The sequence below is a fragment of the Mycobacterium sp. NGS35 genome (assembly GCF_059812855.1).
Genome location: NZ_JCALDL010000007.1, coordinates 168,353 through 221,935, shown reverse-complemented (window position 1 = coordinate 221,935; position 53,583 = coordinate 168,353). Strand labels below are relative to the sequence as shown.

Sequence of the window (53,583 nt, the reverse complement as noted above, 5' to 3'; positions counted from 1 at the left end):
GCCGAAATATCGCTATCACGTCACGCTCGGCGCTCAGCGTTGGTTGGCACGAGGCCGGACCGACCCGCCGCTACAGTATCTGCTAGTTTTGTAAAGTCTTTCCCACCGAGCTCGAGGCCACCACCATGCCCACACCCGTCATCGTCGGCGCCACCAGAACAGCGATCGGACGCTCCTTCAAGGGAACGCTGACCAACACGCCGCCCGAAACGCTGATCACCACCGTGCTGCCCGAGGCGATTCGCCGGGCCGGCATCGAGCCCTCCGCCGTCGATGACGTTATCTTCGCCGAATCCCATTACGGCGGAGGCGATCTCGCCCGTTATGCGGCCGCGGCGTGCGGCATGGAGGACGTGCCGGGCCAGTCGGTGAACCGGCACTGCGCCGGTAGCCTCACCGCGATCGGCAACGCGGCGGGGGGAATCGGCTCGGGCATGGAGCGGGTGGTGGTGGCCGGCGGTGTGCAGTCGCTGTCGATGACGCCACTGATGAACCAGCGCATTCCCGGCCCCGAGCTGAAGTTCGAGGAACGGTGGTTGCCGCCCACGCATCCGGAGACGCCCGACGCGCCCGGGCGCGACATGTCGATCACGGTCGGGTGGAACACCGCCAAGGCGGTCGGCATCACGCGCGAGGAAATGGACGCGTGGGCTGCGCGCTCGCATCAGCGGGCCATCGCAGCGATCGACGCGGGCAAGTTCGCCGACGAGATCGTGCCGCTCAAGGTGCAACTGCCCGACGGTTCGGTGGTGGACTTCAGCGTCGACGAGCACCCGCGCCGTGACACCACGGTCGAAAAGCTGGCCGCCCTCAAGCCGCTGCATCCGGAGATCGAGGGCTTCTCGATCACCGCTGGCAACAGCAGCGGCACCAACGACGCTGCGGCAGCGGTCGCGCTTGTCGACAAGGACTATGCCGACGCGGAGAAGCTGAGCGTGATGGCGAGGGTGAAGGCGTGGGCGGCATCGGCTGTGCCGCCGAAGGATACGGGACTCGGTGCAGTCAAGGTGATCGGCAAGGTGCTGCAACGAGCCGGATTGGCACCGGCCGACGTGGCGCTGTGGGAGATCAACGAGGCGTTCGCGTCGGTGCCGATTGCGGCATGCCGCGAGTACGGCCTCGACGAGGAGCGGGTGAACTTCTCGGGCAGCGGCTGCAGCCTCGGCCATCCGATCGCCGCCTCCGGTGCCCGGATGGTGACGACGCTGGTGTACGAACTTCAGCGGCGTGGCGGTGGTATCGGAGTCGCAGCAATGTGCGCGGGCGGCGGCCAGGGCGGCGCCGTGGTGATCGAGGTCTAGCGCTTCGAGGTCTCGCGCTTCGCGGCTGCTTTGCGCGCGCGGCGCGGCGCAGCCTTGCGCGGCTTCTGGCCTTCCTCGATGAGCCGGCTGGCGTGGTCGAGGATGCAGTTGAGCCCGTATTCGAAGTTCTTTTCGTCCGCCGCGGCCAGTCGGTGACCTTTGGCAGCCAGCCTGGCGATCAACGGCGTCGCCTGGGGATCAAGCGCTCTCGGCTCGAAAGTCGGTTCGCTGTCGTCCAATTCGCGCGTCTTCTGCTGCAGTCGCTCGAGCACGACGGTGCCGCGGACATGCAGCGACACCGCCGAATAGGTGTCGAACGCGTCCTCCGGTGACAGACCGGCATCGACCAGTGTTTCGATCGCCTTCTCCATCTGCTCCACACCCAACCGTCGCGCCTTCGCGCTGAGCGCCCCGCGGATCAGGATCAGGTCGGTCAGAATCGGGCTGCTCAGGAAGGTCTTGCGCATCATGCGGGCGTGGTTGCGCAGCGATTCACGCCAATTGCCCGCCTCCACATAGGGCGTCGAGAACGTGAACTTTCGCAGCGCCCGGTCCGTCATCGCGTTGAGCAGGTCGTCCTTCTTGCGGAAATACCAGTAGATGCTCGTGACGCCGACGCCAAGATGCTTACCCAGCAACGGCATACTGAGGTTGTCGATGGAGACCTGGTCGGCAAGTTCGAAGGCGCCGTCGATGATGTCCTCGGGATTGATCGAACCGCGTTCGCGCCGCTGGCGTTTCTGCGCGGTTGCCTTTCCTGCCACGGTGGGCTACCTCCGTTCGATCTCCCGATTACTGTAACCCCTATAGTAAGCTTCCTCGTTACCGCCGCGTTCCACGCGTAGCGGGACGAAGGAAGGCGCCAGGGCCGTGGACCTCGGATTCGCAGACGCCACCGCCGTCGTCGTCGGCGGCGGCCGTGGGATGGGGCTGGCCACGGCGCGATGCCTGGCCGATGACGGGTGCCGGGTTGCGCTGGTCGGCCGCACACCGAACGCTCTCGACGAAGCGGCCGACGACCTGCGGCGTCGCGGCAGCCCCGACGCCGTGGGACTGGTCGCCGACGTCGGTGACGCCCACGCGGTGGAGCAGCTGTTCGCCGAGGTGAGCCGCCGCTGGAGCGGCAAACTCAATGTGCTGATCAACGTGGTCGGGCCCAGCGCGGTGGGCACCTTCGAGGACTTGACCGACGAGCAGTGGCGACAAGCCGTCGACGAAGGCGTGATGGGAATGGTGCACTGCGTGCGTGCGGCTCTGCCGCTGCTGCGGCGTGCCGAGTGGGCGCGGATTGTCAACTTCTCGGCCCACTCGACCCAGCGGCAGAGCGTGCTGCTGGCGGCCTACACGGCAGCCAAGGCAATGGTGAACAGCATCTCGAAGAACCTGTCGTTGCTGTTGGCCAAGGACGAGATTCTGGTCAACGTGGTATCGCCCGGCAGCATCGCTTCGGAGTCGCTGGTCGGCTGGGCCGCGTCGGTCGGTGTGGACGGTAACGACCCGTATGCGTTGATGGACGCCATTGCCAAGCATTTCGGGCATCCGGCCCACCTGCCGCGAGCTGGATTTCCTGACGAAATCGGTCCTGTCGCAGCCTTTTTGGCCTCCCGGCGCAATTCATACATGACTGGCGCCAACGTCAACGTCGACGGCGGAAGTGATTTCACCTGACATGGCGACCGCACGAGAAGCCCGCGAATGGGCACGCACAGCGCTGAGGGGAATCGGCGACTCCCTGTACACCCCGTTCTGCGGGCGCGACGGCGACGAGATCGACTGGGATGCTTACCGCGCATTGGTTCGGTACTGCGTGGGCGATCTCGGCCACCCGATGCTGTGGGTGACCAGCGGCGTCGGCGAGTTCTGGTCGCTGACCACTGCTGAGCGAAAGCGGTTGCTGGAGTTGGCAATCGAGCAGGCGCGTGCCGTCAACCCCGATGTGGTGGTCCAGTCGTGCACCGCCGCACTGTCGGCCAAGGACTGCCTGGAATTGACACTGCACGCCCAGGAATCCGGTGCTGACATCGTCTACATCCAGACGCCGATGATGGAACTGCATGGCGGCGACGGCGTCCTGGCCTTCTTCCGCTACATCAGCGAACGCACCGACATCGCTTTGGGAATGTTCAACTCGCCGTCGTCGGGATATGTGCTCAGTGCCGCCGAAAGCGCCCGCATCGTCGCCGAGGTTCCCGCCGTGTGCGCGACCAAAGAGGGCGCCTTCCGCCCGTCGAACAGCCGGCTGCTGCACGAGTTGGCGCCCGAGTTGGTCATCTGGGAATGCGACACCACCGTGTACCGCGCGGGATGGCTCCGCCAGGGCATCGTCGGGCCCGCACAACTCGGCACCACCGGCTACCTCTACGAGACACCGCAGCGTCGAATCCTCAGCCACTACTGGGATTTGGTGTGGAGTGACAAGCTCGTAGAGGCGATGGATTTCGCGGTCGAGTCGGGACTGGACCAGTTCGGCGTCGACATCCGTTCGTGGTTCACTTGTTATCCCGGCCGCCCGGATTACTTCACGCACTGGGGTGCTGCGTTCAAGTACGCGGCCTCGCTGCTCGGGCTTCCCGTGGGGGACTATCCGCATTCCCGCCCGCCTCAGGTGCCGCTTCCAGAGGCGGGCAAGCGGCAGATCCGAAAGGCGTACACCCGCCTCGGTTTGATCGATCGGTGACCTTTTCGGACCCCTGCGGAAGGCACTACCGATAGGTGTACAGTATGTGCATACATCAAGTTTGCGGGCATCAGAGGAGGTCGGCTTGGACAGCGCCGACGACGTGGTGCGCTACCAGGTGCGCGACAGCGGAGTCGCGGTCCTGACCCTGAACCGGCCCGAGCGCATGAACGCGTGGGGCGGCGGACTGGCCAGTGCGTTCTGGACATGTCTGGACCGCGCCGACGCCGACGCGGATGTCCGCGCGATCGTGATCACCGGCGCCGGGCGCGCGTTCTGCGCGGGCGCCGACATGGGCGACCTCTCCAGCATCGGGGACGCCACCGTGGGCGACACCGATGTCAGTGCGCTGGTCGGGGAACGCCACCCGCATGCGGTCGCCATGCTGCGCAAGCCGGTCGTTGCAGCGATCAACGGCGCATGCGCCGGCATCGGGCTGACCCAGGCGCTGATGTGCGATGTCCGGTTCGCCGCGGAGGGCGCCAAGTTCACCACGTCGTTCTCGCGGCGGGGACTCATCGCCGAATACGGCATCTCGTGGATCCTGCCCCGAATCGTCGGCTGGGGGGCCGCGCTCGACCTGCTGCTGAGCGGCCGGGTTTTCTACGCCGACGAGGCCGCCGAGCTGGGACTGGTCAAAGAAGTGGTGCCCGCCGACGAGCTGATGCCGCGCGCAATCGGCTACGCCGATGACATCGCCGCCAATTGCGCCCCCAGTTCTCTGGCGGTGATCAAGCAGCAGGTGTACGCAGACACTATGCGCGACGTATTCGAGGCGAGCGCGGTGGCAGAGAAGCTCATGCACGAGTCGATGCTTCGCCCGGACTTCATCGAGGGCATCACGAGCTTCTTCGAGAAGCGGCCGCCGAACTTCCCGGCTTTGACCGACTGAAAGGACTCTCACCATGGCGCTGGACTACAAGGCCATCGACGTCGACAACCATTACTACGAGCCGCTGGACGCGTTCACCCGGCACTTGGACAAGAAGTTCAAACGCCGCGGCGTGCAGATGGTCAGCGACGGCAAGCACACGCTCGCGCTGATCGGCGACAAGGTCAATCGCTTCATTCCGAATCCGACGTTCGACCCGATCATCGTGCCGGGCTGCCTGGATCTGCTGTTCCGCGGCGAGATTCCCGAAGGCGTGGATCCGGCATCGCTGATGAAGGTCGAGCGGCTCTCGGAGCATCCGGAGTACCAGAACCGCGACGCCCGTGTCGCGGTGATGGACACCCAGGACCTCGAGACAGTGTTCATGTTGCCGACGTTCGCGTGCGGGGTCGAAGAAGCGCTCAAGCATGACATCGAGGCGACCATGGCGTCGGTGCACGCGTTCAACCTGTGGCTCGACGAACACTGGGGATTCGACCGGCCCGATCACCGAATCGTCGCCGCGCCGATCATCTCACTGGCCGACCCCGAAAAAGCGCTCCAGGAAGTCGATTTCGTGCTGGCGCGAGGCGCGAAGTTGGTGTTGGTGCGGCCGGCGCCGGTGCCCGGTGTGGTCAAGCCGCGGTCGCTGGGTGACCCGCTCCACGATCCGGTGTGGGCGCGGCTGGCCGAGGCCGGGGTTCCGGTCGGGTTCCATCTGAGCGACAGCGGTTATCTGCAGATCGCCGGGATGTGGGGTGGCAAGTCGACGTTCGAGGCATTCGGCGGCTCGAATCCGCTGGACCAGGTGCTCGTCGACGACCGAGCGATTCACGACACGATGGCCTCGATGATCGTGCATGGCGTCTTCACCCGTCATCCGAAGCTCCGCGTGGTGAGCATCGAGAACGGGTCGTATTTCGTGTACCGCTTGATCAAACGTCTCAAGAAGGCGGCCAACAACCACCCGAAGCTGTTCCCGGAGGATCCGGTGGAGCAGCTGCGCAACAACGTGTGGATCGCCCCGTACTACGAGGACGACCTGACGCGGCTCGCCGAAGTCATCGGTGTCGACAAGATCCTGTTCGGATCGGACTGGCCCCACGGTGAAGGGCTGGAGTCGCCGGTGTCGTTCACCGCGGAGCTCAAGGGATTCAGCGAGGGCGATATCCGGAAAATCATGCGCGACAACGCATTAGATCTGCTTGGCGTCAACGTGTCGTCCGCCGCCTAGTCGCACTGTACCGATGAGCGAGTGGACGCTAGGGGCGGTGCTGGACGCCATCGCGCAAGCCGTTCCGGACCGCGTGATGACGGTCTGCGGCGACCGGCGTAGCACGTACGCCGAATCGGCGGAGCGAACCCGTCGGCTGGCGAACTACCTCGCCGGCGAAGGACTTGGCGCGCACCGCGAACGCGACACACTCGAGCGTTGGGAGTGCGGCCAGGACCGGGTCGCGCTCGTCATGCACAACGACCTGTACCCCGACATGGTGATCGGATGTCTGAAGGCCCGCACCGTGCCGGTGAACGTCAACCACTACTACACGCCTCGCGAAGTCGGGGAGCTGTTCGACTACGTCAAGCCGAGAGCAGTCGTCTACCACCGGTCGCTCGGTGCGAAGTTCGCCGACGTGCTTCCCTCCGGCGCTGTGCTGGTGTCGATCGACGACGGCAGCGCCATCCCAGAGCTACCTGGTGCCGTGACCCTGAAAGACGCACTCGCGCGAGGCGATACCGACCGGGGCCTCTCGCCGTCACCCGACGACCTGATCATGATCTGCACCGGCGGCACCACTGGCCGTCCCAAGGGAGTGCTGTGGCGGCAGTGCGACATGTACGTGGTGTCGATGAACGGCGCGGCGCATGACTCCGTCGACGAGATACGTGCCAAGGTGCAGGCCGGCGGGGCGCCGTGGTTCGCGGTGTCGCCGTTGATGCACGCGGCCGGCATGTGGACCGCCTTCGCGGCGATCATGAACGGTATCCCGGTGATCCTCTACGACAACCGCGGCACGTTCGACCCGCGCAGCGTGCTGCAGACCGTCGAACGTGAGAAGGTCGGGCTGATGACGATGGTCGGCGACGCCTACGCCGGACCGCTGGTCGACGAGCTGCGGCGCAACGCCTACGACCTGTCCTCGCTGTACGCGATCGGCACCGGCGGCGCCGCGACCAATCCGACGTACCAGCGCGCGCTGCTCGAGGCGATCCCGCAGATCACGTTGATCAACGGCTACGGATCGTCGGAAACCGGCAACATGGCGTTCGGCCACAGCCAGCGCGGGCATCACAGCGACACGTTCCAGTTCCGCGACGGCGGCCTCGTGCTCTCCGACGACTACACCCGCTTCCTCGAGCCCGGTGATCCGGAGATCGGCTGGGTCGCGCGTACGGGCCGAATCCCCTTGGGCTACTTCGACGACGAGCAGGCCACCCGCAAAACCTTCCCCGAGGTCGACGGCGTGCGGGTGGTGATCTCCGGTGACCGGGCAAGCATCGAGCCCGACGGCACGCTGCGTCTTTTCGGCCGCGACTCGCTGGTGGTCAACACCGGCGGCGAGAAGGTGTTCGTCGAGGAAGTCGAGGAGGTGTTGCGCGCGTGCCCCGGCGTGGACGACGCGCTGGTGGTCGGGCGGCCCAGTGAACGCTGGGGCGAGGAATTGGTGGCCGTTGTCGCGCTGCGTGCCGACTGCGTCGAGGCCACCGATGCTCTTGCCGCGCACTGCGCATCGTCGCTGGCGCGGTTCAAGGTTCCGAAACAATTCGTCGTCGTCGACCAGGTGCGCCGACTCGGTAACGGCAAGGCCGACTACCGCTGGGCGAAAAGTGTTGCGCGCCAGCAGGCTCCGGTGCCATGACACAGAATGTGATCGATTGTCTGGTGAACGTGCACTTCGGTGAAACCGAAGTCCAGCCCGCCTGGATGGTGAAAGTCCGCGACGACTACTTCAAGGGTCCGAAGTCGATGTTCGCCCCTGTCGAGTTGGCCGAGCTCCTCGACGAGATGGACGAGCAGGGCGTGCGTAAGGCGATTCTGATGGACAGCCTCGCGAAACCGTCGCTGACCGCGCGCAAGTTCGTGCAGGCCCGCCCGGACCGCTTCGCACTGGCGATGGGCGGGGTCAACCTGCTGCGGCCGATGCCGTCGCTGCGCGAGCTGGGCGCCGTCGCCGCCGACCTTCCCGTCGTGTATGCCGTTGTCGGCCCGAGCTTTTGGGGGGACGGCCAGTATCCGCCCAGTGACGCGGTCTACTACCCGCTGTACACCAAATGCGCCGAACTGGAGTTGCCGCTGTGCGTCAACACCGGGATACCCGGCCCCCCGATCCCCGGCGAGGTGCAGAACCCGATCCACCTGGACCGGGTTTGCGTGCGCTTTCCCGAGCTGAAACTGTGCATGATCCACGGTGCGGATCCCTGGTGGGACATCGCGATTCGGCTGCTGATCAAGTACCGCAATCTACGGCTGATGACGTCGGCGTGGTCACCGAAGCGGCTGCCGGAGACCTTGCTGCACTTCATGCGCACCCGAGGTTCCGACAAGGTGATCTTCGCCTCGGATTGGCCGGTGCTGCGCATGCGCCGGGTGGTGCCCGAGGCGCTGGCGCTCGAGCTGCCGGCCGACGTGCTGGACAACTACCTCTATCGCAATGCCCAAGAGTTCTTCTTCGGCGTGACCCAGGAGCAATGACCATGGACCGTTACGAACTGCGCCGGCTGGACTACAGCCTGACCGCCGACCACAAGGCGCTGCAGGAGGTGTATCGGCGGTTCTTCAAGACCCACTGCCCGATCGAAACCGTCCGCGCCGCCGAGGAATCGGGGTTCGACAAGAGCCTGTGGGAAAGGCTGTGCGCGATGGGCGCGTCGACGATGGCGCTCCCGGAGTCGTGCGGCGGAGATGGCGCGACGCTGGTCGACCTGACATTGGTCGCCGAGGAGATCGGCCGTTCGCTGGCGCCGGTGCCGTGGATCGACCACGTGTGCGCGGCCCGGCTGCTCGGCCGGCTGGGCGCGCTGGACGACCACGTGCTCAGCGGCAAGCAAGTGGCAGGACTCGACACCCAGCACGACGACACCGCCGGCGTGCGGTTGATCGGCACCGGCTCGATTGCCGACCACATCCTCGTCCGCAACGGTGACGACGTCGTGCGCCTCACGTTCGACACCCGCCCGGCGCGCGTCGACAACATCGGCCGGCTGCCGATGGCGTGGGTCGACCCGTCGGCGGCCGACAGCCGCACCGTCGTTGCCAGCGGTCCTGACGCGCTCGCGGAATATCAACGCGCACTTGACGAGTGGCGGCTGCTGACGGGCTCGGCGCTGGTCGGGCTCGTCGAGGAGACGATGACGATCGCGGCGGAGTTCGCCAAGACCCGCTACACGCTGGGGGTACCGATCTCGACGCTGCAAGCGATCTCGCATCCGCTGGCCAACATCGCGATCACGGTGCAGGCCGGCCGCAACCTGGCGCGGCGCGCGGCGTGGTTCCTCGACAACGAGCCCGACGAGCGGCCCGAGCTGGCGCCGTCGGTGTTCGTGTTCATGGCCGAAGAAGCGGCGAAGGCCGCGACGATGGCCGTGCACATTCAAGGCGGCCTGGGTGTCTCGGCGGAGGCCGCCGCGACCGCCTACTTGGTGCGGGCTCGGGGGTGGCCGCTGGCCGGCGGCGATCCGGCGGCCAGCGCAAAGTACATCGCGCAGATCGTCGCGGCGCGAGAAAGCGGTCAGTGATGGACTTTTCGCGAGTCGAGCTGTCTGACGACGACAAGGCGTTCCTTCACGAGGCGCGCAGCTTTCTGCGCACGCACGTGACCGACGAGGTTCGGCGGCGCGACCGGGAGACCGGCGACAACTTCGACGAGGGCGTGCATCTGGCGCTCGGTGCCGCCGGGTATCTCGAGCGCGAATGGAAACCGGAGTCCGAGGGCGGGTTCTCCCGGGTGCGCCGGCGCATCTGGGAGCTGGAGAAGCGGCGCGCGCATGTGCCGTGGGTGACGTGGGGAACCACGGCGATGGTGGCGCGGTCGGTGGCGACGTTCGGCTCGCAGGAGCTCAAGGACGAAGTGCTGCCAGGCGTGTTCAGCGGTCACGTCCGGTTGTGCCTCGGCTACACCGAACCCGAGGGGGGATCGGACATCGCGACGTGCAAGACGCGCGCGGTGCGCGACGGCGGCGCGGACGCGAGGAGCACAAATGGCGGGAGCTGGGTGATCAACGGGTCGAAGATGTTCACTACCGGCGCGCACAACTGCCAGTACGTTTTCCTGATCACGAATACCGACCCCGAAGCGCCAAAACACAAGAGTCTGACCATGTTTCTGGTGCCGTTGAACTCGCCGGGTATCGAGATCCAGGGCGTGCGCACCATCGACGGCGACCGGACGAACATCGTCTACTACAGCGACGTCCGGGTCGACGACAAGTATCGGCTGGGGGAGGTGAACGGTGGTTGGACCGTGCTGCGCGAACCGCTCAACGTCGAGCACGGCGCCGTCGCCGCGGCCCCCGACGGGCTGGCCGACGTGTCGATCATGATGCACCAGGCCGGGTTCATGGCCGACGCCGCCGACAAGGCCGCGGCTAAGGCGAACGTCGCCGACGGGTCTGTGGCATATCGGTTGGGCCGCAGCGTCGCTCGAATGGAAGCCGCGCTGAGCGCACCGAGCATTTTCGGCCGGGTGGCGCTGGCGCAGACCATGCGTGACATCTCGCCGGAGCTGATGGACATCCTCGGCACCGCGTCGTCACTGCCCGTCGACACCGACGGAGCCGTCGACGACGGCGCGTCGGAATACATCTTCCGGTTCGCGCCGCTCGTCGGCATCTACGGCGGCACACTCGAGGTGTTCCGCAACATGATCGCCCAGCACGTTCTCGGTTTGGGCAAGCCCGCGTACGCGGCACCGGCGGCCCGTTAGCCTGAGCGTGCGCTGCGGTACGGCGCGTATCGGTGTGGCGGTGTACAGACACGCACGCTCGCGCACACGAGGCCTACGCGATAGCGCCGGATTCCTTGAGCTCGGCGATGCGGTCCCAATCCATGCCGAGCTCCATCAGCACCAGCTCCGTGTGCTCGGATGCCTGCGGTGCGCGGGTGGTCTGCAGCGGCTCGTGGTTGAACTGAACGGGTCCCCGCACGACTCGCAACGGCGGTCCGCCGTCGGCCGCCTCCACTTCCACCACCATGTCATTGGCCAGGGCCTGCTCGTCGGTGGCCAGGTCGATGAAGCTCTGAAACGGCGCCCACTGGCCCCGCATGGTCTTCAGGTGCTGGCGCCAGTACGCGAACGGCTTGGCGGCGAACGCCTTCGCGATGAGTTCGCTTGCCGCGTCGGCGTTTTCCATCAGGGGCAGCACGTCGGAGAACCGGGGATCGTCGGCCGCCTCCGGAATGCCCAAGTGTTCGAACGTGTCTCGGATATAGCCGGTCGGACTGACGATGCACAGGTTGATGGTGCCGCCGTCAGACGTCTGGTAGTTGCCCAAAAACGGGTTCACCGCCGAGCCGCCGCTGTGCGGCATCTCCGCGCGCATGGTCTCGCCGGTCTCCATGCCGTGCGTCACGCTGGCGCCCGCCGCCCACCACGCTGTGCTCAGCAGCGACACATCCAGCTCGACGGCTTCTCCAGTGCGTTCGCGGTGCAGGAGTGCCGCCGAGATGCCGCCGGCGATCGTCATCCCGCCGATCGAGTCGCCGAATGCCGGAATGCCTTGGGCCAGAAAGCCCCCCAGCTCCGGCGGTGACAAGGCATGACCGACCCCGCTGCGTGTCCAGAATGCGGTGCCGTCATAACCGCCGACGTCGCGCTCGGGGCCCTTGTCGCCGTAGGCGCTGCCGCGGGCGTAGATGATGTTCGGGTTCACCGCGCGGATGTGCTCGATGTCGAACTTGTTCTTCTGCCGCGCCGCGGGCAGGTAGTTGGTCAGAAACACATCGGAGGTCCGGGCGAGTTCGTAGAGCACCTCCTGGCCACCGGGCGTGGACACGTCGATGCCGACGCTGCGCTTGCCGCGGTTGGGGTGCTCGATCAGCGGGTGCCGGTCCGGGTTGAGTTGATGGCCGCCCATGTTCACGAAGCCGCGCTGCGTGTCGCCACGGACGGGATGCTCGACCTTGATGACGTCTGCACCCCAGTCGGCGAGAATGGCCCCGGCCGCCGGGACGAACGTGAACTGAGCGACCTCCAGGACGCGGACGCCCTCCATGACCTTGACCACGTGAACCTCCTGTGGCGACGAGGCTAGCGCACGACGTCGAACGTCACCGGCAGCGCGGTGGGCGAGCGGAACGGGTTGCCGCGGATGTGCGGATCGCCGTCGGTGAGCAGGGTGATGTCGGTCAATCGGTCGAGCAGGCACTCCAGCGCGACGCGGGTTTCCAGCCGTGCCAAATGCAAACCCAGACAAGTGTGTTCACCCGCGGCAAACGAAATGTGCGGGATGGGTTTGCGGAAGATGTCGAACTCCTCAGACCGCTCCCAGCGGCGTTCGTCGCGGTTCGCCGAGCCGATGCACACGTCGATCATCGCGCCAGCCGGGATTTCGACACCGTCGAGTTCGGTGTCCTCGGTTGCGAAACGTTGCACGGACGTCAGCGGCGTCTCGTAGCGCAGGTTTTCTTCGATCGCCTTGCCCAGCAAGGTGCGGTCGGATTGCACCGCGGCGAACTGCTCCGGCCGGGTCAGCAGGTTGTAGAGCAGATTGCCCGACGAGCGGTACGTCGTTTCCAGGCCCGCCGGCAGTAGTAGTCGCAGAAACGAGTAGATCGCTTCGTCGCTGAGCTTTTCGCCGTCGATCTCGGCAACGACGAGGTCGCCGATGATGTCGTCCGTCGGGGTCCGCTTGCGCTTCTCGATGTGCTGCAGGAAGTATTCCTTGAGGGCTGCCGACGCCTCGAATGCCCGCTTGTAGTCGACGTTATAGCTGATCAGTTGTATTGCGCGGCGGCGGAATTCGGTCAGGTCCGCTTCAGGCAGGCCTAGCAGCCGGGTGATCACGCGCGTCGGGAACTCGAACGTGAAGTTGCGCACCAGGTCGGCTTCACCGGCATCGGCGAACTCGTCGACCAACTCCTGGCAGACCGGACGGACGATCTCGGGCTCCCACCGCGCCAGCGATTTCGTCTTGAACGCGGCTGAGACCAGGTTGCGGTGGTCGCGGTGCTGCTTGCCCTCCATCGCGAGAATGGTCTTGCCCATGAACAGCCCGATTGACGTGTCGTAGCCGGCCGAACTGAACACCCGGCCGTCCCGCAGCACGGTGTTGACCGCGTCGAACGACAACGCCGAGAAGATGTGCCGGGGTCTCATCGACTCGGGCAGCCTGGAGTAGTCGACGACGGGGCCCGCGAAGACGCCGCTGCGACGCCGCCATTCGGCGAAGAACGGATAGGGATCACGCTTCCACTCAGCGGCCCGGTCGGCCGGCAGGATCTCCTGGGCGTGCGTTTCCACAGCTGGTCTCCAGCGTTCGGTGTCGTGCGGTCGGCGAGGGCGGCCGCAGGTACGTACTGTAAATGTTACAGTATCAGGCCACAGGAGGAGGTGGGTGCCGAGATGGTTGACGTGGCGATCATCGGGGTCGGGTTGCATCCGTTCGGGCGGTTCGGGGACAAGACCGCGATGCAGATGGGAGCTGACGCGATCTTCGCCGCGGTGGACGACGCCGGCGTGCAGTGGCGCGACATCCAGTTCGGTGTGGGCGGCAGCTGGACCGTGGCGAACCCGGATGCGATCGTCGGGATGGTGGGTCTCACTGGCATCCCGTTCACCGACGTGTTCAACGCATGTGCGACCGCGGCCAGCGCGGCGAAGGCGTGTACTGACGGTATCCGGTTGGGCGACTACGACATCGGCATTGCAGTCGGTATGGACAAGCATCCGCGTGGCGCGTTCACCGAAGATCCGGCGCTTGTCGGCATGCCGAGCTGGTACGCGCAGAACGGGCAATACCTCACGACGAAGTTCTTCGGCATGAAGGCCAACCGCTATCTGCACGAGCACGGCATCTCGCAGCGGACGTTGGCGCGGGCGGCGGCCAAGAACTTCCGCAATGGCGCGCTGAATCCGAATGCGTTCCGCCGCAAGCCGATTCCCGAAGACGACATTTTGAACTCGCCGATGCTGAACTATCCGTTGACGCAGTACATGTTCTGCGCACCCGACGAGGGAGCGGCGGCCGTGGTCATGTGCCGCGCCGACATCGCGCACCGCTACACCTCGACGCCGGTGTATCTGCGGGCCGTCGAAGTACGCACCCGCCGCTACGGCGCTTACGAAGTGAACACCACCTTCGCTCCCGTCGAGGAGGACGCGTCACCGACGGTGTATGCGGCGCGGGCGGCCTTCGAGAAGGCCGGGGTGGCGCCGAGCGACGTCGACGTGATCCAACTGCAGGACACCGACGCCGGGGCAGAGATCATCCACATGGCCGAGTGCGGGTTCTGCGCGGACGGCGAGCAGGAGAAGCTGTTGGCCGACGGCGCAACCGAAATCGGCGGTGCGATGCCGGTCAACACCGACGGCGGACTGATCGCCAACGGCGAGCCGATCGGCGCGTCGGGGCTGCGGCAGCTCCATGAACTGGTGCGGCAACTGCGCGGCGAGGCGGGCGAGCGTCAGGTCCCCGGCGCGCCGCGGGTCGGCTTCGCACAACTCTACGGCGCACCCGGAACCGCGGCCGCGACCGTCGTCTCCCTGTGATTTCGGTGCGATTTCAGGCGCTGAGCGCCGGTTAGCGCCCCGAAATCGCTTGCTCGCGGGCCCAGCGGTAATCGGCCTTGCCGGCGGGGCTGCGTTCGATCACCGGACGGAACACCACGGCCTTCGGAAGCTTGTAGCGCGCAATGGATTTCGCGGCGTGCGCGATCAGCTCGCCCTCCTCGACGCTGGCGCCGTCGGCCAGCGCGACGATCGCCACCACCTCTTGGCCCCAGCGTTCGCTCGGCCGCCCGGCAACGACGACGTCGGCGACCGCCGGGTGCGATGCAATCGAAAGCTCCACCTCCTCGGCGAAGATCTTCTCGCCGCCGGAGTTGATGGTCACCGAATCGCGGCCCAGCAGCTCGATGGCGCCGCTGTGGAGGTGGCGTGCCCGGTCGCCCGGCACCGCGTAGCGCACGCCGTCGATCACCGGGAAAGTGGCCGCGGTCTTGGCCGCATCGCCCTTGTAGCCAAGCGGGACATAGCCTCTCTGTGCCAGCCAGCCGATGCCGTCATGCCCCGGCGACAGGATGGCGCTCAAATCTTCGGCGGCGACGCAGGTGTCCGGTCCGGGGTTGAACGTTCCGGTCGACACCGCACCCGTCAGCGACATGTGATGCATCTGCGCGCCGGTCTCCGAAGAGCCCACACCGTCGACCACCACCGCGTTGGGGAGCGCTTCGATCAGCCGTTCTTTGACCGAAGGCGTCAGCATCGCGCCGCCGTTGGCCACCACGGCCAGCGACGACACGTCGGCCGTCCCACGCTCGATCGCAGCCAGAAGCGGCCGCGCGATCGCGTCGCCCACCACGGTCACCACCGCCACTTTTTCCCGCTCGATGGTGCGGACCACCTCGTCGGCGTCCAACCGGTCGACCGTCGACGCGAACACCAGAGACTGTCCCGTCGTAATCGCGGTCATGACACCCCACTGCGCGGCGCCGTGCATCAGCGGCGGCAGGATCATGATCTTGGTACCCGGATTTTCCGCTGCACGCGAGGCGATGTCGTCGTAAGAGGTCATCACCTCGCCGGTGACCAGATTGCGGCCGCCGAACGATGTCACGAAGATGTCGTGCTGGCGCCACAGCACACCCTTGGGCATCCCGGTGGTGCCGCCGGTGTACAGCACGTACAGGTCGTCCGGCGACGGCTCGACGGGCGGCGGCTGCGGCGAGCCGGACTCGATGACGGTCTCGTAATCCACTGCGCCGTCGAGCAATTCGTTGCCGGAGCCGTCAGCGATCTGAATCAGCACTTTGAGGTTCGGCAGGTCGGGCAGCACTTCGGCGACCCGCGGCGCGAACGCGGCGTGGTAGATCAGTGCGGTGGCGCCGGCATCGGCAAGCAGGTACTCCAATTCGGCCTTGACGTAGCGATAGTTGACGTTGAACGGGGCCACCCGCGCCCGCCACGCGCCGAGCATCGCCTCGACATACTCGTTGCCGTTGTAGGCGTAGATGCCGACGAGGTCCTGGCCCACCTCGTGGCCGGCCAACGCGGACCGCTCGGTGTGACAGCCCAGCCCGCGCGCGTGCAGATAGGACGCGAGCCGCGTCGACCGGTCGACGATCTGCGCATATGTGTACTGCTTGTCGCCCTGGGTGATCAGCGGCCGGTCGCCGATCACGGCTGCGACGGCGTCGGCCACCGCGGGCACGGTGAAGTTCACGATGTCGTCCATGCTCGGAGTAGATCATCCGTGGTGGTGATGGTCGCGAGCAGGGACAGGGTGTAGTCGACGACCGCAGTCCCGTATTCGGCGGGAAACCCGGCGACCGCGTCGCGTGGCAGCACCACCCGGTACGCCGCGTTGACCGCGTCCATCACCAGGTTGGGGATCGCGATGTTCAGTGAGACGCCGACGCCGACGATCGTCGACACCCCGAGATTGCGCAGGATCGCGTCGAGGTCCGTGCCGCCCATCGGGCCGACGCCATGCCAGCGGTACAGCACAATGTCACTCGGCTCCGGGCCCAGCTCAGGAAGCAGCGTCGCACCGTCACTGCCGGGCGCTATGTCGACACTGCCGCGGCCGGCCGAGAAGATCTTCGCGTTGTGGTTGGACCCGCGCCCGTCGGGGCGTCGCTGTACCAGGCAGTGCACCACCTGGACGCCGGCGGCGCGCGCCGCCGGCAACAGCCGCACGATGTTCGGCAGCGCCTCGCGGCGAGCCTCCTCGGCCAGCACCGCCAGACCGGCGTTGGGTCCCATCACCGCGCCTTGGCACTCCTGTGTGACGACGGCGGTGTGCTCGGGTGCGACCACCTCGGCGAGCGGCACCGTCATGCCGGGGTCTCGTAGAACTGCGTGGCCCACTTACGCAGGGCCATATAGGGTTTGGCGTCGGTTTTGGACAGCGGTGGGCGCTCGATGTACTCCTGGTGGCGCCAGATGTCCAGGTCCTCCCAGACCGTGCGCAAGAACTGCTTCTCCACCTGCTCGCGAACCGCGGCGGGCGGAACGTCGGAGCTCTCGCCGGGCAGCTTCGGCCACCAGATCGAGTAGAACATCGTCGACAAGCCGTCGTCGACCGGCGTGACCGCGAAAATCAGCCGGTGGTTGGACGCGCCCTCGAACGCGCTGATCGCTCCGCCGAGCCCGAACATGTGGCTGTGGATACGCAACGCCATGGTGTCGGGGTCGTCGGCGCGGGCATCGGGCCAGCCGGTGAGGAATCGCCACTCGTGGTCGACGATGCGCCAGTCCAGGCACACCGGCGTCACCGTGGCCTTGTGCACGTAGTGGAAGTGCGCGCTGTCCGGGCCGTTCTCGGCGACGATCTGTGGATGCACCGGCTCGTTCTCGGTGCGTCGCGAAAACTCCGGATACGGGCGGTAATACGCGGACGGGTCGGTCTCGAATTGCGGGAAGGAGGTGAAGATGTCCGGCATCTGCCACTGCGGTTCCTTGCCCTGGGGCTGATGCCAGACGAACACGCAGTCGTACTGCTCCACCACCGGGTACACGCGCAGCCTCAACGCGCGGTTCGGCCGGTCAGGCTGGTAGGGAATGTAGCGGTTGGTGCCGTCGGGACCCCAGCGCCAGCCATGAAACGGGCACTCGACGCAGTCTCCGACGACTTTGCCGCCGTGGCCGATGTGGGCCCCGAGGTGACGGCAGTGCGCCTGCAGCACGTGCAGATCACCGGACTGGTCGCGGTAGGCCACCAGGTCGTCACCGAAGTAATGCAGTGGCCGGACCTCGCCGACGGGAAACTCCGCGGACCAGCCGATCATGAACCAGCCGGTGACCTTCCAGGTGAACGGAACCTTCACGCGCATCCCTCCGCTCAATCGATACCGAAGAGGTTACAGTATCGACATCGGGCGGCCAGCGGTCGTCGGCCACGATGAGAGGAGCGAGGTGGCGGGGAACAAGAAACTCGTCATCGGTGCGAGCGGGTTTCTGGGCTCGCATGCCACCCGGCAGCTCGTCGATCGCGGTGACGACGTGCGCGTGCTGGTCCGCAAAACGAGTGTTACTCAGGGCATTTCGGACCTCGACGTCGAATACCGCTACGGTGACATCTTCGACGGCGACGCGCTGCGCGAGGCGATGGCCGGCTGCGACGTGGTCTTCTACTGCGTGGTGGACACCCGGGCGTGGCTGCGCGACCCCGCGCCGCTGTTCAAGACCAATGTCGAGGGCCTGCGGCACGTGCTCGACGCCGCGGTCGACGCGAACCTCGAGCGGTTCGTGTTCACCAGCACGATCGGCACCATCGGCATCAGCGACAGCGGGCTTGCCGACGAGGACACGCCGTTCACCTGGTACGGCAAGGGTGGTGGCTACATCCAGTCGCGCGTACAGGCCGAGAACCTGGTGCTCGAATACGCGCGGGAGCGCGGCTTGCCCGCAGTGGTGCTGAACGTGTCCAACACCTACGGCCCGCGGGACTGGGCGCCTACTCCGCACGGCGGCCTGGTCGCGGCGGTGGCGGCCGGCAAGATGCCGGTCTACGTCAAGGGGCTGTCGTACGAGGTGGTCGGAATCGAGGATGCCGCGGCCGCGTTGGTACTGGCCGCCGACAACGGCCGGGTCGGCGAGCGCTACATCATCTCCGAGCGGTTCATGTCCTGGCGCGACATCTTCAACACCGCCGCCGACGCGGTCGGCGCACCGCGGCCGCGGTTCGGTGTGCCGTTCTGGGCGTTTCCCGTGGCCGGGTTCGTCGGCGACATCGCGTCGCGGGTGCTGCGTCGTGATGTGCCGATCAACCGTGTCAGCGCACGGCTGGCCCACATCATGTCGCCGATGGACCACAGCAAGGCCGTGCGTGAACTCGGATGGCAGCCACGGCCCACGCCTGAGGCGATTGCTGCGGCCGCACGCTTCTACCAGGAGCGCCGTCGGCAGCGATCCGGCGCCCACCGAAAGTGACGTTTCGCAGTCAAAGTGCGCGCTTCACCGCTGCGCCATAATCGAGTTCGGTGCCACCCAGTCTGTCGAGACGAACCGGTGCCGGATCAGCCACTGGTCACCGACCGGCTCGAGCCTGTCGCGGTAGCGGCCGTAGTGGTCCAGGCCGATGTCGGTGACGACCGTGAAGTACGACGCGACTCGGGCGCGCTCCGTGGTGAGCTCGACGAACCGGATGTTCGTGAGGTTGTGCCGGACAATGCGTGCCGAAGACGTTATGCCGCTGAGGAATTCGACGATCGCGGAACGCCCGCACAGCGGCTCCTCGCCCCGCAGCTCCAATTCACCGTTCTCACAGAATGTTTCGGCCATGTCGTGCAACCGCCCCGAATCACCCGACCAGTTGTAACCGGCGAGAGTGTCCCGGATGCGTTCGCGCGCTGCCAGCTCCCACAGCTCCACGTCAGGCCTCCTCGGCGCTGAACACGTAGGAACCCACGGTCGTCAGTCGGTCGTCGGCGCCTTCGTCGTGCATGACCACCCGAACCCCGACGGTGCCGTCGGCGCCGAGGAAAGCCTCACCGTCGACGCGGAACGGTCCGGCCTTGCCTCGTGCTACGAACATCACATGCGACGAAACACCTTGCACTAGCGGCGTTCCCACTGCATCGGCCGCCAGTTCCAGTGCCGCTGTTTCCAAGATCACGAACTGCGGGCCGATATGCAGTGCAGCGTCCGGCGAAGCGACTCTGTCCTCCAGTTCGGGAAGTGCCCACCGGCCGTCGGCGCGGCGGCGACCGCCGAAAACCTGCCACAGCGGGGGCATTCCGGCCGAGTCGGTCACCTCGATCGGATCGACCGTCATCTTCTTCAGGCCGTCCGGAGGAGTGCCGATGCTGATGCCCTGTCCCTGGGTCAGCGCCAGCACGCGCGGCGGATTGTCGGCGTCGACGATCTTCGACCGGCTGTACCCCATCTGCCGGCCTCGCTTGAGCTCCTCGGAGACGATCTCGATGCGGCGCACGTCGCGGCCCGGATCGAGCACCTGGCAGGAGTGGATGACCGGGTTGGGCACCGCCTCGAGGTCCGACATGTGGCCGCCCTCGGGCGAGGCGATACCCAGCACCGCAAGCAGCAGCCCACCCGTCGCGTTGCGCATGTCGCGGCGCACCGTGACCGTGTTGTCGACCGGCCCCAGGTCCATCTGCGCGTACCTGCGGCCGATGTAGCGGTAGCTCAACAGCCCACCCCAGCGCCGCCGAAGCTCGGCCGCGTACGCCTCCGGCTGATCGACCAGTTCACGAATGTCGCGTGGCATTCGACCTCCTAACGCCCATATATGATGACCCTTCCGCTCACCCGCGGCTGCACGTCGGCGCGCCGGAGGTTTTCGCATGACGCAACTGGACACCGCGAGTGCTCCCGTCCTCGACGAGCTCGGCTACTACCTGCTGGCCGGCGCCGGCGGGGAAGGGCCTGCGACGTTGACAGAGGAGGCCAGCCGCGGCGAACAGCTGGGGTTCGGCACGGCGTTCATCTCCGAGCGCTGGAACGTCAAGGAGGCGTCGTCGCTTGTGGGCGCGGCGTGTGCAGTCACCAGCCGGATGCAAATCGCCACGGCCGCAACCAATCACAACACGCGCCATCCGCTGATCACCGGATCGTGGGCCACCACCATGCACCGCCTCTCCGGTGGCCGGTTCACGCTCGGCATCGGCCGGGGCATCGCCGCCATCTACGGGGCATTCGGCATTCCCACGGTCACCACAGCGCAGATGGAGGACTTCGCCAACGTGATGCGCCGGCTGTGGCATGGGGAGGTGATCTTCAATCACGACGGGCCGATGGGCAAGTATCCGATCTTGTTTCTCGATCCCGATTTCCACGAGGACATCCGGCTGGCCATCGTCGCGTTCGGACCGGCCACGTTGGCGTTGGGTGGTCGGGCTTTCGACGACGTCATCCTGCACACGTACTTCACGCCGGAAACGCTGCAACGGTGCGTCAAGACCGTCAAGGACGCCGCCGAGAAGGCCGGTCGCGATCCGGCCAGCGTGCGGGTGTGGTCCTGTTTGGCGACCGTCGGTGATCACCTTCCCGAGGAGTTGCGGCTGAAGAAGACCGTCGCCCGGCTGGCCACGTACCTGCAGGGCTACGGCGATCTTCTGGTGAAGACCAACGGCTGGGATCCTGGTGTGCTGCAACAGTTTCGGCAGGATCCCGTGGTGACGTCGATCGCCGGCGGAATCGACCACAAGGCCACCCCGGAACAGATCGAGCACATCGCGGCGCTGATCCCCGACGAATGGCTGCAGGTGTCGGCCACCGGGTCGGCGCAGCAGTGCGTCGAGCGGGTGCGCAAGGAATTCGACTACGGCGCCGACTGCGTGATCATGCACGGCGCCACACCCGACGAATTGGCCCCGATCGTCGAGGCGTACCGCCAGCCGGCCTAGCGCCGGCTGGCCAGACCCGCCCCGACTTCGAGGTCTTTCAGCGCCGGCTCGATGGCGTCGGCCATGTCGTCGATGTCGCGGGCGATCTCCGGGGTGGTGACGAATCCGAAGTCCATTGCGCCGCGGTACGAGAAGCAGGTGATGTTGAGGCCGATGTCGAGAACGAGCGGTCCGACCGGCATCAGCCGCTCCAGCATTGCCCCGGACAAGTAAAGCGGAAAGTCCGGTCCGGGGACGTTGGAGATCACGACGTTCACCGGCGCCAAGGACCGACCGATTCCGCTCGCGGTGTACGCGCGCGCGGCCAGCGACAGCAGCCCGGGCGGCGTCGTCTCTGTCAGGCCCATGATCTGATGTGCGGTCAACGCCTTCGCCATCTCTTTGGCGCCCTGGGAATTGGCGTAGATGGCCCTGATCCGTTCGGCGGGGTCGGCGATATCGGTGGCGAGCGAGATCGTCATCGTGCTGACCTGGTTGCCGATGTCGTTGTTCCCATCGGGACGGGTGGACACCGGAATTTGGGTCACCAGCGACTTGTCGGGGAGCTCGCCGCGGTCGTCGAGGTAGCGGCGCATCGCACCCGACACCAAAGCGAGCACTACGTCGTTGACCTTCACGCCGTAGGCGTCCTTGACCGCCTTCACCCGATCCAGGGGCACGCTGGCCCCGGTGACGCGCCGGTGCGGTGAGATCGGCGCGTTGAATCGTGTTGTCGGAGCGTCGAAGTAGCGCGGCGGCCTGTTCGCGATACCCCGAACGGCCAGCTGCTGGCGCACGGTCTGCTCCACCAGGCGCGCGATGCGGTAGGGGGTCTTGACGCCGACGTTGACCAGGCCGCCCAGGGCGCGCATCTCCGGCCGGGGCATTCGCACCCCGACCAGTGACCGGTCCACGTCGAGCGCGGGTGGGCGCGGCTCGGGCGTGACGTCCAGCAAGATCTCGCTGAGCCCCGCGCCCGACACCCCGTCGATCACGGCGTGATGCATCTTGGTGACGATCGCGGCGCGGCCGTTTTCGAGGCCTTCGATGAACCACAGCTCCCACAGCGGCTTCGAGCGGTCGAGCTTGTAGGACATCAATCGGCCCACGAGTTCGTTGAACTCCCGCCGCCCGCCGGGCGAGGGGACCGCAATGTGGCGGATGTGGAAGTCGATGTCGAGATCGTGGTCTTCGACGAACCACGGGCGGTCCAGACCGAGCGGCGCGCCGGCCACCCGCCAACGCAGCTGGGGGAGTTCGGGCAGCCGCGCGGCGATCAGCTTGCGCACCGACTCGAAGCTGAAATCCGGTGCGTCGGAGGGGTCGCAGATCGCCGAAGCCCCCACATGCATGTGCCAGGACGGGGATTCGGCGAACCAGAACGCTGCATCTGCACTCGACAACCGGTTCATGCTGTGACCTTACGCAGCTTCTGCCCGATCAGGTGGCCGGTCGGCGCATCAGCGCGTAATAGATTGCACTGATGGATGTGGCCTCGATCGTCAGGGAAGTCAGCGGCGTGGTGCCGCGTGCGATCGCCGGGCTGGACACCTCCGACTGGTCGCCCTCGCCGCGCGGTCTTCGGCAGTTGGCGGAGGTGGTGCTGGATCAGGCGGCGCTGACCGGCATGTCACTGCTCAGCGGACTCCCGGAGCCGCCGCTTCGGTCGAACGGATACAGCGCTGTGGCACACGAGCTTTCGTCGCTCGACGTCGCCGCGGCACACGGCGAGCCGCCACCATTGCGGGCGAGCGCAGTGCGCCGACAGAGGATCGGGCGGCTGTCGTACGAGAAAATGACCTTCGAGCACGAACCGGTGCTGCCGTCGTCGCTGCACGCAGAAGGTCTCGGCGAACCGGCGACCGCGGGCATGTATTTGTGCCGCCACACCGACGGTCCGCGACCGTGGGTGGTCTGGGTGCACGGCGCCGGCCAGGGCCAGCCCGTCGACCTGTTCTTCTCCCGCGCCGGGCGTCTGCACCAGCAGGGGTTCAACGTCGCATTGCCGGTGCAGCCTGGACATGGATTTCGCCGGACTGCCGCCCCGGCCTACCCCGCAAGGGAGGCGCTGGCCAATGTCGCCGGCATGATGCGGGCGGTATCGGAGGTCCGCGCGATCGTGCGATGGCTCAGACCGCAGGCCACATCGATTGCGGTGTCCGGTGTTTCGATGGGTAGCCCGGTGGCTGCGTTGGTGTCGCAGCTAGAGCCGCTCGACGCGGTAGCGGTGTACACGCCGATTCTGGGACTCAACGCGATGATCGCGCATCACCTGGCCCGCGGCGGCCCGTCGAGCGAGCGCTTCCGCCCGCTGCTGCAGTCCGACGAAGCTCGAGCGCTGGCAGCCGTGGTCGACCCCTTGGCCGTCGAACCCACGCCGCCACCGCACCGGCGGCTCGTGGTCGGCGCCTGGAACGACCAGATGGCGCTGCGCGAACCAGCGATCGCACTACACCAGCGGTGGCGAGGACGGCTCTACTGGTACGACGGCAGCCACGTGGGACACATCTTCTCTCGCCGAATTCAGGCGGTTACCGAGAAGTTTCTCGCCGAGGCGCTCACGGCGTAATCACCGTGCGGCTCACTGGTTCTGCGGCGGCCTGGCGGCTGTAGATCGCCCGCTGCAGGGCGGTGAGCAGCGCGTTGCGGGTTTCGCGCGGGTCGATGAGCTCGTCGAAACCCATGTGCGTTGCCGACCGGTACGACGCCTGCAGCTCGGCCTCCCGCAGCGCCGCCGCGACGTCTTGCTCTGCGTGCGACGCCCGGCTCAGCGCAGCGGCGCTCATCGCACCCATCGTGGCGCCCGGGTACGCGAACGTGGCCAGCTGATCGTCGAAACCGAGCAGCGACATCACCATCGACCCGAACCCGTACGCCTTACGCAACGTCACGTGCAGCTTCAATGTGGTGGCTGCCGTTTGCGCGGCGAACATCCTTGCGCCGCTTCTTAATACGCCGCTGCGCTCGGATTGGCTGCCCGGCAGCATCCCCGGGTTGTCGGCGAGGAAGACGATCGGCAGGTGGAATGAATCGGCTACGGTGATGAAATGCGCGGCCTTGTCGGCGGCGTCGGCGTCGATCGACCCGGCGAGCACCTTGGGCTGATTGGCCACCACCGCGACCGGGTGTCCGCCCAGATGCGCGAGTGCGCAGATGATCGCCCGTCCGAAAAGCGGTTGCACCTCGAACCAGTCCGAGCGGTCGAACACGACGTCGAGCACGTCGCGGATGTCATAGACCCGGCGGTTGTCGCGGGACACGATCTCGAGCAGCTCTGGCGTTTCCCGCGGCCCGCTGGTGTCACCGGCTTGCGACGGTGGATACGACCACGCGCTCGACGGGAAGTACGACAGGTAGCGGCGGATGCCGTCGAGCACCGCCGCGTCGTCGTCGGCGACGTTGTGGATGACGCCACTGGCCAGCGCGACGTTCGGTCCGCCCAGTTCCTCTTTCGAAATGTCCTCTCCCGTCGACTCTTTCACCACTGGCGGGCCGGCGGTGAAGATCGCGCCCTGGCGGCTCATGATCGTGAAGTCGCACACCGGGGCCACCAGCGCGCCGTGCCCGGCCGACGCGCCGAGCACCGCCGCGACCGTCGGCACCTTGCCCGAGCACTTCGCCTGGGCCAGCAGATCGGTGGGTGAGCGCCCGTAGTGGCCGCCGGGCCGAAAGCCGGCGCCTTCCAGAAGCATGACGAGCGGAATCTTGTTGCGCAGCGCCAATTCGGCGAGCCGGTAGCGCTTCGAATTGCTGCCCGGCGCGATGGTGCCGGCCAACGTGGTGAAGTCCTCTGCGCCGATCATCACCGGCCGTCCGTCGATACAGCCGGAACCGGCGACGATTCCGTCGGCTGCGACGTCGCCGCCGACGAGCGTGCCGAATTCGGCGAAACTGCCCTTGTCGAGCAGATGGTCCACCCTGGCCCGGGCGTCGAGCTTGCCTTGGCTGCGGTGCTTGGCCAGCCGCTCCTCACCGCCCATCGCCCGCGCATGCCGACGGCGGCGGTCGAGGTCGTCGAGCGTCTCCTGCCAGCCGTGCGCGTTCGTCATGCCTCTCCTTCGCCGCATCGGGCACTGGCGCCGCGTTGTACCGAATGGCTTACTGTATCTCGCATGACTGCCGGGACCGCGCCGCGCCTGAAGATCGACCGCGGCCTCCCCAGCGAACTCGACCGGGTGCCCGCCGCGGCGTCGGAGACAGAACGGCAAGGCTACGACGGGTGCTGGTCGGCGGAGATCAACCACGACCCGTTCCTGCCGCTGGCGCTGGCTGCCGAGCACACATCTCGCGTGGAGCTGGGTACCAGCATCGCAGTGGCATTCGCGCGCAACCCGATGACCGTCGCGAACATCGGCTGGGATCTTCAGGCCTATTCGCACGGCAGGTTCATCCTCGGGCTGGGCTCACAGATCAAGCCGCACATCGAAAAGCGCTTCAGCATGCCGTGGAGCCGGCCGGTGTCGCGCATGCGGGAATTCATCGTCGCCCTGCGGGCCATCTGGTCCAGCTGGCGAGACGGCACACCGCTGCGGTTCGAAGGCGACTTCTACACCCACAAGCTGATGACGCCGATGTTCGTGCCGGAGCCGATGGCCGACGCATTCCCCAAGGTGTTCGTCGCGGCGGTCGGCGAGGCGATGACCGAGATGTGCGGGGAGGTCGCCGACGGCATGATCGGGCACGCGTTCACCACCAAGCGCTACCTCGACGAGGTGACGATCCCGACGCTGCTGCGCGGCATCGAACGCTCCGGACGCAGCCGCAGAGACGTCGAATTGATGTCCCCGGTGTTCGTCGTCACCGGTGAATCAAACGCCGACATCGCCGCCGCTGCGGCCGCGACGCGAAAGCAGATCGCGTTCTACGGGTCCACTCCGGCCTACCGCAAAGTACTCGACCTGCACCGCTGGGGTGAGCTGCACGACGAGCTGCACCGGCTGTCGCTTCGTGGCGAGTGGGACGCGATGGGATCGCTGATCGACGACGACGTCCTCGGCGCGTTCGCCGTGGTCGCGCCGATCGACGCGCTCGCGGCCGAACTGCGCAGCCGCTGCGACGGGGTGATCGACCGCGTGCTGATCAGCCTGCCGAAGACCATCCCCGAGGCGAAAGCCGTCGAGGTCCTCAGCGAATTACGCACACCCACAAGGAGTTTGCATGGCTGACAGCGCTCCGCGCCCGCCCGAGGGCGACTGGCTGGGAACACCGTTCCTGTCGTTTCGGCGGGAGGGGCCGTTCGCGGTCGTCACGATCGACCGCCCCGAGGCCCGCAACGCGCTGACCCCGGCGATGTACTTCGGCATCCGCTACGCGGTGGGGCGGGTCAACGCAGACCCCGATCTGGCCGGGCTGCTGATCACCGGCACCGGCGACGTGTTCGCCCCGGGCGGCGACATGGGCGGCGGCGGCGCCGACGATTGGATCACGTTCGGTGCGGCGCTGCAGATGGACATCACCCCGTTCGACTCGCTGCGCACGTCGGTCAAGCCCGTGGTGTCTGCGGTCAACGGCCTGTGTCAGGGCGGTGGGCTGCAGATCGCGTTGTGCAGCGACGTGGCGGTGGTCAGCGAGCGGGCCACATTTCGCGTGCCGGAGTTGTTCCGTGGCTACGCCGACACCTACTACAGCCAGATGCTGGCGCGTCTGATCGGTCCCGTTCGCACCCGGGACCTGATGTTCACCGGCCGGGAGCTGACCGCACAGGAGGCGTTGGACTGGGGCATGGTCGCCCGGGTGGTGGCGCACGACAACTTGTCGACGACGGCCCGCGAGGTGCTGACGCAGTGCTGCCGCACCGCACCGGGAGCGCGCGCGGTGATCAAGTCCAGCCTGGATTCCTACCTCGGCCTCTACGACCGGATCGGGATGACCACCAGCCTGTACTCGGCGGAGGCCGTGGAGGGGGTTCGGGCGTTCAAAGAGCGTCGCTCACCGGACTGGGTGCACCCGGATCTGCGCACCGGCGGGCGTCTCTGACCCGACTGGCAGTGTTTGGCAGTGCCGGGCGTGGGCCTGGCAGTGGCTGCTGAGCAGCATCGGAGGTGTTCGACCCCACCAGCTGCAAGGAGCACCGATGACCGCCATCACCACCCGCCCACTGTCCGCCTCCACCGACGCCCTGCTGCGGTTCGCGCTGCGCGCCGACGCGACGCTCACCGGGCTGGCCGGCCTGGCCGTCGCGGCATTCGCCAACCCGCTGTCGACGATCAGCGGCCTGTCGCCCACGACCGAGTACCTGCTCGGCGCCGCCTTCGTGTTCTACGGCGTCGCGGTGTACTCGCTGGCCGCGCTGCCGTCGCTGCGCGGCGTGGGGATCGGCGTCAGCCTCGCCAACGTCGTGTGCACGCTGGCCACCCTGGCGGTCGTGCTGACCGACGCCGCGCCGCTGACCGAGGCCGGGATGGCCCTGACCCTGGCGACGAGCATCTACACCGCGTTCTTTGCCTACCTGCAATACCTCGGGGTGCGCCGTCTTCGGGCGTGACTCCTCCATAGCCGGTGCGGGGCCTCGCGGGTGGTACGTCAGCGAGCGCCCCGCGCCGGCGCTGGGCGTCAAAGCTTGCGCAGCCGCAGCCGGTTGATCGAGTGGTCGGCGTCCTTGCGCAGCACCAGCGTCGCGCGTGGGCGGGTGGGCAGAATGTTCTCGATCAGGTTCGGCCTGTTGATCGAGCGCCAGATCTCCCGAGCCGCTGCGACGGCCTGCTGGTCGTTGAGCGCGGCGTAGTGGTGAAAATGCGACGCCGGGTCGGCGAACGCGGTCGAGCGCATGGTGAGAAACCGCGAGACGTACCACTGCTCGATGTCCTCGATCCGGGCGTCGACGTAGATCGAGAAGTCGAACAGGTCCGACACCATCAGCGTGGGCCCGGTCTGCAGCACGTTGAGGCCCTCGAGAATGAGGATGTCCGGATGACGCACGGCGTGCATTTGGCCGGGAACGATGTCATAGAGCAGGTGCGAATACACGGGTGCGCAGACTTTGTCGGCGCCCGACTTGACCGCGGTGACGAACCGCAGCAGGGCTCTGCGGTCGTAGCTTTCCGGAAAACCCTTGCGGTGCATGAGGTTTCGCCGATTCAGCTCGGCGTTGGGATAGAGGAACCCGTCGGTGGTCACCAGGTCCACGCGCGGGTGGTGTTCCCAGCGAGCGAGCAGCGCCTGCAGCACGCGTGCCGTGGTGGACTTGCCGACGGCCACGCTGCCGGCCACGCCGATCACGAACGGCACCGGCCGCTCGCGCTGGCGTTGCTCACCGAGGAACTCCGCGGTCGCGGCGAACAGCCCCTGCCGCGCGGCGACCTGCAAGTGGATCAACCGGGCCAGCGGCAGGTAGACCTCGGCCACCTCGTTGAGGTCGAGCTGCTCGCCCAGGCCGCGCAGCCGGAACAGCTCCTCCTCGGTGAGCGGCAGCGGCGTCGACTTGCGAAGTTCGCGCCATTGAGCCCGGTCGAACTCGACATACGGGCTTGGCTCGCTTGGCCGCGCCATGGCCTCATCCTTGCAAGGGGCCGTCGCCGGCTCCACCGGGGCCTCTACATTGTGATCAGTGGAACCCGACGCTGACATCTTCATCCGTGAATACCTCTTGCTGGGCCTGCGGTTCGACCGGATCGAGACTGGCTACGTCGACGCCTTCACCGGCGACCCGGCGCTGCGCAGGATCGTGGACAACGAGCCGCCGCCGGAGCCGTCGCAGCTGGCGCGGCGCGCCGACGAGCTGCTGGGCCTGATCCCGGCAACTCTGCAACCCGAGCGGGCGGACTTCGTGGCCGCCCACCTGCGTGCGCTGGCCTGCGCCGGCCGCAAGTTCGCCGGCGAGCCCGTCGGCTTCGTCGACGAAGTGCGCGCCTACTTCGACGTGTCGATCGCCAAGGGCGACCCCGACCGGTACCGCGAGGCCCATGCACGGCTGGACGAAGCGCTGCGCGGCAGTGGTCCGCTCGCCGAGCGCATGCAGGCCTACCGCAGCGCCGATGAGATCCCGCCGCAGCGGCTGCGCGAGTGCATCGACGCCTTCTCCAGCGCGCTGCGCGACCGGGTCCGAGCGGTCTTTCCGCTGCCGGCCGGCGAGGTCGTCGAGTACGAAGTCGTCACCGACAAGCCGTGGTCGGGTTTCAACTACTACCTGGGTGACTATCGCTCGCGGGTCGCGGTCAACGCCGACCTCAAGCAGCAGATGGCGAATCTGCCGCGGCTGGTGGCCCACGAGTCCTATCCCGGTCACCACACCGAGCACTGCCGTAAAGAGGCCGGGCTCGTGAAGGGCCGCGGTCAGCAGGAGCAGACGATCTTTCTGGTCAACACCCCGCAGTGCCTGATGGCCGAAGGCCTCGCCGACCTGGCGCTGTACGCGGCCGTCGGCCCCGGATGGGGCACCTGGGCGGCCGACATCTACGCGGACCTGGGCCTGCGGTTCGACGGGCCGCGCGCCGAGGCGATCTCCGACGCGGCGGCCGAGTTGATCTTGGTGCGCCAGGATGCGGCGTTGATGCTGCACGACGAACACCGCGACGCCGACGACGTGGCCGCATACCTGCAGCGGTGGCTGCTGGTGGACGACGTGCGAGCGCGCCAGATGCTGCGGTTCCTCTCGTCGCCACTGTGGCGGGCCTACATCAGCACCTACGTGGAGGGATACCGACTGCTGCGCGGCTGGCTGGACGCCAGGCCGGCGGGAGTCGGCCTCGTCGAGCGGTTCACGCGGCTGCTCGACGAGCCGCTGATTCCGTCAGCGCTGCGCTGACTTGCGGACCTGCGAGGCTGTGCAGCAGCGGGCGATAGGCTGGCTGGCGTGACAGCTGACTCCGCCACCACAGCCCCCGACTACGTCGAGACCGCGACTGCGGCGTTTCGAGCCGCTCTCGAGGTGATGGAGTCCGTCGAACCCCGCATCGCCGCCGCCACCCGCAAAGAGCTTGCTGACCAACGGGATTCGCTGAAGCTGATTGCCAGTGAGAACTACGCCTCCCCGGCGGTGCTGCTGGCCATGGGCAACTGGCTGTCCGACAAGTACGCCGAAGGCACCATCGGGCACCGGTTCTATGCGGGCTGCCAGAACGTCGACACCGTGGAGTCGGTGGCCGCCGAGCACGCCCGCGAACTGTTCGGCGCGCCCTACGCCTATGTGCAACCGCACTCCGGCATCGACGCGAACCTGGTGGCCTACTGGGCGATCCTGGCCACCCGCGTCGAGGCGCCGGGCCTGGCGGACTCCGGTGCCAAGCACGTCAACGACCTGTCGGAGGCGGACTGGGAGCAGCTGCGCGCGAAGCTGGGCAATCAGCGACTGCTCGGGATGTCGCTGGATGCCGGCGGCCATCTGACCCACGGCTTCCGGCCCAACATCTCGGGCAAGATGTTTTACCAGCGCAGTTACGGTACCGATGCACAGACGGGACTGCTGGACTACGACGCCGTCGCCGCCGCGGCGCGCGAATTCAAGCCGCTGATCCTGGTCGCCGGTTACTCGGCGTATCCGCGCCGGATCGACTTCGCGAAGATGCGCGAGATCGCCGACGAGGTCGGCGCGACGCTGATGGTGGACATGGCGCACTTCGCCGGGCTGGTGGCGGGCAAGGTGTTCACCGGCGACGAGAACCCGGTGCCGCACGCGCACGTGACGACGACGACCACGCACAAGTCCCTGCGCGGGCCGCGCGGCGGCCTCGTGCTGGCTGCACCCGAGTACTCCGACGCGGTGGACAAGGGCTGCCCGATGGTGCTGGGCGGACCGCTGTCACATGTCATGGCCGCCAAAGCGATTGCGCTGGCCGAAGCCCGCCAGCCCGCGTTCGCCGACTACGCGCAGCGGGTCGCCGACAATGCCAAGGCGCTGGCCGACGGCTTCCTGCGGCGTGGCGCCCGCCTGGTCACCGGGGGCACCGACAACCACATCGTGCTGCTGGACGTCACCTCGTTCGGGCTGACCGGCCGCCAGGCGGAGTCGGCGCTGCTGGACTCCGGCGTCGTCACCAACCGCAACGCAATCCCCGCCGACCCGAACGGCGCCTGGTACACCAGCGGCATTCGCTTCGGCACCCCGGCGCTGACCACCCGCGGCTTCGGCGCCGACGAGTTCGACCGGGTCGCCGAGCTGGTGGTCGACGTGCTGACCAACACCTCCGCGCAGGGGTCGTCGAAGGCGAAGTACACGCTGGGCGACGGCACCGCCGCCCGAGTGCACGCCGCGGCGGCCGAGTTGCTGGCCGCCAATCCGCTCTATCCGGGATTGACGCTGTAGGCCAACTCGTGATACGGCGCGCGGCGCCGGAATTTTACGATTCCCACAGACTTGGGTTACTGTAACCGCATGGCACAGAAACCTGTCATGACGCCTTTCATGGCGGCGCTCGAACCCGTTGTCGGAGAGAACTATCACCGGCACATCGACACCGCCGTGCCGTGGTACGCACATGATTTCGTGCCGTTCGACCGTGGCGAGAACTTCGCGTTTCTCGGCGGACGTGACTGGGATCCGTCGCAGGCGACGCTGCCCAGGCCGATCACCGATGCGCTGGAGATTTTCCTGGTGACCAAGGACAACCTGTCCGGCTACCACCGCGAGTTCGTCGAGCACTTCATCCTCGAGGACTGGTGGGGCATGTGGATCGGCCGGTGGACCGCCGAAGAGACTCTGCACCAGATCGCGTTGCGCGAGTACCTGATCGTCACGCGGGAGATCGACCCGGTGGCCAACGAAGCGGTGCGTGTACAGCACGTGATGAAGGGCTACCGTGCCGACCACTTCAGCCGCATCGAGACGCTGGTTTTCATGGCGCTGCGTGAGCGTCAGCACGCGGTGTTCTGCCGGCGGCTGGCCGAGCGTATCGAGGACCCGACGCTGCGCGGCCTGATCGAGCGGATCGCCGGCGACGAGGAGCGTCACCTGCTGTTCTTCGAGAACCTGGTGCGCGAGTGCCTGCGGCTGGAACCCGACGAGACGGTTGGCGCGGTCGCCGCGCGGGCGGCCGAACTACAGGTCGTCGGCGCCGACATCGATGCCTACAAGGACAAGGTCGCCGCGGTCGCCGAAGCCGGCATCTACGACGAGAACCTGATGCGCCAAGGTATTGCCGAATCGATCGCGTCGTGGGGTGTGACCGACCGGGCAGAGCTCGCCGACTTCGTTCGCTGAGCGGTACGGCGGGCAGCGACTGAGCCGCACCGGCGCGCCTGCGAGGCGGTGACGCAGCGACGGGGGTAGCGTCGCCTCTGATGGCTAGCGACACGCTCTGCTATCCGGGCGGCCCCCGGCCCTACGATGCCGACCCGCGGGGCCGCGCGGGCTCCAGGAGCTCTACGTGACCGAAGCGCCATCGCCTCTGCGGACCTACGTGCTCGACACCTCGGTGCTGCTGTCCGACCCGTGGGCGACCACCCGGTTCGCCGAACACGAAGTGGTGGTTCCGTTGGTGGTGATCAGTGAGCTCGAGGCCAAGCGCCACCATCACGAGCTGGGCTGGTTCGCCCGGCAGGCGCTGCGGCTGTTCGACGATCTGCGACTGGAGTACGGCCGGCTGGATCAGCCGATTCCCGTTGGGACACAAGGCGGAACGCTGCACGTCGAACTCAACCACAGCGACCCGGCAGTGCTGCCCGCCGGTTTCCGCACCGACACCAACGACGCGCGCATCCTGACCTGTGCGGCCAACCTCGCTGCGGAGGGCAAGCGAGTCACGTTGGTGAGCAAGGATATTCCGCTTCGCGTCAAGGCCGGGGCGGTTGGCCTGCGCGCCGACGAGTACCACGCCCAGGACGTGATCGTGTCAGGCTGGACCGGCATGGCCGAACTCGACGCGTCCGCGGCCGACATCAACGCGCTGTTCGCCGATGGCGAGATCGACCTGCAGGCGGCGCGAGATCTGCCGTGCCACACCGGGATCCGGTTGCTTGGCGGTGCCTCGCACGCACTCGGGCGCGTCAATGCCGGCAAGCGGGTGCAGCTGGTGCGCGGCGACCGTGAGGTGTTCGGGTTGCGCGGCCGCTCCGCCGAGCAGCGGGTGGCGCTGGATCTTCTGCTCGACGAATCCGTGGGCATCGTGTCGCTGGGCGGCAAGGCAGGCACCGGGAAGTCGGCGCTGGCACTGTGTGCGGGTCTTGAGGCCGTGCTCGAGCGGCGTACGCATCGCAAGGTCGTGGTGTTCCGGCCCCTATACGCGGTCGGCGGCCAGGATCTGGGCTATCTCCCGGGCAGCGAGAGCGACAAGATGGGCCCTTGGGCGCAGGCGGTCTTCGACACTTTGGAAGGCCTGGCCAGTCCCGCGGTGCTCGACGAGGTGCTGTCGCGGGGAATGCTCGAAGTGCTGCCGCTGACCCACATTCGGGGCCGGTCGCTGCACGACTCGTTCGTGATCGTCGACGAGGCACAGTCATTGGAACGCAACGTGCTGCTGACTGTGCTGTCGCGGCTGGGGGCGGGCTCGCGCGTGGTGCTCACTCACGACGTCGCCCAGCGTGACAACCTGCGGGTGGGTCGCCACGACGGCGTCGCGGCCGTCATCGAAAAACTCAAGGGCCATCCGCTGTTCGCCCACATCACGCTGGTGCGCAGCGAACGGTCGCCGATCGCGGCGCTGGTCACCGAGATGCTCGAGGAGATCAGCCCCGGCGCGTTGCCGTAGCGGCGCTTCAAGCTGCGGCCGGTAAGCTGCCCCGCGTGCCGAGACGACCCGCGAGCCGCGTCAAGCCGTACTGGCTGACGCTGTGCGCAGCGGCTGGGGCAGTGGCGGTGCTGGTGATCGGCAGCGTGACCGGTCATGTGAAGCTGACCAGCGCCGACGACGTCGATTGTTCGAAGGTCAAGTGCGTGGCGCTGACATTCGACGACGGACCGAGCCCGTACACCGACCGTCTGCTGCAGATCTTGAAGGACAGCGACGCGAAGGCGACGTTCTTCCTGATCGGCAACAAGGTGGCGGCCAACCCCGCCGGCGCCAAGCGGATCGTCGACGCCGGCATGGAAGTGGGCAGCCATACCTGGGAACACCCCAACATGACGACGATCCCGCCCGACGCGATCGCCCCGCAACTGTCGAAGGCCAGCGACGCGATCGCCTCGGCGACCGGTCAGCGCCCCAAGCTCTGGCGGCCCGCCGGCGGATTGACCAACGACGCCGTCAACCAGGTGGCCGCCCAACAGGGGCTGGCGGCGATCCTGTGGGACGTGATTCCGTTCGACTGGATCAACGACTCCAACACCGCGGCAACGCGGTACATGCTGATGACGCAGATCAGGCCAGGCTCGGTGGTGTTGTTCCACGACACGTACTCGAGCACGGTCGACTTGGTGTACCAATTTCTTCCCGTGCTGAAGGCCAACGGCTACCACATGGTCACGGTGAGCCAGCTGCTGGGCCCGAGAGCGCCGGGCAGTGTCTACGGCGGACGGGAAAACGGCCCGCCCGCCAACGATCTTCACGACATCCCGGCCGCGGAGATCCCGTCGCTGCCGAATACGCCGTCGCCCAAGCCGATGCCGAACTTCCCGATCACCGACCTGCCGGACCAGAACCCGGGCGGCCCGAGCCAGTGATTTCGGTGCGCTTTCCGGCGCGCAGCGCACGTTAGCGCACCGAAATCACTCCTTGACCTTGGCCATGGCGAGGACGTCGAGACGCCTGTCCAGCTCTTCCTCGGAGAGCTTGTCGCCGATCAGCCCGCGGTCGATGACGGCTTGGCGAATCGTCTTGTGCTCCTTGAGCGCTTCCTTCGCCACGGCGGCCGCCTCTTCGTAGCCGATCGCGGAGTTCAGCGGCGTCACGATCGACGGCGACGACTCGGCCAGCGTGCGCAGCCGCTCCTCATTGGCGACGAGCCCGTCGATGCAGCGCTCTGCGAACAGCCGCGATGCGTTGGCCAGCAGCTTGAGCGACTCCAGCACATTGCGCGCCATCATCGGGATGTACACGTTCAACTCGAATGCGCCGTTCGCACCACCCCAGGCGATTGCCGCGTCGTTGCCCACCACCTGCGCGGCGACCTGCGTAACCGCTTCGGGGATAACGGGATTCACCTTGCCCGGCATGATCGAGCTGCCCGGCTGCAGATCGGGCAGCTGAATCTCAGCCAAGCCGGTCAACGGGCCTGACCCCATCCATCGGATGTCGTTCGCGATCTTCGTCAGCGACACTGCGATGGTGCGCAGCGCGCCCGAGATTTCGACGAGCCCGTCGCGTGCGGCCTGCGCCTCGAACGAGTTGACGGCCGTGCGCAATTCGGCCAAACCCGTCTGCTCCCGCAGCACTTCGACAACCTTCTCGCCGAAGCCGTCCGGCGCGTTAAGCCCGGTGCCGACGGCGGTGCCGCCGATCGCCAGTTCACCGAGCCGGGGCAGCGCGGCGCGCACCCGCTCGATGCCGGCCTCGATCTGGCGGGCATATCCGCTGAACTCTTGGCCGAGCGTCACCGGCACCGCATCCATCAGGTGCGTGCGTCCGGACTTGACCACCGTGCGCCACTGGCGCGACTTGTTCGCCAGCGACTCGTGCAGCACCTCGAGCGCTGGAATGAGTTGTCGCACAGCGGCTTCCGTGGCCGCAATGTGTGTGGCGGTGGGGAAGGTGTCGTTCGACGACTGCGACATGTTGACGTCGTCGTTGGGGTGGACGGTGACGCCGTTGCGGGCGGCGATGCTTGCGATCACCTCGTTGGTGTTCATGTTGGAGCTGGTGCCCGATCCGGTCTGGAAGACGTCGATGGGGAACTGGTCGTCGTGCTGCCCGTCGGCGATCTCGGCGGCCGCGGCGATGATCGCGTCGGCCTTCTGCGGGTCGAGCAGCCCGAGGTCCTTGTTCACCTGGGCGCATGCGCCTTTGAGCAGGCCGAGGGCGCGGATCTGAGTGCGCTCCAGGCCGCGGCCGGAGATCGGGAAGTTCTCCACCGCGCGCTGGGTCTGGGCACGCCACAGCGCATCCTTGGGTACCCGAACTTCGCCCATGGTGTCGTGCTCGATGCGGTATTCGTCGGCGTCAGTTGCCTTCTCGACGGCAGCGTCGGTCATGAAGTTCCTCACTCGTGTGTTGTTACGGCAGCGGCTGGATGGCGTTGGTGTCACCGGTGAAGTCGATCGCCGAGTATTCGTTGAGTTTCGACAGCCGGTGGTAAGCCTCGATCATTCGCACGGTGCCCGACTTGCTACGCATGACGATCGACTGCGTGGTGCAGCCGCCGCCGTAGAAGTGGACGCCCTTGAGCAGATCGCCGTCGGTGACGCCGGTGGCGCAGAAGAAGACGTTGTCACCGGACACCAGCTCGGCGGTGTCGAGCACACGGTCGAGGTCGTGGCCCTTGTCGATGGCCTTCTGGCGTTCCTCGTCGTCCTTCGGCCACAGCTTCGCCTGGATGGCGCCGCCCATGCAGCGGATCGCGGCGGCGGCGATGATGCCTTCGGGAGTGCCGCCGATGCCCGCCAGCATGTCGGTGCTGGTGTTGGGACGGCATGCCGAAATCGCACCGGCCACGTCGCCGTCGGAAATCAGCCGGCACCGCGCGCCCGCGGCACGCACATCGGCGATCAGCTGCTGATGGCGCGGCCGGTCCAGGATGCACACCGTCATATCCGAGACCGACATGTTCTTGGCTTTCGCCACCCGCCGCACGTTTTCTCCGATCGGCGCGGTGATGTCGATAACGTCGGCCGCCTCAGGCCCGACGGCGATCTTCTCCATGTAGTACACCGCCGACGGGTCGAACATCGTGCCACGCTCGGACACCGCCAACACCGAGATCGCGTTGGCCAGGCCCTTGCTCATCAGCGTGGTGCCGTCGATGGGGTCGACCGCGAAGTCCACCTCGGGACCCCAGCCGTTGCCGACGTGCTCGCCGTTGTAGAGCATGGGCGCGTTGTCCTTCTCGCCCTCTCCGATCACCACGACGCCGCGCATCGAGACCGAGTTGACCAGTTCACGCATCGCGTCGACAGCTGCACCGTCGCCGCGCTCCTTGTCGCCGCGACCCACCCAGCGGCCCGCCGCCATGGCGCCCGCCTCGGTGACCCGGACGAGCTCCAATGCCAGATTTCGGTCGGGAGCTTCTCGTCGGCGAGGTTCCGTCATGCCGCGATTGTCCCAGAAAGGGGTGGACTGACGGGAGCTGGGATACTGGCGGCGTGAGCAGTCCGCAGGGGCCGGTGCCCAGGCCATCGAAGCCCAGACTGCTCCAGGACGGCCGCGACATGTTCTGGTCGCTGGCGCCGCTGGTGGTGGCCTGCATCGTGCTCGCCGGGCTGGTCGGGATGTGTTCGTTTCAGCCGCGCGGCCCGAAGAGCGGTCCGGCACCGTCCTTCGACGCTGCCGCCGAGATGCGTGCCGACGCGGCCCAGCTCGGATTTCCGATCCGCCTGCCGCGTCTGCCCGACGGCTGGCGCGCGAATTCGGGACGCCGCGACAGCATCGACGACGGCCGCACCGACCCGGCCACCGGCCGCAAGGAGCGGGCGGTGCTCTCGACGGTCGGGTATCTGGCGCCCAGCGGCATGTACCTCAGCCTGACGCAGAGCAACGCCGACGAGCACGAGCTCGTCGAGAAGATCAGCGCTGCTCAGTCGCTGTACCCGACGGGTGCTCAGAACGTCGACGGCGTCAGTTGGGTGGTCTACGACGACCCGAAAAGCGACAAGCAGCTGTGGACCACACGCCTGGCCGGACCCGGCGGTGCGGCGCAAATCGCGATTGCAGGCGGCGCACCCGCTGACGAATTTCGTACGCTGGCCGCGGCCACGCAGTCACAACCGCCGCTCCCCGCGCGATAGGAGACCCATGACCGCACCGGAAGCTGACCTGACGGGTTGGACCGCAGCTCCGTTCACGGCCGAGGGCATCACCCATGACGTGTACCGCAAAGGGGACGGTCCCGGGGTGGTGCTGATCCCGGAGATACCCGGGCTCACCCCGCAAGTGCTGGCCCTGGGAAATCATTTGGTGGACAACGGCTTTACGGTCGCATCGCCGTCGCTGTTCGGGGAGCCGGGCCGCGCGATCAGCCTTGCTTACCTGGTACCGACGATGGCGCGGGCCTGCGTGGCGCGGGAATTCATGGCGTTCGCCACCAACGCTGAGCGGCCGGTGGCGCGCTACCTGCGGGCGCTGGCGCGCGACCTCAACGAACGCACTCCAGGCAAGGGCGTCGGCGTGATCGGGATGTGCTTCACCGGCGGCTTCGCCTTGGCGGCGGCCGTCGACGACAGCGTGCTGGCTCCCGTGCTCAGTCAGCCGTCGGTGCCGATCGCGCTCACTCCGGCGCAGCGCCGCAACCCCGGGCTCTCGGAGCGCGAGTTGCAGCGGGTGGTGCAGCGGGCCACCGACGAAGGCTTGTGCGCGATGGGGTTGCGGTTCACCGGCGACCCCGCAGTGCCGGCCGAGCGGTTCGAGACGCTCAGACAACGGCTCGGTGATGCGTTCGAGGTGATCGAGATCGACTCGTCACCGGGTAACGAGCACGGCTTCGGCCGGATGGCGCATTCGGTGCTCACGGATCAGGTTCGAGAGCGGGACGGCCACCCAGCGTACGAGGCCCGCAAGCGCGTCGTCGCATTCCTCAAGGAACGGCTGGCTGCTCAATAGCCTTGCGGCGCAACGGCCATCGACGGGTCGGCCGGTCATCGTCCACTGCGGTTTCCAGCGGAACGCCTTTGTACACGGCGAGATAGACGCTGATCGTCGTCACGATCACGATCATCAGCACAGGACCGATCACGATGCCCCAAAAGCCGAACATCGCAATGCCGGAGAACACCGCGAGCAACATCAGCGCCGGATCGAGGCGCGCAGCCCGCGGCACGAGGATCGGTCGCAGGAAGTTGTCGATGTTGGTCACCACCAGCAGGTGCCACAGCACGACGAATACGCCGCCAAAGAGGTTGCCGAACAAAGCCATTCCGATGCCGAACGGGATCGTCACGATGCCGCCACCGAGCGGGATGATCGACAGCGCGGTCAGCAGGATCGCGAAGATGAAGAATCCATCGTGAAAGCCGGCGATGTAAATCGACAACGCCCCGGCCACACCTTGGCACGCCGCGATCACGAACTGGCCTCTGACTGTTCCGCGCACCATCGCGCCCATCTTGGTCAGGTACAGGTCGGTGACCTCCTCGCCCAGGGGATTGAGTCGCCGGATCAGCGTGATCAGCCTGTCGCGCTTGGTCAGTAGCGAGACGAACACGTACAAGAAGATGATCGCCGACGTGACGGCGCCGACGACGCTGCCTGCGGCGGTCTGCAGGAAGTCGAGCAGCCATTGACCGGCGTGCTGCGAGAGCGTCGTCACCCCTTTCCGCAACGACTCCTGCGTGACGTTGACGTCGACGAACGGCAGCTTGTCCAGCAGCCTGTTGACGCCCCGCAGAATCCTGTCGCCGAGTGAGCTCAGATCGGTCGCGGCCAGCCAGTTCGCGACGCTTTTGACCATGTGCGTGATCTGGACCGTGGCGAGCAAGACGAACAGTGCCGCCGGTATGACGACCGCCAACAGCGCGGCCAACAGCGTGATCGTGGCGGATAGGCCGGTGCTGAACCGTTTGTCGAGCCGCGTGAACAACGGGGTGAACAGGTAGGCGCCGACCGCCGCGACGACGACGAGAATGAAGTAGCTCCGCAGGAAGTACGCGCCGAACGCCAGCGCGATAACGGTGACGACGGCCAGCGCTCGCTTCTGGCTCTCGGTGAAGTCCATCGGATGAACGTTAGCCAGCCGTGTCGATCATCGCGATGCCGAAGTAGCCCCGGCGCGAGCGTGCGCCGCGGTACGCACTTCTGCGGCGTGTCGGTGCGCAGACACGCACGCTCGCGGGGACGAGGGGAGGGGTGGGCTAGACCTTGGCCGGTTGCTTGCCTTGCGCTTTGATCTCGTTGTACAGCTCGATGTAGTACGGCAGGCACTCCTGCATCGCCTCTTCGGTGGTGTACAGCGGCTCGTAGCCCAGCTCGCGCCGAGCTTTCTCCACCGAGAAGTAGTTGTCGAGGTAAAGCCGTTCCACCGCAAGGGGTTCCAGCGGCGGTGCCGGCAAGTTGAACTTGAAATGCAGCTGCTGCCACACCGTCATGACGAAGTGCACCAGGCGGCCGGAGATGCGAAACCGTGGCCAGTGCTCACCGCAGGCCTCGACGACCGGGCGGGCGAACTCGAACATGTTCACCGGATCGTCGTCGTTGATGAAGTACGCCTGACCGGGCGCGGTCCCGCCCGGAACCAGGTGCTGCGCCGCAAGGATGAAGCCGTGCACCAGGTTCGCGATGTACGAATTGTCAAGGCGCGCTTTCTTACTGCCGATCAGGACTTTGACCTGGCCGGTGACGACGCGCTCGAACACCTTGCGGAACATCGTCTGGTCGCCGCGGCCCCAGATACCGCTCGGCCGGATGGAACACGTCAGCAGCCCGGCGACGCCGTTCTGCGACAGCACGAACTTCTCGGCTTCCACTTTGGTCTCGGTGTAGAGGTCGGCGAATCGATCCGTGTACGGCAAAGTTTCGTCGCCGCCGGAGATCGCCTTACCGCCGATGACGACGCTGTTGCTCGCGGTGTACACGAAGCGCTTCACCCCGGCTTTCTGCGCCGCATGCACAAGGTTCTTGGTGCCCTCGACGTTCACGGCGAAGCTGCGGCGCCGGTACTCCTCGGTGACCGACTTCCCGCCCATCAGTTCGATCAGCGCCGCCGTGTGAAAGATCGTGTCCACGCCTTCTACCGCGGCGGCCACCGCGTCGGGGTCGCAGATGTCACCGACCACCGTCTCGAGGCCGGAACGGCCGCTAAGCGGCGACGGCACGCGGTCGAACGCGCGTACCTGGTACCCGCGGTCGAGCAGTGTGGCTACCAGATTGCAGCCGACGAACCCGGAGCCGCCGGTGACCAGCACCTTGCCCAGATCGGTCGTCAGTGAAGCGTCAGCCATGTCGGAAGCATAACTGAAACCTGTTCCAATTTCGAGAACTAGTTGCAAAAGAAACTAGTTAGCCAGCGCCATCGCCGTCGCGCCCGGCCAGCGCATCCTCTACTCTCTTGCGGGCTCCGGCTAAGTGTTCCTCACAGCGTTTGGCCAGCTCTTCGCCTCTTTCCCAGAGCTTCAGCGACGTATCCAGATCGAGTCCGCCCTGCTCCAGCACGCGGACTACTTCCATCAACTCGTCGCGGGCTTCTTCATAGCCGAGTTCACTAATGGGTCTAGGCTCGGGGGCCGGCGAGGGGTCTGTCATGACTGCTCTTCACCCGAACTGACGGCGCCGAATGCGCCGTCGGAAACCCGGATTCGCAGCTGCGTACCAGCCGGCGCCTGCGCGGCCGAACGCACCACCACCGGTGCAGCGCCCTCTGGGATCGCCTGTACCACCGCGTAGCCACGGGCAAGTGTCGCTGCCGGCCCCAGCGTGGCGAGGCGCGCCGACAGATGGCCGATCCGGTCGGTCTCTGCAGCGACCAAGCGCTTGATGTCGCGTCGTGCTGCGCTGCGTGCCCGTTCGATCACCTCGCTGCGGGCGGTCAGCATCTGCAGCGGTGCGGCCAGCACGGGCCGGGATCTCAGCTGATGGACCAGTCGCTCTTCTCGGCTCACCCAGTGCCGCAGCGCGCGTGCACTGCGACGGCATAGGTCGTCGAGAAGCGCCCGCTCGGCGGCCATATCCGGCACGATCCGCTTCGCCGCGTCGGTCGGCGTGGCCGCGCGCACGTCGGCGACAAGGTCGCAGATCGGGTTGTCGGGCTCGTGGCCCACCGCGCTGACTACCGGCGTGGTGCATGCCGCGATCACCCGGCACAGCGTCTCGTCGGAGAACGGCAGCAGGTCTTCGACGCTGCCACCACCCCGGGCGAGCACGATCACGTCGACGTCCGGATGCGCGTCCAGATCACGCAACGCGTCGACAATCTGCGGCACCGCGTTGGGTCCCTGAACCGCGACGTTGCGCAGTTCGAACCGCACCGCCGGCCACCGGGTCGAGGCAACGGTCATCACGTCGCGTTGGGCGGCGCTGGCCCGTCCGGTGATCAGCCCCACCGCCGTGGGCAAGAACGGAAGCGGCCGCTTCAGCCGGACGTCGAACAGCCCTTCGGCGTCCAGCAGCCGTCGCAGCCGCTCGATCCGGGCCAGCAGCTCGCCGATACCTACCGCGCGAATCTCGCTGAGCCGCAACGAAAACGAGCCGCGCCCGGTGTAGAACGTCGGCTTGCCGCAGACGACCACCTGCGTACCTTCAGCCAGCCGGACCGGTGCTGCGAGCACGAGGTCGCGCGGGCAGGTGACCGTCAGCGACATGTCCGCGGCCGGATCGCGCAGCACCATGAACACGGTCTTGGAATCGGGCCGGATGTTGATCTCGGTGAGCTGACCTTCGACCCAGACCATCCCGAGCCGGTCGATCCATTTGGCCACCCGCGTGGCGACGGCCCGCACCGGCCACGGGTGCTCCGCTGAGTTCGGCGGCGCAGGAGCGGTCACTTGGCGGACGCGCGCGTGATCCTGTTGGCCAGCAGGGTCTGGAACGGCGCCCTGGCCTTGGTGGCTTCCTCGTAGGCCAGCAGCGCGTCGAGTTCGGTGACGGACAGCGACTGCAGCCGGGCCCGAAGCTGCGCCAGCGTGAGGTCGTCATAGCCGAGTTCGACGGCGATCTCCGGCGGATCTGTGGCGGCCGGTGTCGCGTCGTCGGCGTTCGTCGTCGTCTCCGCCGGCGGCGGGTCAGCCGAGTACAGGGCGAACCGGCCTTCGGCCCGCCGGTCGCGCTCGCTGCTCAGCGGGGTGACCTGTGCGGTGTCCTCGAGGTCCTCGTCGAAGGTGGCCCACTCCGGCTGCTCGTCTTTGGGCGGAAACAGGGTGTCGAGCGTCTCGTCGCCTTTGATCACCATGTCGGCGATGTTCTGCTGAACCCGCATGAACAGATGCGCGGCCTGGCTGACCAGCGTCATCGGGTACATCAGCAGCGTGTGGGGAAACTTGCGCGTCTCCTCGACGACAGTGGCTGCGGCACCGACCAGCAGCCGAACCCCGTATGGTGCATTGGCCATGTGGTCCAGCCTGCCCTAACGCTGGCGCATGTCAAAGCTTGCCCCGGCGTTTGGCGCGCAGGTGGCGCCGGACCGTACCCTGGCTCTATGCCGCCAACCGTCAACATGGGGATTCCTGGCGCCGCCAGCGGCGTGGCGCAGCGACCCACCGGCAAGCGAGTCCTGCTCGCCGAGCCGCGTGGCTACTGCGCGGGTGTGGACCGCGCCGTCGAAACCGTCGAGCGGGCGCTGGAGAAGCACGGGGCGCCGGTGTATGTGCGCCATGAGATCGTGCACAACCGACACGTCGTCGACACGCTGGCGAAGGCGGGCGCGGTGTTCGTCAAGGAGACCGACGAGGTGCCCGAGGGCGCCATCGTGGTGTTCTCCGCCCACGGCGTCGCGCCGACGGTGCACCAGTCGGCCGCCGAGCGCAATCTTCAGGTGATCGACGCCACCTGCCCGCTGGTCACCAAGGTGCACAACGAGGCCAAGCGGTTCGCCCGCGACGACTACGACATCTTGCTGATCGGCCACGAAGGCCACGAGGAAGTGGTAGGAACCGCCGGTGAGGCGCCCGAGCATGTGCAGTTGGTCGACGGCCCCGACGCCGTCGACGACGTGACCGTACGCGACGAGAACAAGGTCGTGTGGCTGTCACAGACCACACTGTCGGTCGACGAGACGATGGAAACCGTGCAGCGGCTTCGCGAGCGTTTCCCCAAGCTGCAGGACCCGCCCAGCGACGACATCTGCTACGCCACCCAGAACCGCCAGGTCGCCGTCAAGGCGATGGCCCCGGAGTGTGAGTTGGTGATCGTCGTCGGGTCGCGCAACTCGTCCAACTCGGTGCGGCTGGTCGAGGTGGCGCTGGGCGCCGGGGCGGCTGCCGCGTATCTGGTCGATTACGCCGACGACATCGATCCGGCCTGGCTCGACGGCGTCACCACGGTGGGCGTCACGTCGGGGGCTTCGGTGCCCGAGGTGCTGGTTCGCGGCGTGCTGGAGCGGCTGGCCGGCTTGGGCTACGACGTGGTGCAGCCGGTGACCACTGCCAACGAGACGCTGGTGTTTGCGCTGCCGCGTGAAATTCGCCCGTCGCGGGCTTGATCGTCAAGCGCTGCAAGCGCTTTCAGATGTCGTACTCCCAGGTCTCGGCTTCCCACGACCGCGAGCGTGGGCGCACGGGCTGGTCTTCCCGAGCCTCGGCGTCCGCGGGGCTGCTGCGGTAGCGGACCCGAGAGATCGGGTGGTGGGTGCCGTTGGTGACCGCGGAGTTGACCGAGGATCCGTTGCTGCCAGGACGCCGACGTGGCGGCACATCGAACGGCTCGAACGGGTCGTAGGAGTCGTACCGGCTGCGACGTTCGTGGGATGCTCGGCGTTCGTAGGGTTCGCGGCGCTCGTAGGGATTGCGGCGGTCGTAGGGCTCGCGCCGCTCGTACGGGTTGCGCGCGGAGCGGGCGGCAGCCGATCGGCGACGGGGCAGGTCGACGGACTCGTCGGGTTGCCGGCCCGCGTCGCGGCTTCGGCGTCGCCGCGGCTGCACGTCGTCCTCGTCGAGCGGCGTTCGTGCCCGTCGCGTCCGGGTGGTCTCCGCGCGCTTTGCGGCTTTGGCGCGCTGCGCCGAACGCGTGGTCTTGGGCCGGTCGACCGCGTGGCGACGTTTCCGGGCCGGCTCCTTGTCCTTTTCCTCCTGCTCCGGTTCGTTGCCCGTGCGGGAGAACAGCCCAGCGATCTTGTCGGCGATGTCGGTCACCCGTACCGCCTTGGCGGGTTCCGCATCGGACGCGCGGTTAGTGAGGAACCAGCGCGCCAGCCCGATCAGCAGCACCGCCCCGGAGGTGAACAGCATCAGCGGAAACCGCTCGATCAGTGGATAGGCGCAGTTGATGACCACATCTTTGAGGCCGCTCAGCTTGCCGCCGTGGAACACGAAGTAGGCGCCGGGCACGCTGACGAACAGGATCATCGGGGGCTGCACGACGGCGGTGAACAACCCGGATTGCCGAACCGCCAGCACCGCCGCGACGCAGCCGACCGCATACAGCGCAGCGAACACGTGAGTCAGCTCATTGCCGCCGCCGGCGTCGAATGCGAAGCCGATGGCGGTGGCGATGACGGCGATCGCTACGGCACCCCACCACGGCACACCCGGCACATTCGGGTGCACGGAGCGGCGCTGCGCACTCACCACCGAAGCGTCCCGCTGTGCAGACACAGATAGACCGTACCGGTTGAACCGCAAAGTCCGCTGTCAAGCACGGCTGGGTGCGCATGTCGCAAATGCCTAGACTGTGGACCCTGTGAGTCTGAACCTGGGGATCGTCGGCCTGCCCAACGTCGGCAAATCGACGTTGTTCAACGCCTTGACACGCAACGACGTGCTGGCCGCGAACTACCCGTTCGCCACGATCGAGCCCAACGAAGGCGTGGTAGCGCTGCCCGACCCGCGGCTGGAGAAGTTGGCCGAGATGTTCGGGTCAGCGCGTATCGTGCCGGCGCCTGTGACGTTCGTCGACATCGCGGGCCTGGTCAGGGGCGCGTCCGAAGGCGCCGGCCTGGGCAACAAGTTCCTGGCCAACATTCGCGAGTGCGACGCAATCTGCCAGGTGGTGCGAGTGTTCGCCGACGACGACGTCGCCCACGTCTCCGGTGAGGTGAATCCGGCGTCGGACATCGAGGTCGTCGAGACGGAGCTAATTCTGGCGGATCTGCAGACGCTGGAGCGCGCCCTGCCGCGTCTGGAGAAGGAGGCGCGTACCCATAAGGACAGGCGGCCCGTGCTCGAGGCGGCGCAGGCCGCCGAGAAGGTGTTGAACGAGGGAACGACGTTGTTCGCCGCAGGTGTGGACACGTCGCTGCTGCGTGAGCTGAATCTGTTGACGACGAAGCCGTTTCTCTACGTCTTCAACGCCGACGAGGCGGTGCTGACCGATGCTGCGCGGCAGGCCGCGCTGCGGGAATTGGTGGCGCCGGCCGACGCGGTGTTCTTGGACGCCAAGATCGAGGCTGAGCTGTTGGAGCTCGACGACGAGTCCGCCGCCGAGCTGTTGGAGTCGATCGGCCAAACCGAACGTGGCCTAGATGCGTTGGCGCGCGCGGGGTTTCACACATTGCGTCTGCAGACGTTCTTGACCGCCGGCCCCAAAGAGGCGCGAGCTTGGGTTATCCACCAGGGCGATACCGCGCCGAAGGCGGCCGGGGTGATCCACTCCGACTTCGAGAAGGGCTTCATCAAAGCGGAGGTGGTGTCCTACGACGACCTGGTGGGCGCCGGGTCGATGGCGGCGGCCCGCGCCGCCGGCAAGGTCCGGATGGAGGGCAAGGACTACGTGATGGCCGACGGCGACGTGGTGGAGTTCCGGTTCAACGTGTAGCAACTTGAAAGCCTCGGGCGTGCGCGGTGGTTCGCTCAGCATGACCTCAGATAGCCGTCCAATAGCCTCATGAGTTCCGCAACGCGGGTCGTTCCTGCCGGCGCCGGTGGATAGCGGCGCAGAACGTCGATCAAGACGGGCGATGCACGTGCGGCTGCTCGCTTGATGTGGGCGATTCCGAGCCGTCGGTCACCGGCGGCGAGTTCTGCCGCGACCGCGGCATGGGCAGCCGAGCGAAGAATGTGACCACCTGATCAGCCTTGGCAAACGGATGTAGGTAAGCGGCTGCTGCCGCGTCGCCTGCCGCGTGCGCGGCATGCTTCGCAGGCGCCGTTGGCTGCTCGGTGAGCATCGAGAGCAGTGACCCGCTGGAGGTTGCTTCGCTTCGCGCCATTGGCGAATGCCCACGCGGCATCCACGGCCGATCGAGGCCGTGCATCGAGTGGGTGGACCTCTTCGAAGACGTGCAGGACGTCCTCGGCGTTTTGGACCGCGAACCGAGCGACTTCGCGCAACTCGGACATTTCGAGATGGAAGTACTCAGGCGTGGGAGCCACCCGCCAATTGTCGACGACACCGTGACGCGTTTCGACGGTGCAGTAGTGGAGTTCCGGTTCAACGCCGAGGTGCTTCACCTGGTCGAGCAATCACCACCTAACGATTCGATCACTATGCGGACAGGCCGGACTAAGAAAATGCGGCGAATTCTTAGAACATAAATGATGGACAATCGAAATTCGGCCATATTTGAGGCCCAGATCACGCGGAAATGGCGTAACGCTCGCTCTCAGTGAACAACTGGCCGCTAGCAGCGCGTTTGCGTCGGTTTTCCTTCGGTTACCTTGGATTTCGGGCGGGGAAATCTGCGACCCATTCGCGATGTGAAGGAAATGATGATGAAAGTAAGTGGTAAAAACGTGCGCCGCGGCGTGGTCGGCGCTTGTGCCGGAAGCCTGCTTGGGGGACTCGCCGCCGCGACCATTGCGGCGCCGACGGCGACTGCCGCGCCCGACCAGTGCAGCGCCAGCCAGGTGGCCGGCACCGTGAGTTCAGTGACCGGTTCGGCGCGTCAGTACCTCGACACTCACCCTGGCGCCAACCAGGTGGTGACGGCTGCGTTCAACCAGCCGCGCCCGGAGGCCGAGTCCAACCTGCGTGCGTACTTCACGGCTCACCCGCAGGAGTACTACGACCTGCGCGGCATCCTGGCGCCGATCGGTGACACGCAGCGCCAGTGCAACGTGTCGGTGCTGCCGCCGGATCTGGAGTCGGCGTACAACCAGTTCATGGCTGGCTAGTTCGGCAGCTGGCGGCCCGTCGCGACTCTCGTCGCGGCGGGCCGTTGTGCGTGCGGAGAGCGGTACGAGTTCTCCATCAACATGCGGATGGCGTGGATCCGCTCCTGGTATGCCTGCTCGTGTGCGACGACCGCTCGGGCGTACTGCATATTCATGGTGGGTTGTTCTCCTCCCGCCTGCCGCGTTCACCTATAGGACCGCGCACGCGCTCAGAAGTGGACACATTTTCGCGCAGGAAAGCGTGATCTCTTGCAATATGCAGCACCTCGCTCGGCGGATCCTTGGGGTGGCATGCGTCCCACAACCCGTTCCCTGACGGGCCTCGATGGCTTAACGTGTCGTGAGTGGAGTCACAGCAACTAGGTGCCAGCGAGCTCGTGCCCGTCGAGGCACTACGCTCAGGCGACCCGATCACCGACATTCACGGTGGGGGAGAGCACTACAAAGTTCTGGAATCGAAGTGCGTCTGCGACGGCTGTGTCGTACTCGAGCTGGAATCCAAGGCCGACGATCGATTCCGAGTGATCGAGAAATCGTTTCCCAGCGGCTACCAAGTCGGCAGGTCACACCTGCGTCATTGGTGACGCTCTAGACCGCGGTGAGCCGCGGCTCCGTGGGCACCTCCACGGGATCGATGCGGTCGTTCACCGTCGTCAACGTGACATCCACCCGCTCCGCGGCCCGGTCGCACATGCCCCGCAGCCGCTGACTGGCGGCACCCACGTCATCAGAGGCGACGCGCAGATAGGCGGTGACGTTGACGCGCAGCCGGTCGACGGCAAGAGCCAGCCGTTGACGCAGCCGGTCGTCGACCTCGACTGTGACATAACCGAACCGGATCCTCATGGCGCTGCTCCCCTCGGAGTGTTTGGTGTCAACGGTAGTGGAACCGGCGTCGTCGTGAGCGATACGGTTCACCGGGAAAGGGGCCAGCATGATCTTCATCGTCGTAAAGTTCGAGACGAAGCCGGAATGGACGGAACGTTGGCCGGAGCTCGTCGCGCCGTTCACCGAGGCAACCCGGGCTGAAGAAGGCAACCTCTGGTTCGAGTGGTCGCGAAGCCTCGAGAACCCGGCCGAGTACGTTCTCGTCGAGGCGTTCCGGGACGCCGACGCCGGCGCAGCGCACGTCAACAGCGAGCACTTCAAAGCCGCGCAGCGCGATCTGCCTCAGGCGCTGGTATCCACCCCCAAGGTGATTAGTCAGACCGTCGACGCCACGGGGTGGTCGCGGTTGGCGGAGATCGCGGTCGACTAGTCGACGATCACCGCGATCTCGTCGCCAAGCCGGTAGCCGTCAGCAAGTGGCAGCCGATCTCCACTCCAAAATGAGCCTGGGTCAAAATAATTCGAGTTCTTGTGCGTCGACAACAGTCCCATCTCCTCATAGGTGATCGCCACTGTCTCTGCGCAGTAGGCGGTTTCCAGGCCGGCTTGCCGTTGCCTTGCCTTCTTGCGTTCAGCGGCGCCACGAAATCTCCTGCCCGCCACGGGAATTCCGAGGACGACGTCGGTCGGCTTCGGTGTCCGGCCGCGGAACCAGCGGGCCGTCAATCGAATCGTGCTCGGAAACGGTGTGCCGTCCATTCGGGCGATCACCCGCAGGAGCCGGTCCTCCTGCTCGCGAGTCGGCGGCGGCGTGAGCTGCCGCAGCCAGCACTTTTGCCCGTAACGCCGCATCCACTGCTCGACCGCCTCGCGTGCGTCGTTGAGTTGAACGCCTCGCTGCTGTTGGCCAGTCCACATGTCGGTGAGCTTGTTGCCCAGTTCGGCGTGCCACATCAGCGGCGGTAGATCGTCGATCGCGGCCGTCATTCCTACGTGGTTCACCGGGCTGTTGGTCATCGACTGGATGGCTCGGTCCGGCCCGGACCGCCCGCGGAACAGCCAGATGTCGCCGGTCCTCGTTTCTTCCAGAGCTCGCTCGAGCGACACGGTGTGCTCGTCCACGGTCGCAGCATAAGCTGAGCGCAATGCGCAAGTGGGTGAAGTGGATCGGTCTGGCGGCGGTCGCCGGGGTGGCGGCCGGAGGGGTGCTGGTGGCTCGGGACCAGCGGCGCCGTAACGCGTACACCCCCGACGAGATTCGCGCGCGACTGCATCAACGGCTCGCGGAATCCGACGGCGGCGCGTCCCCGTGAGGGCGCCGTACTACGAGAGTCGCTTCATCCGTGCGAACCATCCCTCTGCCGCACAGGCGCTCTGGCTGCGGGAGACGTTGCTGCTGACAAGCAGTGGCGCCGAGAGTGCGGACGTCTGGGTGATGGTGTTCGACCCGGACGGATCCGGGAATTGCGCAGTGAAGCAGCCGTACCCCATCGAAGAGGTGTCAATTCAGGCCGATCCGTGGGCCGTATGGATCGGCGACACGTTCCTCGACGATGACGGCGCTCGTGGCGCGATTGCCGGTCCGCGCAGCGCGTCCTGGGATCTGCGAATCACAGGCGGCGGGCAGCCGGTGAAATTGTTGACGGAGCGGCGGTATTCGGCGCGCTTTCCGTCCGCGAAGACATCAGTCCGTGCCCCGTTGGCGCGTTTCGACGGGCATGTCACAGTCGACGATCTGCGTATTGACGTGAACGGCTGGACGGGAAGCGTCAACCACAATTGGGGCCGGCGGCACACGCCCGCATATGCCTACGGCCAGGTGTGCGGGTTCGACACCGCGGCATCGTCGTCCTTCGAAATCGCCACTGCCCGTGCAGGACTCGGCCCGGTGACCCTGCCACCGACAACCCTACTGGTGTTGCGGCATGACGGGCGTGAGCTCGCTGTCCGGTCGCTTGTGGCAGCGCGGCGCACAACGGGCGAATACCGGCCGTTCGCTTGGCGGTTCTCGGCCCGAGTCGACGACGTGGTGCTGCAGGGTTCCATCACCGCCGAGCCGCGGGATGTGATCGGACTCAACTACATGGACACGAACGGAAAGACGAAGTACTGCTACAACTCTGCGGTGTCGACGTGCCGACTGCGAGTCGGCTCTGTCGAACTCGTCGCCGCCCGGCGGGCCATGTTCGAAATTCTCACCGACACCCGGCTGGACACCGTGCCGCTGCTGGCTTAGTGAGTCACCATGCCGCCGTCGGCAAGCAGCACCTGTCCAGTGATGTAACTTCCGGCGTCTGAGGTGAGAAGCAATGCAGGACCCACCATTTCGTCTGGATCGGCGAGGCGCCTCAGCAGCGTCTCGTTGGCCGTCGCGTCGATGAACTCTTGCGGGTTGTTACGCATCATCTGCGTGTCCACTGGGCCGGGGGCGAGCGCATTGACCCGGATCCCCTGCGGCGCAAAGGCTGCCGCCATCGAGCGAGTCAGTGCGAGCATCGCCGCCTTCCCGGCCGCATAGAGCGGCATGTTGCCCGAAAAGAGGAATGCGGCCGGCGAAATCAGATTGACGATCGCCGCGTGTTCGCTCTGCGCCAGATGAGGAAGTGCCTCCTGCACCAGAAACAGCGGACCGGTGACATTGACAGACAAGGATTTGTGCCATGCCTCCGGGGTGATCTCGCCAAATTGCTGCAGCAGAGACGTCGCCGCGTTGTTGACGAGTATGTCGATGCCACCGAATGCGCTTACGGCCTGTTGGACAAGGCTTTTCACGTGATCGAGGTGACCCATGTGCGCGGCGATGGCTGCGACCCGTCCCGGTGCGTCTACTTCCAACGCCTGGCGGGCATCTTCGCAGCGTTGCGCGGACCGGCCGGTGATGACGACGTTGGCGCCTGCGGCAAGGTGGCCCTGTGCGAGCGCGAAGCCTATTCCGCGGGTTCCGCCGGTGATGATCACAGTGCGGCCGGTGAGATCGAACAGGTCACGCAGTTTGTCGCCGTTCATGACTTGTCTTTCGAGGGTTTACCAGCGGCATCGGAGAAGGTCTGGCCTGTGGTGGCGAAAACGCTAGTTGCCGCGAGGATTTGGGTGCGGTTTTCCAGCGCGATGGCGGCTTCGACGTTGGCGGCGTCTTGGTTGGCGCGGAAAACCTGCTTGGTCATTTCCAGTCCGAACGAGGTGAAGGACAACAAGGTTTCGGCGATCTCGCGTGCCCGAGTCAGCAAGTGCTCGTCGTCGACCACTTCGGACACCAGGCCGATGCGTTCGGCCTCTTCGCCATCGACTTTCTTTGCGGTGAAGATCATTTCGGCCGCGCGGGTGGTGCCGATGAGCTTGGGCAGCGTGTAGCTGACACCGATGTCGCAGCCGGACAGGCCGAGCTTGATGAACTGAGTGCAGAACATCGCGCTGCGCGCGGCGATGCGGAGGTCGCACGCGGCGGCGATGCCGAGGCCACCTCCGACGGCGGCACCGTTGACGGCGGCGATCACGGGCTGGGGAATGCCCATCACTCTAGGCACCAATGAGGCGATGAATTCTTGCGTACGCATGCCGGCCGCAGGGCCGGTTCGGGCTTCCGCGGTCGGTGCGATGGCCGGCTGCGACAGGTCCAGGCCGGAACAGAAGCCGCGGCCGGCGCCGGTCAGTATCACCACCCTGGTGTCGGATTCGGCGAGGGCGTCGAGCGTGGCGTGCAGTTGCGACACCATCTCCATGCTGAGTGCGTTGAGACGATCAGGGTTGTTGAGCGTGACGACGGCGAGGTCCGGCGTCGGTTGGTCGGTCAGGACGAGGTTCACATTCGTAATCTAGAGGCGCCCACCGTTCGGGTTAGCGGCGCGCTGAATAAGCCGGTCGTCGGTTCTTGTCAAGATCGGTTCCTCGATTTGTGGATGAATTCGGTTGCTGTGGATAAGTAGGTGTGAAACGTATTGGCGGGCAATGCTTGTCAGTGGGTGTCTCTAGATTCGGGGTATGAATTCGATCGCGTTCGAGGCGGCGGTGGCCGTCTATGACGCCGTGGATGCCGCGCTGGAGGCCATCACCGCGCTCGACCGCGACGGCTTGTCCACCGCCGAGCGGGTGGCGCTGTTGGAGCGTCACGAACGCTGGCGCCGACGCCTGCCGGCCCTCGAGCGTGAACTGCTCGCCGAGCTGACCCACGCCTCGCCCGGCGAGCTCGGTGGGCGCCTGCCCCAAGTGCTGGCCGACCGGCTGCGGATCTATCGGCGCGAGGCGGCGCGCCGCATCGACGATGCGGTCGACCTCGCACCGCGGAGCGCGCTGACCGGTGAACCGCTGCCGCCGAAGCTGGCGGCGACCGCGGCCGCCCAGAGCGCCGGAACCATCAGCGCCGAGCATGTGAAGATCATCCGGACGTTTCTGGCGCAGCTGCCGTGCTGGATCGACGAACCCACCCGCGCCACAGCCGAAGCGCGACTGGCCGCCATCGCCACCCGCCATCGCCCTGACGAACTGCAACGCGCCGCCGACCACTACACCGACGTGCTCAACCCCGACGGCGACTACTCCGACGAGCACCGCGCCCGCCGCCGCGCCATCACTATTTCGCCGCAAGCCCCCGATGGCATGTCCAAAATCACCGGCTGGCTCGACCCGCAGCTGCGCGCCGGCCTGGACGCCGTGCTGGCCAAATGGGCGGCCCCCGGCGCCTGTAACCCCGCCGACCCCACTACGACCGTCGACGGCCAGCCCGCGGCAGAAGCGGTCAGCGCCGATGAGCGCAGC

At 66.6% G+C, this 53,583-nt stretch carries 55 protein-coding genes and 1 pseudogene (1 of these 56 running past the window's edge); 31 read left to right on the top strand and 25 right to left on the bottom strand.

The window, feature by feature from the left end; all coding sequences use genetic code 11:
* Nucleotides 1-125: 125 nt before the first annotated feature.
* Entirely contained in the window at nt 126-1,301 is a 1,176-nt protein-coding gene (locus AC5Y4C_RS14130; protein ID WP_499963701.1) for a thiolase family protein, read from the top strand.
* Here AC5Y4C_RS14130 and AC5Y4C_RS14125 read toward each other — a convergent pair.
* Nucleotides 1,298-2,065, bottom strand: a complete 768-nt coding sequence (locus AC5Y4C_RS14125; protein WP_499909552.1) for a TetR/AcrR family transcriptional regulator — start codon at nt 2,063-2,065, stop codon at nt 1,298-1,300. The two genes, AC5Y4C_RS14130 and AC5Y4C_RS14125, sit on opposite strands and share 4 nt — an antisense overlap.
* A gap of 106 nt (nt 2,066-2,171) precedes the next feature.
* Between AC5Y4C_RS14125 and AC5Y4C_RS14120 the strand changes: the two genes are divergently transcribed.
* The 8 genes from AC5Y4C_RS14120 (at nt 2,172) to AC5Y4C_RS14085 (ending at nt 10,773) form a co-directional block, all read left to right on the top strand.
* Complete coding sequence (locus AC5Y4C_RS14120) at nt 2,172-2,969, top strand: SDR family NAD(P)-dependent oxidoreductase (protein WP_499963699.1); 798 nt, start codon at nt 2,172-2,174, stop codon at nt 2,967-2,969.
* A 1-nt stretch (nt 2,970) separates the two neighbouring features.
* Nucleotides 2,971-3,978 carry a dihydrodipicolinate synthase family protein gene (locus tag AC5Y4C_RS14115; RefSeq protein WP_499963698.1) on the top strand — a complete coding sequence of 336 codons (1,008 nt, stop codon included), beginning with the start codon at nt 2,971-2,973 and terminating at the stop codon, nt 3,976-3,978.
* Nucleotides 3,979-4,063: 85 nt separating this feature from the next.
* Complete coding sequence (locus AC5Y4C_RS14110; RefSeq protein WP_499963696.1) at nt 4,064-4,870, top strand: enoyl-CoA hydratase; 807 nt, start codon at nt 4,064-4,066, stop codon at nt 4,868-4,870.
* 13 nt (nt 4,871-4,883) lie between these two features.
* Nucleotides 4,884-6,083, top strand: coding sequence for an amidohydrolase family protein (locus AC5Y4C_RS14105; RefSeq protein ID WP_499963694.1), 1,200 nt, complete (start codon nt 4,884-4,886; stop codon nt 6,081-6,083).
* A gap of 13 nt (nt 6,084-6,096) precedes the next feature.
* Nucleotides 6,097-7,710 carry an acyl-CoA synthetase gene (locus AC5Y4C_RS14100; RefSeq protein ID WP_499963692.1) on the top strand — a complete coding sequence of 538 codons (1,614 nt, stop codon included), beginning with the start codon at nt 6,097-6,099 and terminating at the stop codon, nt 7,708-7,710.
* On the top strand, nt 7,707-8,543 hold the full coding sequence (locus AC5Y4C_RS14095; protein ID WP_499909564.1) for an amidohydrolase family protein: 837 nt from the start codon (nt 7,707-7,709) through the stop codon (nt 8,541-8,543). The genes AC5Y4C_RS14100 and AC5Y4C_RS14095 overlap by 4 nt, the downstream gene beginning before the upstream one ends.
* Before the next feature lie 2 nt (nt 8,544-8,545).
* Nucleotides 8,546-9,586: an acyl-CoA dehydrogenase family protein gene (locus tag AC5Y4C_RS14090; RefSeq protein ID WP_499963690.1), complete on the top strand. Its 1,041-nt coding sequence runs from the start codon at nt 8,546-8,548 to the stop codon at nt 9,584-9,586.
* A complete protein-coding gene (locus AC5Y4C_RS14085) occupies nt 9,586-10,773 on the top strand; it encodes an acyl-CoA dehydrogenase family protein (RefSeq protein WP_499963688.1) in 1,188 nt (395 codons plus the stop codon). Before AC5Y4C_RS14090 ends, AC5Y4C_RS14085 begins: the two co-directional genes overlap by 1 nt.
* Nucleotides 10,774-10,846: 73 nt before the next feature.
* On the opposite strand, the gene AC5Y4C_RS14080 is transcribed toward AC5Y4C_RS14085, so the two are convergent.
* Nucleotides 10,847-12,061 (bottom strand): CaiB/BaiF CoA transferase family protein, encoded by a 1,215-nt coding sequence (locus tag AC5Y4C_RS14080; RefSeq protein ID WP_499963715.1) that lies wholly within the window; start codon nt 12,059-12,061, stop codon nt 10,847-10,849.
* 35 nt (nt 12,062-12,096) lie between these two features.
* Nucleotides 12,097-13,308: a cytochrome P450 gene (locus AC5Y4C_RS14075; protein ID WP_499963686.1), complete on the bottom strand. Its 1,212-nt coding sequence runs from the start codon at nt 13,306-13,308 to the stop codon at nt 12,097-12,099.
* A 102-nt stretch (nt 13,309-13,410) separates the two neighbouring features.
* Between AC5Y4C_RS14075 and AC5Y4C_RS14070 the strand changes: the two genes are divergently transcribed.
* Nucleotides 13,411-14,556, top strand: coding sequence for a thiolase family protein (locus tag AC5Y4C_RS14070; RefSeq protein ID WP_499963684.1), 1,146 nt, complete (start codon nt 13,411-13,413; stop codon nt 14,554-14,556).
* A gap of 31 nt (nt 14,557-14,587) precedes the next feature.
* On the opposite strand, the gene AC5Y4C_RS14065 is transcribed toward AC5Y4C_RS14070, so the two are convergent.
* The 3 genes from AC5Y4C_RS14065 to AC5Y4C_RS14055 are packed head-to-tail and all read right to left on the bottom strand — an operon-like array spanning nt 14,588 to nt 17,834.
* On the bottom strand, nt 14,588-16,240 hold the full coding sequence (locus AC5Y4C_RS14065) for an acyl-CoA synthetase (RefSeq protein ID WP_499963682.1): 1,653 nt from the start codon (nt 16,238-16,240) through the stop codon (nt 14,588-14,590).
* On the bottom strand, nt 16,225-16,845 hold the full coding sequence (locus AC5Y4C_RS14060) for a cysteine hydrolase family protein (protein WP_499909576.1): 621 nt from the start codon (nt 16,843-16,845) through the stop codon (nt 16,225-16,227). The genes AC5Y4C_RS14065 and AC5Y4C_RS14060 overlap by 16 nt, the downstream gene beginning before the upstream one ends.
* The gene (locus AC5Y4C_RS14055; RefSeq protein ID WP_499963680.1) at nt 16,842-17,834 is read right to left on the bottom strand and encodes an aromatic ring-hydroxylating oxygenase subunit alpha; all 993 of its coding nucleotides are present in this window, start codon (nt 17,832-17,834) and stop codon (nt 16,842-16,844) included. The genes AC5Y4C_RS14060 and AC5Y4C_RS14055 overlap by 4 nt, the downstream gene beginning before the upstream one ends.
* Before the next feature lie 88 nt (nt 17,835-17,922).
* On the opposite strand from AC5Y4C_RS14055, the gene AC5Y4C_RS14050 reads away from it, so the two are divergent.
* Nucleotides 17,923-18,939: an NAD-dependent epimerase/dehydratase family protein gene (locus tag AC5Y4C_RS14050; protein WP_499963678.1), complete on the top strand. Its 1,017-nt coding sequence runs from the start codon at nt 17,923-17,925 to the stop codon at nt 18,937-18,939.
* Nucleotides 18,940-18,963: 24 nt separating this feature from the next.
* Here AC5Y4C_RS14050 and AC5Y4C_RS14045 read toward each other — a convergent pair whose 3' ends face one another.
* Nucleotides 18,964-19,380 carry a nuclear transport factor 2 family protein gene (locus AC5Y4C_RS14045; RefSeq protein ID WP_499963676.1) on the bottom strand — a complete coding sequence of 139 codons (417 nt, stop codon included), beginning with the start codon at nt 19,378-19,380 and terminating at the stop codon, nt 18,964-18,966.
* A gap of 1 nt (nt 19,381) precedes the next feature.
* Nucleotides 19,382-20,236: a hypothetical protein gene (locus AC5Y4C_RS14040; protein ID WP_499963674.1), complete on the bottom strand. Its 855-nt coding sequence runs from the start codon at nt 20,234-20,236 to the stop codon at nt 19,382-19,384.
* 76 nt (nt 20,237-20,312) lie between these two features.
* Here AC5Y4C_RS14040 and AC5Y4C_RS14035 point away from each other — a divergent pair, with 76 nt between their 5' ends.
* Entirely contained in the window at nt 20,313-21,374 is a 1,062-nt protein-coding gene (locus AC5Y4C_RS14035) for a TIGR03857 family LLM class F420-dependent oxidoreductase (RefSeq protein ID WP_499963672.1), read from the top strand.
* Here AC5Y4C_RS14035 and AC5Y4C_RS14030 read toward each other — a convergent pair.
* Complete coding sequence (locus AC5Y4C_RS14030) at nt 21,371-22,765, bottom strand: WS/DGAT/MGAT family O-acyltransferase (RefSeq protein WP_499909588.1); 1,395 nt, start codon at nt 22,763-22,765, stop codon at nt 21,371-21,373. The genes AC5Y4C_RS14035 and AC5Y4C_RS14030 overlap by 4 nt on opposite strands.
* 71 nt (nt 22,766-22,836) lie before the next feature.
* Here AC5Y4C_RS14030 and AC5Y4C_RS14025 point away from each other — a divergent pair, with 71 nt between their 5' ends.
* Nucleotides 22,837-23,922, top strand: a complete 1,086-nt coding sequence (locus AC5Y4C_RS14025) for an alpha/beta fold hydrolase (protein WP_499963670.1) — start codon at nt 22,837-22,839, stop codon at nt 23,920-23,922.
* Here AC5Y4C_RS14025 and AC5Y4C_RS14020 read toward each other — a convergent pair.
* Entirely contained in the window at nt 23,912-25,402 is a 1,491-nt protein-coding gene (locus AC5Y4C_RS14020) for an acyl-CoA carboxylase subunit beta (protein WP_499963668.1), read from the bottom strand. The two genes, AC5Y4C_RS14025 and AC5Y4C_RS14020, sit on opposite strands and share 11 nt — an antisense overlap.
* Before the next feature lie 63 nt (nt 25,403-25,465).
* Between AC5Y4C_RS14020 and AC5Y4C_RS14015 the strand changes: the two genes are divergently transcribed.
* The 3 genes from AC5Y4C_RS14015 (at nt 25,466) to AC5Y4C_RS14005 (ending at nt 27,837) form a co-directional block, all read left to right on the top strand.
* A complete protein-coding gene (locus tag AC5Y4C_RS14015) occupies nt 25,466-26,518 on the top strand; it encodes an LLM class F420-dependent oxidoreductase (RefSeq protein ID WP_499963666.1) in 1,053 nt (350 codons plus the stop codon).
* Nucleotides 26,511-27,329, top strand: a complete 819-nt coding sequence (locus tag AC5Y4C_RS14010; protein ID WP_499963664.1) for an enoyl-CoA hydratase/isomerase family protein — start codon at nt 26,511-26,513, stop codon at nt 27,327-27,329. The genes AC5Y4C_RS14015 and AC5Y4C_RS14010 overlap by 8 nt, the downstream gene beginning before the upstream one ends.
* A gap of 97 nt (nt 27,330-27,426) precedes the next feature.
* Entirely contained in the window at nt 27,427-27,837 is a 411-nt protein-coding gene (locus tag AC5Y4C_RS14005; protein ID WP_499963662.1) for a hypothetical protein, read from the top strand.
* Nucleotides 27,838-27,905: 68 nt separating this feature from the next.
* Here the strand turns inward: AC5Y4C_RS14005 and coaA are convergent, their stop codons facing one another.
* Nucleotides 27,906-28,841, bottom strand: coding sequence for a type I pantothenate kinase (coaA, locus tag AC5Y4C_RS14000; protein ID WP_499909598.1), 936 nt, complete (start codon nt 28,839-28,841; stop codon nt 27,906-27,908).
* 58 nt (nt 28,842-28,899) lie between these two features.
* Between coaA and AC5Y4C_RS13995 the strand changes: the two genes are divergently transcribed.
* From AC5Y4C_RS13995 to AC5Y4C_RS13975, 5 genes are all read left to right on the top strand, one after another.
* Complete coding sequence (locus tag AC5Y4C_RS13995; protein WP_499963660.1) at nt 28,900-30,096, top strand: DUF885 domain-containing protein; 1,197 nt, start codon at nt 28,900-28,902, stop codon at nt 30,094-30,096.
* Between the two features lie 48 nt (nt 30,097-30,144).
* Entirely contained in the window at nt 30,145-31,593 is a 1,449-nt protein-coding gene (locus tag AC5Y4C_RS13990) for a glycine hydroxymethyltransferase (protein ID WP_499909600.1), read from the top strand.
* A gap of 69 nt (nt 31,594-31,662) precedes the next feature.
* Entirely contained in the window at nt 31,663-32,487 is an 825-nt protein-coding gene (locus AC5Y4C_RS13985) for an acyl-ACP desaturase (RefSeq protein ID WP_499963658.1), read from the top strand.
* Between the two features lie 187 nt (nt 32,488-32,674).
* Nucleotides 32,675-33,973 carry an RNA 5'-3' helicase PhoH2 gene (gene phoH2 / locus AC5Y4C_RS13980; RefSeq protein WP_499909850.1) on the top strand — a complete coding sequence of 433 codons (1,299 nt, stop codon included), beginning with the start codon at nt 32,675-32,677 and terminating at the stop codon, nt 33,971-33,973.
* 74 nt (nt 33,974-34,047) lie between these two features.
* Nucleotides 34,048-34,884 (top strand): polysaccharide deacetylase family protein, encoded by an 837-nt coding sequence (locus AC5Y4C_RS13975; protein WP_499947979.1) that lies wholly within the window; start codon nt 34,048-34,050, stop codon nt 34,882-34,884.
* A 45-nt stretch (nt 34,885-34,929) separates the two neighbouring features.
* Here the strand turns inward: AC5Y4C_RS13975 and AC5Y4C_RS13970 are convergent, their stop codons facing one another.
* A complete protein-coding gene (locus tag AC5Y4C_RS13970) occupies nt 34,930-36,351 on the bottom strand; it encodes a class II fumarate hydratase (protein WP_499909604.1) in 1,422 nt (473 codons plus the stop codon).
* A 22-nt stretch (nt 36,352-36,373) separates the two neighbouring features.
* Complete coding sequence (gene glpX / locus AC5Y4C_RS13965) at nt 36,374-37,405, bottom strand: class II fructose-bisphosphatase (RefSeq protein WP_499909606.1); 1,032 nt, start codon at nt 37,403-37,405, stop codon at nt 36,374-36,376.
* A gap of 53 nt (nt 37,406-37,458) precedes the next feature.
* Here glpX and AC5Y4C_RS13960 point away from each other — a divergent pair, with 53 nt between their 5' ends.
* Both AC5Y4C_RS13960 and AC5Y4C_RS13955 read left to right on the top strand, forming a co-directional pair.
* On the top strand, nt 37,459-38,100 hold the full coding sequence (locus AC5Y4C_RS13960) for a DUF4245 domain-containing protein (RefSeq protein WP_499963656.1): 642 nt from the start codon (nt 37,459-37,461) through the stop codon (nt 38,098-38,100).
* Between the two features lie 7 nt (nt 38,101-38,107).
* A complete protein-coding gene (locus AC5Y4C_RS13955; protein ID WP_499909611.1) occupies nt 38,108-38,911 on the top strand; it encodes a dienelactone hydrolase family protein in 804 nt (267 codons plus the stop codon).
* Here AC5Y4C_RS13955 and AC5Y4C_RS13950 read toward each other — a convergent pair.
* The 5 genes from AC5Y4C_RS13950 to AC5Y4C_RS13930 all read right to left on the bottom strand — a co-directional run bounded on the left by AC5Y4C_RS13950 (nt 38,886) and on the right by AC5Y4C_RS13930 (nt 43,346).
* Nucleotides 38,886-40,022, bottom strand: coding sequence for an AI-2E family transporter (locus AC5Y4C_RS13950; protein ID WP_499963654.1), 1,137 nt, complete (start codon nt 40,020-40,022; stop codon nt 38,886-38,888). The two genes, AC5Y4C_RS13955 and AC5Y4C_RS13950, sit on opposite strands and share 26 nt — an antisense overlap.
* A gap of 136 nt (nt 40,023-40,158) precedes the next feature.
* Nucleotides 40,159-41,244 (bottom strand): 3-beta-hydroxysteroid dehydrogenase, encoded by a 1,086-nt coding sequence (locus AC5Y4C_RS13945; protein ID WP_499963652.1) that lies wholly within the window; start codon nt 41,242-41,244, stop codon nt 40,159-40,161.
* Between the two features lie 58 nt (nt 41,245-41,302).
* Complete coding sequence (locus tag AC5Y4C_RS13940) at nt 41,303-41,545, bottom strand: exodeoxyribonuclease VII small subunit (protein WP_499963650.1); 243 nt, start codon at nt 41,543-41,545, stop codon at nt 41,303-41,305.
* Complete coding sequence (gene xseA / locus AC5Y4C_RS13935) at nt 41,542-42,783, bottom strand: exodeoxyribonuclease VII large subunit (protein WP_499963648.1); 1,242 nt, start codon at nt 42,781-42,783, stop codon at nt 41,542-41,544. Before xseA ends, AC5Y4C_RS13940 begins: the two co-directional genes overlap by 4 nt.
* Nucleotides 42,780-43,346, bottom strand: a complete 567-nt coding sequence (locus tag AC5Y4C_RS13930) for a lipid droplet-associated protein (protein ID WP_499963646.1) — start codon at nt 43,344-43,346, stop codon at nt 42,780-42,782. The genes xseA and AC5Y4C_RS13930 overlap by 4 nt, the downstream gene beginning before the upstream one ends.
* An 87-nt stretch (nt 43,347-43,433) precedes the next feature.
* Between AC5Y4C_RS13930 and AC5Y4C_RS13925 the strand changes: the two genes are divergently transcribed.
* A complete protein-coding gene (locus AC5Y4C_RS13925) occupies nt 43,434-44,435 on the top strand; it encodes a 4-hydroxy-3-methylbut-2-enyl diphosphate reductase (protein ID WP_499909621.1) in 1,002 nt (333 codons plus the stop codon).
* Nucleotides 44,436-44,457: 22 nt separating this feature from the next.
* Here AC5Y4C_RS13925 and AC5Y4C_RS13920 read toward each other — a convergent pair whose 3' ends face one another.
* On the bottom strand, nt 44,458-45,546 hold the full coding sequence (locus tag AC5Y4C_RS13920) for a DUF6542 domain-containing protein (RefSeq protein WP_499963644.1): 1,089 nt from the start codon (nt 45,544-45,546) through the stop codon (nt 44,458-44,460).
* An 85-nt stretch (nt 45,547-45,631) separates the two neighbouring features.
* Here AC5Y4C_RS13920 and ychF point away from each other — a divergent pair, with 85 nt between their 5' ends.
* Complete coding sequence (gene ychF, locus AC5Y4C_RS13915; RefSeq protein WP_499963642.1) at nt 45,632-46,705, top strand: redox-regulated ATPase YchF; 1,074 nt, start codon at nt 45,632-45,634, stop codon at nt 46,703-46,705.
* Between the two features lie 35 nt (nt 46,706-46,740).
* On the opposite strand, the pseudogene AC5Y4C_RS13910 reads toward ychF, so the two are convergent.
* Nucleotides 46,741-47,229: pseudogene (locus AC5Y4C_RS13910) on the bottom strand (putative immunity protein).
* Nucleotides 47,230-47,601: 372 nt separating this feature from the next.
* Here AC5Y4C_RS13910 and AC5Y4C_RS13905 point away from each other — a divergent pair.
* A complete protein-coding gene (locus AC5Y4C_RS13905; protein WP_499963640.1) occupies nt 47,602-48,003 on the top strand; it encodes a heme-binding protein in 402 nt (133 codons plus the stop codon).
* Here AC5Y4C_RS13905 and AC5Y4C_RS13900 read toward each other — a convergent pair.
* Complete coding sequence (locus AC5Y4C_RS13900; RefSeq protein WP_499909642.1) at nt 48,000-48,158, bottom strand: hypothetical protein; 159 nt, start codon at nt 48,156-48,158, stop codon at nt 48,000-48,002. The two genes, AC5Y4C_RS13905 and AC5Y4C_RS13900, sit on opposite strands and share 4 nt — an antisense overlap.
* A gap of 189 nt (nt 48,159-48,347) precedes the next feature.
* Between AC5Y4C_RS13900 and AC5Y4C_RS13895 the strand changes: the two genes are divergently transcribed.
* Nucleotides 48,348-48,587, top strand: coding sequence for a hypothetical protein (locus tag AC5Y4C_RS13895; protein WP_499909644.1), 240 nt, complete (start codon nt 48,348-48,350; stop codon nt 48,585-48,587).
* 4 nt (nt 48,588-48,591) lie between these two features.
* Here the strand turns inward: AC5Y4C_RS13895 and AC5Y4C_RS13890 are convergent, their stop codons facing one another.
* Nucleotides 48,592-48,849: a hypothetical protein gene (locus AC5Y4C_RS13890; RefSeq protein ID WP_499909646.1), complete on the bottom strand. Its 258-nt coding sequence runs from the start codon at nt 48,847-48,849 to the stop codon at nt 48,592-48,594.
* A gap of 88 nt (nt 48,850-48,937) precedes the next feature.
* Here AC5Y4C_RS13890 and AC5Y4C_RS13885 point away from each other — a divergent pair, with 88 nt between their 5' ends.
* Nucleotides 48,938-49,261, top strand: coding sequence for a putative quinol monooxygenase (locus AC5Y4C_RS13885; protein WP_499909648.1), 324 nt, complete (start codon nt 48,938-48,940; stop codon nt 49,259-49,261).
* On the opposite strand, the gene AC5Y4C_RS13880 is transcribed toward AC5Y4C_RS13885, so the two are convergent.
* Nucleotides 49,258-49,938: a guanylate cyclase gene (locus tag AC5Y4C_RS13880; RefSeq protein WP_499963713.1), complete on the bottom strand. Its 681-nt coding sequence runs from the start codon at nt 49,936-49,938 to the stop codon at nt 49,258-49,260. The genes AC5Y4C_RS13885 and AC5Y4C_RS13880 overlap by 4 nt on opposite strands.
* A 38-nt stretch (nt 49,939-49,976) precedes the next feature.
* Here AC5Y4C_RS13880 and AC5Y4C_RS13875 point away from each other — a divergent pair, with 38 nt between their 5' ends.
* Together AC5Y4C_RS13875 and AC5Y4C_RS13870 are read left to right on the top strand one after the other, a co-directional pair.
* Entirely contained in the window at nt 49,977-50,144 is a 168-nt protein-coding gene (locus AC5Y4C_RS13875) for a hypothetical protein (RefSeq protein WP_499947570.1), read from the top strand.
* Nucleotides 50,141-51,067, top strand: coding sequence for a hypothetical protein (locus tag AC5Y4C_RS13870; protein ID WP_499947569.1), 927 nt, complete (start codon nt 50,141-50,143; stop codon nt 51,065-51,067). Before AC5Y4C_RS13875 ends, AC5Y4C_RS13870 begins: the two co-directional genes overlap by 4 nt.
* Here AC5Y4C_RS13870 and AC5Y4C_RS13865 read toward each other — a convergent pair.
* Together AC5Y4C_RS13865 and AC5Y4C_RS13860 are read right to left on the bottom strand one after the other, a co-directional pair.
* Entirely contained in the window at nt 51,064-51,837 is a 774-nt protein-coding gene (locus AC5Y4C_RS13865) for an SDR family NAD(P)-dependent oxidoreductase (RefSeq protein ID WP_499963638.1), read from the bottom strand. The genes AC5Y4C_RS13870 and AC5Y4C_RS13865 overlap by 4 nt on opposite strands.
* Nucleotides 51,834-52,634: an enoyl-CoA hydratase/isomerase family protein gene (locus tag AC5Y4C_RS13860; RefSeq protein ID WP_499963636.1), complete on the bottom strand. Its 801-nt coding sequence runs from the start codon at nt 52,632-52,634 to the stop codon at nt 51,834-51,836. The genes AC5Y4C_RS13865 and AC5Y4C_RS13860 overlap by 4 nt, the downstream gene beginning before the upstream one ends.
* Nucleotides 52,635-52,809: 175 nt before the next feature.
* On the opposite strand from AC5Y4C_RS13860, the gene AC5Y4C_RS13855 reads away from it, so the two are divergent.
* Nucleotides 52,810-53,583 carry the 5' portion of an HNH endonuclease signature motif containing protein gene (locus AC5Y4C_RS13855; protein ID WP_499963634.1) on the top strand. The gene runs 600 nt beyond the window's last position, so 774 of the gene's 1,374 nt are visible here — the first part of the coding sequence; it begins with the start codon at nt 52,810-52,812; its stop codon lies off the right edge, out of view.

Bases quoted from the DNA above. Each gene is read 5' to 3' on its own strand.
- AC5Y4C_RS13875 (WP_499947570.1), top strand. From the start codon at position 49,977: ATGCGCAAGTGGGTGAAGTGGATCGGTCTGGCGGCGGTCGCCGGGGTG.
- AC5Y4C_RS13950 (WP_499963654.1), bottom strand. From the start codon at position 40,022: ATGGACTTCACCGAGAGCCAGAAGCGAGCGCTGGCCGTCGTCACCGTT.
- AC5Y4C_RS13905 (WP_499963640.1), top strand. From the start codon at position 47,602: ATGAAAGTAAGTGGTAAAAACGTGCGCCGCGGCGTGGTCGGCGCTTGT.
- AC5Y4C_RS13930 (WP_499963646.1), bottom strand. From the start codon at position 43,346: ATGGCCAATGCACCATACGGGGTTCGGCTGCTGGTCGGTGCCGCAGCC.
- AC5Y4C_RS14065 (WP_499963682.1), bottom strand. From the start codon at position 16,240: ATGGACGACATCGTGAACTTCACCGTGCCCGCGGTGGCCGACGCCGTC.
- AC5Y4C_RS13985 (WP_499963658.1), top strand. From the start codon at position 31,663: ATGGCACAGAAACCTGTCATGACGCCTTTCATGGCGGCGCTCGAACCC.
- AC5Y4C_RS14115 (WP_499963698.1), top strand. From the start codon at position 2,971: ATGGCGACCGCACGAGAAGCCCGCGAATGGGCACGCACAGCGCTGAGG.
- AC5Y4C_RS14035 (WP_499963672.1), top strand. From the start codon at position 20,313: ATGACGCAACTGGACACCGCGAGTGCTCCCGTCCTCGACGAGCTCGGC.
- AC5Y4C_RS14020 (WP_499963668.1), bottom strand. From the start codon at position 25,402: ATGACGAACGCGCACGGCTGGCAGGAGACGCTCGACGACCTCGACCGC.
- AC5Y4C_RS13925 (WP_499909621.1), top strand. From the start codon at position 43,434: ATGCCGCCAACCGTCAACATGGGGATTCCTGGCGCCGCCAGCGGCGTG.
- AC5Y4C_RS14105 (WP_499963694.1), top strand. From the start codon at position 4,884: ATGGCGCTGGACTACAAGGCCATCGACGTCGACAACCATTACTACGAG.
- AC5Y4C_RS14030 (WP_499909588.1), bottom strand. From the start codon at position 22,765: ATGAACCGGTTGTCGAGTGCAGATGCAGCGTTCTGGTTCGCCGAATCC.
- AC5Y4C_RS14040 (WP_499963674.1), bottom strand. From the start codon at position 20,236: ATGCCACGCGACATTCGTGAACTGGTCGATCAGCCGGAGGCGTACGCG.
- AC5Y4C_RS14090 (WP_499963690.1), top strand. From the start codon at position 8,546: ATGGACCGTTACGAACTGCGCCGGCTGGACTACAGCCTGACCGCCGAC.
- AC5Y4C_RS14080 (WP_499963715.1), bottom strand. From the start codon at position 12,061: ATGGAGGGCGTCCGCGTCCTGGAGGTCGCTCAGTTCACGTTCGTCCCG.
- AC5Y4C_RS14095 (WP_499909564.1), top strand. From the start codon at position 7,707: ATGACACAGAATGTGATCGATTGTCTGGTGAACGTGCACTTCGGTGAA.
- AC5Y4C_RS13865 (WP_499963638.1), bottom strand. From the start codon at position 51,837: ATGAACGGCGACAAACTGCGTGACCTGTTCGATCTCACCGGCCGCACT.
- AC5Y4C_RS14025 (WP_499963670.1), top strand. From the start codon at position 22,837: ATGGATGTGGCCTCGATCGTCAGGGAAGTCAGCGGCGTGGTGCCGCGT.
- glpX (WP_499909606.1), bottom strand. From the start codon at position 37,405: ATGACGGAACCTCGCCGACGAGAAGCTCCCGACCGAAATCTGGCATTG.
- AC5Y4C_RS14085 (WP_499963688.1), top strand. From the start codon at position 9,586: ATGGACTTTTCGCGAGTCGAGCTGTCTGACGACGACAAGGCGTTCCTT.
- AC5Y4C_RS14010 (WP_499963664.1), top strand. From the start codon at position 26,511: ATGGCTGACAGCGCTCCGCGCCCGCCCGAGGGCGACTGGCTGGGAACA.
- AC5Y4C_RS14100 (WP_499963692.1), top strand. From the start codon at position 6,097: ATGAGCGAGTGGACGCTAGGGGCGGTGCTGGACGCCATCGCGCAAGCC.
- AC5Y4C_RS14130 (WP_499963701.1), top strand. From the start codon at position 126: ATGCCCACACCCGTCATCGTCGGCGCCACCAGAACAGCGATCGGACGC.
- AC5Y4C_RS13945 (WP_499963652.1), bottom strand. From the start codon at position 41,244: ATGGCTGACGCTTCACTGACGACCGATCTGGGCAAGGTGCTGGTCACC.
- AC5Y4C_RS13900 (WP_499909642.1), bottom strand. From the start codon at position 48,158: ATGAATATGCAGTACGCCCGAGCGGTCGTCGCACACGAGCAGGCATAC.
- AC5Y4C_RS13885 (WP_499909648.1), top strand. From the start codon at position 48,938: ATGATCTTCATCGTCGTAAAGTTCGAGACGAAGCCGGAATGGACGGAA.
- AC5Y4C_RS13940 (WP_499963650.1), bottom strand. From the start codon at position 41,545: ATGACAGACCCCTCGCCGGCCCCCGAGCCTAGACCCATTAGTGAACTC.
- AC5Y4C_RS14060 (WP_499909576.1), bottom strand. From the start codon at position 16,845: ATGACGGTGCCGCTCGCCGAGGTGGTCGCACCCGAGCACACCGCCGTC.
- AC5Y4C_RS14070 (WP_499963684.1), top strand. From the start codon at position 13,411: ATGGTTGACGTGGCGATCATCGGGGTCGGGTTGCATCCGTTCGGGCGG.
- AC5Y4C_RS14005 (WP_499963662.1), top strand. From the start codon at position 27,427: ATGACCGCCATCACCACCCGCCCACTGTCCGCCTCCACCGACGCCCTG.
- coaA (WP_499909598.1), bottom strand. From the start codon at position 28,841: ATGGCGCGGCCAAGCGAGCCAAGCCCGTATGTCGAGTTCGACCGGGCT.
- AC5Y4C_RS14015 (WP_499963666.1), top strand. From the start codon at position 25,466: ATGACTGCCGGGACCGCGCCGCGCCTGAAGATCGACCGCGGCCTCCCC.
- AC5Y4C_RS13955 (WP_499909611.1), top strand. From the start codon at position 38,108: ATGACCGCACCGGAAGCTGACCTGACGGGTTGGACCGCAGCTCCGTTC.
- AC5Y4C_RS13890 (WP_499909646.1), bottom strand. From the start codon at position 48,849: ATGAGGATCCGGTTCGGTTATGTCACAGTCGAGGTCGACGACCGGCTG.
- AC5Y4C_RS13970 (WP_499909604.1), bottom strand. From the start codon at position 36,351: ATGACCGACGCTGCCGTCGAGAAGGCAACTGACGCCGACGAATACCGC.